The organism is Coleofasciculus sp. E1-EBD-02, assembly GCF_040218245.1.
Lineage (GTDB): Bacteria > Cyanobacteriota > Cyanobacteriia > Cyanobacteriales > Coleofasciculaceae > Coleofasciculus.
Window position 1 is genome coordinate 1 of sequence record NZ_JAVJQN010000004.1, and the last position, 44,367, is coordinate 44,367.

Genomic DNA, 44,367 nt, shown 5'->3' on the forward strand with positions numbered 1-44,367 from the left:
GTTTAAGAACAACGCCAATATGGGTAAACTGAACAACCAGAAATTTGTTCAGATACCCTTGGGTAAACTAAAAGACCGATTGGAGCAATTGTGTGAAATTTATGGTATCCACTTAGAAGTAACAGAAGAAGCCTACACCAGCAAAGCTAGTTATCTTGACGGGGACTCCCTGCCCAAGTTTGGCGAAAAGCCAGAAGGCTGGAAAGCGTCAGGAAAACGAATAAAGCGTGGGCTTTACCGCTCAAGAAACAATTTGTTGATTAATGCTGACTTGAACGGTAGCGCCAACATTTTAAGAAAAGTAGCCAGGAAGTTAGGTATTGACCTAAATCGACTGGGTAGACGGTCTTTGACAACCGTAGCGAGAGTTAGATTGTGGAAGTTGCCACAACTTAACTCTGTCCGCAGAATCCCTCACTTTCAGTGAGGGAGCGTCAATGTAGAGTTGCACTAACCGCAGGCGACGATTTCCGGCAATTAAGCCCAATTCAGCCCCAAATTCGGAAAAAGGACCCCACTGCATTGAGCCTTGAGAAAATGCTCCGGTCTCAAAAAATAGCACACTTCTGGCTAAGGTACTGTATTCTAAGACTGTTTCCTCGACAGCGCGATCGCGGGGATAGCGACGAATCACTTGGCGTACTGTTTTATTTTGATTGAGTCCCTCTAAGCTGACAACCGTTGGAGTATCCGTCAACGCTTCTCCTTGCGGCGAGAAGCGGGTAAACGAACCTTGCCATTCGCCTAGATTTTGTAGTAAACAGTCCCATTGCGATCGCATTATTTTTCCTATTCCCTGTTCCCTGTTCCCTGTTCCCTGTTCCCTATTCCCTGTTCCCTGTTCCCTATTCCCTGTTCCCTGTTCCCTGTTCCCTGTTCCCTGTTCCCTGTTCCCTGTTCCCTGTTCCCTGTTCCCTGTTCCCTGTTCCCTGTTCCCCTTATTAACTCGACGCACTGGTATAAAACCGGAGGGCAAACCGCCAAAAGACACCGGACACTAAAAGTAATCCTAACGCCAGAATCGCCGCACCAACTACCCAGACGAACTCACCGCGACCTAAAATCACCTCTGCGGGTATCGTGGTTAAGAACGCCACAGGGACAACAAAAGTAAAGAAAAATCGATAAACGGTGGGATAAGCCACCATCGGAAAACGCCCTGCTTCCAACAACCCGCGCAGCACTTCAGTCACATTATAAATTTTGACAAACCAAATACTCGTGGCTCCCAGTATAAACCAGAGGCTGTAAAGACTGATCAGACCAAACCCCAGGGGAACAGCACCCAAAAGGTAATCCACCCCACTCAGGTTAAGGCGTTCACCTGCATAAGCTAGGAGGATTCCCGCAAAAATTAAATCAGGCAATCCCCAAGGCGATAGGGTGCGAGATGATAGCCAAAACTGAGAACTAATCGGCTTAAGTAAGATAAAGTCGAGCGTACCCTGCTGGACATGTTGGACAATGCGATTGAGATTAGGACTCAGCAGCGTCGCCGCAAATCCTTGGAGAAGGGTAAAAATCCCCAGAATCACCAAAGCCTCTTCCCAACTCCAGCCCTGAAAGGTGTAGCCGGTGCGGTAAAACAAAAATAACCCAAATAAACTGCCCACTAAGTTTCCGAGACTGCTTAAGGCAGCAATCAGAAAGTTGAGGCGATACTCGAGTTCAGCGGCGAGAGCAGTCCTCCAGAACAACTGGAGTACGTTCAGATATCGTTTCATCTTGAGTGACATCCTCCCACACCAAATCATAGATCATGGTGTGGGCTTCCAACATCGCTGTTAGACATTGCTGCCCTGCGCCACTTATCTAGACTAAAAGCCCCCGACAGCCCGACTTGACAGCCAATTTCTTTCCCCCAGAGTCCCTGGGTACTTAGTTGCTCATAACCTCGGTTACAGATTTCTTGCGCTGAAGCTATATCCCTATCAACTTCATATTTGCATTCCGGGCAACTATGCCATCTATCAGACAGTTCTTTTGGGACTTCAATGCGGCAGTTTGGACAAGTCTGAGATGTGCCTCTGTGGTCAACTTCAGCAACATAAACACCGCGTTGCTTGCCCACATAATAAAGAATATCTCTAAACTGACCAAAACCGGCGTCAACTGTATGTTTGCCTAGAAACCCTTTCGCCATAGTTCGGAAATCAATATCCTCTAAGAATATAGTTCCCGCCATGTCGCAGAGTTTATGAGCCAATTTGTACTGATAGTCTTTTCGCTTGAATGCAATATGATTATGCAATCGTTCTACTTTGCGTCTGGCTTTTTCATAGTTCTTAGAACGCTTCTTTTTCTTAGATAACCTGCGTTGTAGCACTTTCAGCCTACGATGCATATCCTTGAAAAACTTGCGTCCTGGTTCTACAAAGCCGTCACTGGTAGCCAAATAACTATTCAATCCAACATCAACCCCAATGAAATGACCATGAGGTACGGTATCAGGAAGAGAAATATCAGATTGAATGCTTATGACTACAAACCAACCTACCGCTTTTTTAATTACCCTAACTTGTTTAACAACAAAACCATCGGGGATTGGTCGATGCAAATTAATCTGAACTTTCCCAAGCTTAGGTAATTTAATCTGCCATCCGGTTATAGGATTTGTCTTGAATTGAGGGAAAAGTATCGATTTCTTATGTCCATACTTTTTGAACCTTGGAAATCCATAACCCCGATTTCGGAAAAAATCCCAAGCATCATGTAATCGTCTGATGGTTGTTTGCAATACCTGAGAAGGTACTACCTTTAGTCTTGGGTAATCCTTTTTAGCTTTGGGTAAATTGTTCTGTTGTTGCTGATACCCTGGAAAAGGATAATCAGCAGCTATTATGTATTCTGATTCTAAACTACACCTATCTATTGGACACTTCCTTGAAGCAATCCAATCTTTTAGCTCCCTAAGAGCATAATTATAAACACCTCTACAAGTTTCGAGCCACTCGTTCAGTGATTCGACTTGTTCGGCATCAGGATAGATTCGATAAGTGTAATTTAGATTCAGCATATATTGATTATAACTTAGTCTACTGTAAATAACAAGTTATAGTAAACGCTTATTTTGAGCTTATTTTGGGGGAATCCATGTTGTTACTGAGCTTGTCGAAGTATCCCAACGCGCTCATCAAAGATTACAGCGTGGGACTTATAGCTCCCCCAAACCCCCTCACAAGGTTAAGATAGCAGAAATCACCGCTTAGGTTGGCGGTTAGGCAGAGCAAAATTGTGACAAAATGTCAATTAAACCATGAGGATCTCCCATGAGAAAAATTTTAGTGATTGAAGACGAAAGCTTAATCCGGGATAATCTCTTAGAACTGCTGGAAATGGAAGGATTTGATGCCATCGGAGCAGACAATGGTCAGGCTGGGGTGGAAATAGCCAAAGAGTTTCATCCGGATGTAATTTTGTGTGATGTGATGATGCCTAAATTGGATGGTTATGGCGTTTTAGAAGCATTGCGTCAAGATCCTAGCACGGCTGAAACTAAATTTGTCTTTCTTACAGCCAGTGCCGATCAAATTAATCTGATGAAAATTAGAGGGTTAGGTATTGATCATATTCTCAAACCCTTTAATGTGGACAAATTCTTGACATTGCTGGAACATCAAAATGGTTAAATGACGTAGCCAAAACAGCCGCCAATGCAGAACGCCTAACTGAGATAATTCATGACTGGATCGATTGTGGCGTTCAGACCTACTATTTGCTAGTCCTTGTCTTCCTTGTCCTATCTACATACGCCGATCAACCGCAACTGAGTGAAATTCCCCAAGAAGCTAGCTTTCCCATCAAAATGCAACCATTGGCGCAAACGACGCCTTGGCGTTCATAATGTCAATAGAGTTCAAGGAATTTTTTGTGTCTCAAAAACGCAGGGTTTGGGTTATAGTCGTGCTAGTGTTAGCTGTGCTGGCATTTGTTGGTATATCGACGATTCCGCTGTTGAGGAGTGTTGTAGAGAGCAATCAGCCGTCTGCTGTTAGCACACCCAATGCTCAACCCAGCCTATCCACTGAACAGCAAGAGCAACTTGAAGAACAAGCGAAAGGGTACGAACTGGTTTTACAGCGAGAACCGGAAAATCAAACCGCGTTGCGGGGACTATTAGAGACAAAACTACAGTTAAGGGATATTGAAGGCGCGATCGCACCGTTGGAAACCTTAGCTGAACTGAATCCCGACCAACCCGAATATGGGGTGTTGCTAGCTCAGGCAAAAGAACAAACTGGCGATCGCGAAGGTGCATCCCAAGCTTACCGTCAGATTTTAGCCTCACAGCCCGGAGATATCAATGCCTTAAAAGGATTAGCCGCCCTGTATATTCAGCAAAACCGTCCAGAAGCGGCGATTGGTTTATTGCAAGAGACAATTAAAAACGCTGGACAACAGAATCAAACTCAACCGGGTAGAGTGGATGTGAGTTCTGTCAAATTGTTGTTAGGAGAAGTCTACCTGAGTCAACAGCGCTTTACCGAAGCCCTCACCATTTATGATGAACTGATCGAAGAAAACCCCCAAGATTTTCGCCCCGTATTGGCTAAAGCCCTAATTCTCCGCCAACAAGGGAAAACTGAAGAAGCCAAGCCTCTATTTACCACTGCGGTTTCTCTCGCACCACAGGAGTACAAAGATCAAGTCAAGCAACTTGCCACATTAAGCGAACAGCCTACACCTGCACCAACCGCATCCCCTGAGAATAACGAGACACCTGATTTTCCCGAACCGCTTCCGGAAGGAGATGAAAATCCTTAACAGTAAGGTTTGGGTTCCCAAACCCCTACATTGGTTGCTATTTGAACTACGATAGCTTTAACGGAGGCTTTTTGTGGCAGGTATAGCAGTACCAAGACAGGTTAAGATATTTTTTTCTGTTCCCTGTTCCCTGTTCCCTGTTCCCTTTTGGGATCAACTGATGTCTTAACGTATCCTCGTAGTCCTATATCAGACAATGGTGCGATTAAAACGGTGGCAGTGGATCGTATTGGCAATGCCGATCGCGTCCATCATGATCTTCTTACTCTTATCTGCGGGTTGGCAAATCCACGAGTGGGGAATTAATTGGATCTGGGGTATCTTTATCCTGATCTTCGCAGGTTGGCGTTGGCTGCTAGTAAAATGGACACGGACAACCGTCGATCAGGTAGAAGCAGCGGTAGCTGAAGTTAGCGATCAACTCGACGCTACCACAGAGGAAACAACTGCCTTACCCGCCACAGATGAGGCGACTCAAAACGCCGAAGCCGCCCTGCAAACGGTGCTGAAAAAAGCACAGGATGATCCGCCCATCTGGGAAGACTGGCAAACCTTTTGGCAACGATGTCAGGAACTTGTTGTCGCCATCGCCCATATCTATCAGCCGGAGGCGAAATATCCCTTACTTAATATCTACATTCCCCAAGCTTATGGGCTGATTCGGGGGACAGTGGATGACTTAGATCAGTGGATGCAGAAGTTATCGCCAGCGCTGAGTCAGGTGACAGTGGGACAGGGATTGCAAGCCTACGAAGTGTACCAGAAACTCGAACCCTCCGCCCGCAAACTCTGGCAAGCGTGGAGTTGGGCACAGTGGGTAGTCAATCCGGTGGCGGCGCTAGCCAAACAAGCGAGTAAGCGTTCGAGTAACCAAGCTACCCAGCAACTGTTGATGAATTTGGCACAGATGCTGCGCGAAGCGGCGTTAAAGAATTTATCTCGACAAGCGATCGCGCTTTATAGTGGAAGTACCCCACCGGGTTCAGCTACCGTTTCCCCACCCAAACCGCAACTCCCCCAGGTAAAAACCAAAACCCTGCGCGATATCCTCGAACAAGCTGAACCTGTAGAAGCGGTTGAACAAAAGCCTGTGAGTATTTTGCTGGTGGGGCGTACTGGATCGGGTAAAAGTAGCCTAATTAATACATTATTTCAGGCAGAACAAGCCGAAGTCGATGTCTTACCCAGTACCGATCGCATCCAGAATTACCACTGGCAAACTCCAACTGGAGAAACCCTGACGCTGTGGGATACGCCGGGATATGAACAAGTCAACCGATCCGATTTGCGGGACTTGGTACTCGATTATGCCACGAACGCCGATTTACTGCTACTGGTAACCCCCGCCCTCGATCCGGCGCTACATGTTGATGCGGAGTTTCTCAAGGAAATCCAAGCAGATATTGAAGACTTACCTGCCATTACAATCGTCACCCAAGTCGATCGCCTGCGCCCGATCCGAGAATGGCAACCCCCTTATGATTGGCAATGGGGGGAACGTACCAAAGAAAAAGCGATTCGGGAAGCGACAGAATATCGCGCCGAAAGTTTAGGGGAATGGTGCGATCAGGTTTTACCTGTGGTGACGGCGGATTGGAAAACCGGGCGTACCCCTTGGAATATCGAGGCGCTATCCTTAGCATTAGTTGACGCGATCGCACCTGCCAAACAACTGCGTCTTGCCCGCTTTTTGCGAAACCGAGAAGCCCGTACAGCGGAAGCCGCTAAAATTATTGACCACTATACGTTTCAGATGGCAACGACTCAGGGGTTGGCAGCGTTTCTGAAAAGTCCTGTGCTACAGTTTGTATCCACAGTAACAACCGGATCTCCCACGCTAGCCTTTGCCCTCGCTGAACAAATTCCCGTCGAACAGTTACCCGTAGTCATTGGCAAATTACAGATGGCGTATGACTTATTCTCCTTGCTGAGTGCAGGAGATACTCAGATGCAATTCGACTTGCGATCGCTGTGGTCATTATTGCTAGACAATTCATCTTCACCTGATCGCAATGCGTGGGCATTTGGTCACGCTTTGGTAGAATATTGGACACAGAAGATGAGTGTTGAACAATTACGCCAGAAGTTTAAGTTTTATCTGAACCAGCAACTGGACTTTGAAGAAAAGGAAACAGCGTAAGTATTTAACCGTAATATGGTAAGTAGTCGGACAAAAGAAAATGGTACTGTATTAAGTGCAAGTAAATCGCCCTCAAACCCTTACTGTTCCCTGTTCCCTGTTCCCTGTTCCCTAATCTCGACCGTTAACTTTAATTGTGTCCACCTACTTATGAATTAGGAAATATCCCGGTCAAACACTTTTGTACCACTAACATCAAGACGCGATCGCACGATGCCTACCCCTAGTCACCCCCTCGGAAAACCTGAATTTCGTCGCGAACATCGCTTAGGACTCGTCGTGTATGGTGGTGTTTCTCTCGCCATTTATATGAATGGCATCTGCCGCGAATTCTATAATGCAGTACGGGGTCGAGGTATCTATAAACTGATTAAAGCCCTAACAGATGCGGATATTGTTGTAGATATCCTCTCCGGAACGTCAGCCGGCGGAATTAATGGTGTGTTACTGAGTTACGCCCTTGCCAATAGCACCAAAGACACAGTTGTTGACTTTAAAGAATTTGGGCAAATTTGGCGTGAGAGTGGGAATATCCGCGAACTAATGCATCATCCCTCAACCCAGGAAACCCAACGGGAGTCGGTTTTGGATGGTGCTGGGTATTATCAAACAGCCCTAGCCGAAGCGTTTGAAAAAGGCATTTATAATCGCACGAATGCGCCAGATGGGGAGTGGGTATCTGAGTTGAATGAACTCGATTTATTTGTCACAGGAACTGACATTCTGGGACGAATTTACCAGCTATTTGATGATACAGGTCGAGTCATTGAAGTTAAAAATCACCGCCAGATTTTTCACCTCAAGCATCGTCAGGGACGGCACGAACCCTTTAATCCGGATAGTGACCCAGCGGATTTAAGTCGGACGCCAGAACAAACCTATCAATCCCTGGCAAAACTCTGCCGAATTACCTCCTGCTTTCCGGTGGCATTTCCAGCGGTTAATGTTGGCTTAAATAACGATGCCAATGACATTGATCAGCGTCTGATTCGATGGGGACAATTGGAAAGCCGTGACTTACCCGAACAACGACCGCCAGATGGTTATCAACTCCATTTTATTGATGGTGGGGTGTTAGATAATCGCCCCTTTAGTTACACGATTAAAGATATCTATTTTCGCACCGCTAACCGTCCTGTCGATCGCAAGCTGATTTATATTGATCCCAATCCCGATCGCTTCTTGGCAAATCCTAACTTTAATTCCATGGCGAAGCCTAGCACCTGGGACGTGCTTCAGGATGCGTTAGTTGGACTCCCGACGTATGAAAGCATTAGCAATGATTTGGAGTTAATCCAAGCCCAAAACGATAAAATCAGCCGCTATAACAGCATACTCGCTAGTGTGGAAGCACCCGATCCATCAACTCCTAGTATTTCCCACAAAATTACCGTCAATGAAGAGATTTACCTCCGCAGCCGCCTGATTGGTTTGCGCGATCGCATTCTCCCCCTGATTTTACGCATGGATCGACAGCAAACCACGGCTTCAGGGACAGATAAAAAAGTCATTTTAGATAAAACAGGACAACAGTTAATTGCGGGTATTACTAGCCCGACCAATAGTCAAGATAAAGATATAATTCTTCAACAAGCTAGTCAGCATATTCGTAATCTGGATATAGACTATGCGTTGAGGAAGCATTTCTACATTATTGATAAGCTATTTCAGCAGCTTGAGAAAACAACCGAAATCGCTGAATATAATAAGCAGCGATTACTCGTCAGTCGGTTAAATCGACAACTTAAACTGCTAGAAGTAATTCGCTTTACCTTAGATACATTACTCAGCCATCCGCAGGTTAGTGAATCTTTCTACAGTTTACTGGAGCAAAGTTTAGAAAATTATGATCCGGAATTTCAACAGCAGTGGCGCAAGCAAGTTTATGATCGTCTCTTGCGTTTGCACCGCTTTTTCTTTGATGCGGATGGTTTAAATGACCTGTCTCCATCAGGCTTAGATCAAAATCGCCTGGAGTTCGTTCCCGCCAACTTTTTTAAGACATTGCCCACCGCTGCGGAACAGTTAGGAGTAGCATTAAATCAGCTTCAAGAAAAACAGAGTAACTGGTTACCACAAAAACAGATTTCTAGTATTATTGCCCAATTCCAGCAAAAAATTCGCCAACTTGATGAAGATCCATCACTACTAAACCGTATTTGGTCGGATCAAAAATACAAGGATAGCGATCCAGAAAACTGTAGTCAACTGTTTTGCTCCATTCTTCATCAAATTAATCAGGCATCAGAACGGTTAATTCAAACCAGTAACCTCAACGATTATAAGGATATTCTCAATCGTTATCAACAGTTTTGTGACTTAGATCGGGTACTCTATCCCTTTGAATATTTAACCAATCTTTCTGAAAAAGATATAATTGAGACAATTCGCTTTAGTCCAGATGATGCTCAACTAGGTTTAGGTAAGGGAAAAACATTAGATGATAAATTGGCTGGGGATACCTTACAAGCTTTTGGCGGATTTTTTAAGAAATCCTGGCGTTCCAATGATATGTTGTGGGGGCGATTGGATGGACTCAATCGTCTTGTTGAAGCCTTAGTGACTCGTGAATCATTGCAGAATTTTCCAATTTTTTTAGCGCGACAAACCCAAGAACAAGGATGTACAGAAGATGAATACTTAGATCAACTGGTTCAAGACTGTTTTCCCAATTCCACCGCCAACACTCGTCAGAAACTCAAATCCCATCTTCGCTTATTAGCTGATCCAAATCTGTCTGATGCAGCGATGCATATTATTTTAGACGATCTGGTTTTAGAAGGTCATCGCTCAATTTTAATGACCGACTTAGAAACAGTAATTGAAGATGAAATCAGCGAACAACTAACCTGGAATCGCCAACGGGTTAAACCCACTGATCCTGATGATGTGGAACGATTACTGGCTCAACTCGGTGATCAACCACCTAGCTATCAACCCGTTCCAGGTTATTTTGAGAAAACGGTGAATACTCTAGCGGCAGCAAAATTAGCCAAAGATGCTATTGGTAGGTTCTCTCCCCAAGCCAAAGAAGACTTCTTTCGCAATCAATACCGGATTGGTAAAGAAACCATTTTAAAAGATATTCCCGGAATTGTGCTGGCAAATCTTGCTACTCGTGCGGCTTTAATCCTGCGAGATATTATGATTACGACTCTAGGAAAACAACGTGCAAAGAAACTTCAAGGGCTTTTAAGTTATCAATTTGTGAATAAGTCATTACAACTTGTCTATTGGTGGTTACAATTGAAAAGTCCCACCGCATTTCAGAGTCGCAATTTTATCGGTAAGCGACCGCTAATATTAGTTCTTCAGGTACTACTCCTACTCACTGCCATTATCTGTGTGGTAATTACTGTCTCTAATTCACCTATATCTACCGCCGTTGCCCTCATTGCTACAGTTTTGTTTTGGTTGTTAGGGTATGCGTGGAAAAAGTCTTAATTGTCATTTGTATGTATTGTCATTTGTCTTATGTCTTATGTTAAAAAGAATAGAGACTTCCATTTTAAAATTCATGTCATGTTATGAATGTCGATTTTGTAATGCTCTCATTTCCTGCTGCACATCCACAACAATCTGTAACGCCTCATTGAGTAAACGCCCATGTTCCGTCGCTTGGTCGCTAACTTGTAAAGCTGTCAGTGCCATGAGGTTATTATCAAATAATTCAGAATTGCATTTGATGAACTTGTCATTTTCCCTCAGAATTCGTTCAGTTTTTAAGGCTCGAATAATATCGTCACGGGTTAGCCGAAGTGCCTGAATAACTTGTTCCCGATTTGTTAATGCCACACCAGGATTACCAACGGCTTCAATTTTGTCATTAATATTAATGGCTTGAATCACTCGATTAAATCGGTTTACATCTTCAAATAGTCGAATTAAATTCTTGCATTTACGGCTAATGGCAATTTTGCGAATATCGTTGAAGAATAAGGTGATGGCAAGAATGGAAGGGCTCGCAATTAACAACTTAATATGTTCCGGAAAAACCTGGAGAAGTACAAACCCTGTTAAACTAATCAGGATAATAACCAAAAGGGTTTTCGTAATCTCCGCGATAAATTTAGGCAGAGTCGGTGGTTTCAGGACAGTATCAACACTTACTCCACTCAAATGTTTGAGTTCTCCTTTGGTAATTTTTAGTCCCTGTAAGTCAGGTTGCATTTTAGGTATGATAGTTTGACTCTAGCGATTCGGGCTTGGCTTAATCAGTGATACACCTAATTGTATCTTCCTCTGTATTAGCACATCCTACCTACTGGAGAAACCTGATGACTCATTCTTTAGTTCACTCAATTCGGCAAAAGTTCCAGTCGTGGTTTACCCAGGCGCAAGCCGCAGTAGCAATCGAGGATGAAGAGGTTGAGTTGCCCGATGGGATTCAGAGTCAACTGGGGCAAAAAATCCAGGAACTCCCCTGTTGTCAGACCTATCAAACCACAGTGCAAGAGGTGATCACCGCTGGGGTTGAAAACTGGCAACATCACCTGGATGCCGCCAATAGTTTGATCATTTTGGGCAGCCCCGTAGAACCAATTGCCAAAATTTTGAGCGATAGTCTGCAAAGCTGGCACAATCCCCCTGTAGAGGTATTCACACCTCTACCTTGCCGAATGCGCCCTCATGATCCATTAATCATGTCTCAACAAATTGAGCAAGCCCTGCAAGCCTACCCACAGATTGATGTTAAAAACCTTAACGATACTAGCGATCTGCTTGAGGCAAACTCCCTGGCTGATCGAAAGACATTGATGATGATTCCCTGTCTGGATCAATGTTTTCTGCGCTGTATTGGGGGTTGGAATAGCATTGAATACTTACGAGACATGATCATTCATAATCGCAATTGCTTTTGGGTTATAGGCTGTAACCATTGGGCTTGGGATTTTCTGGATTTTGTGTGCCAGATTAGCGCCTATTTTAGCGAGGTGAAACCGTTACCGGAACTAGATGGAGCGATGATTCAAACCTGGTTAAACCCGATTGCTAAAACGATGGTTGAACCAGACGCGATAGAAGACTCAGAAGATAATCTTAGTCAGGCATATTGGAAGACTCTTGCCAGTCAATCCTCTGGTGTTAGTAGTATTGCCTTTGGCGTATGGCTAAATAGCTTACGAATCGAGCGCGATCAACTAGAGGATGGTAATTTATCTCAATTGAACTTGAGCGAGACATCAACAACCAACAAAACCCGTTTTACCTTACGTCAAACTAAACCCACATTGCCTAGTTTGCCACCATTAACGGGGATTGACCGCTATTTACTTCATTCGTTACTAATTCATGGGCAGATGAGCCATGTCCATCTTGCCTTGAGCTTGGGTGAACCCGAAAGCCAAATCCAAGCTCGGATTCAGGGGTTATTGCGAGCCGGGGTACTAGCTAGCAGCAATGGCATGCTATCAGTACGTGCTGCCCATTATGCCAAGCTGAAGATTGAATTGACGAATAATAACTTTTTTGTTGGCGAGGATTAACCATGAATGTATCGGGTTTTGATCTGATCAGTTTTGTTCAGGCAATGTCGGCATTGTTGGCACAAATCGAGGCATCGGAAACCTTACCGCAACAAGTTCTTACCAATATTACACTGCAAAAAATTCTTCGTTCTCTCGTCGCTATTTTGATCGCTTATGGGAGCATGTTTGTCATTCAGTCGCTCACTAGCTGGATTTCAGAACGAGTTCCCCGCCGCTTTCGATTATTGATCAAACAATCTTTGCCCTTTTGGAAAGGGCTGATTTTGATCCTAACGGTTTCCTATCTCCTAAATCTGTTTCTGAACTTGTCTCAGGAGAACCTCCTCGCATTGACAGGCACGATCGCTATTGCCCTGGGTTTTGCCTTTAAGGATTATGTGAGTTCGATCATTGCAGGAGTAGTTGCACTGTTTGAAGCTCCCTATCGAGTGGGCGATCGCATTCAAATTGAAGAGCATTACGGTGAAGTGGTGGGCTATGGTTTGCGTGCCATCCGACTCAAGACTCCTGACGACAACATTGTCACTATTCCCCACAACAAAACCTGGACTGAAGCCGTCTCCAATGCCAACAGCGGAGAGCTAGAAGCTCAGATCCTCACTGACTTTTATTTTGCTCATACTGTAGATGCGGAACAAGTCATCCAGATTCTGTACCAGGCAGCTTACAGTAGCAAATATACGCAGCTAAAGCTCCCCATTGTCGTTGTCATGCAAGAACAAATGTGGGGTACTCAGTTCAAGCTGCGGTCTTACCCAATGGATGCCCGCGATGAATTTATCTATAAAACCGATCTGATTCGCCGTGCCAAGCAAGCCTTTGCTCGCCAAAATTTACCTTACCCAAAGTTATCAGATATCCAAAACAATGACAGTTGCCCCTGATCAGCTAAAGTTTAAATTTGTCCGGTGAGGGCTTGAGGAACAAGTGAAAATCCTGGCTCTCTTAGACTGGTTATGGCAAATTAGCATTTTAAATGAACTTAAATCATTTAATAGCAAAAGATCTAACAAAATAAAAAACTGTTTTATTGGAATTGTTTTTTTGAATCTCCATGATTCTTGCTTGGCAAGGATTAGTGAGGTTATTTTGTAGTAATTTATCATGGTTAGTCTAGAAGAGCGATTTGAATTTTTCTTTTATGTCCTAATCTTAGGGCGTAGTGCTATACAATATATAACCCGTTTTAACGGGTTTTAGCTTTAAGCCAGAACTTTAGTTCTAGGCTTAATTATGGGGAGCATTCTAACAAGCTCTGTATAAAATTAAACCGAGTCTATGTTTAAAATATTATTCCGTCAAGTATTTGAATTTTTCTTCTGAATGATTTGCTCATACCACTTCATTAAAGGAGTTGCACTAATTCCATGTATAACAATGGATGTTACAACAGTTATAGAAGTTATCCAAGCAATTTTTGCACCCAATTCCCCCTCTAAACTCTTGCCAAGAGCATAGGAAAGATAGTACAGAGAGCCGACTCCTCGAACGCCAAACCAACCAAATAGACAACGAATAGCTGGGTGAAACCGTGAGCGAGGTGACTGAGAAAAACCTAAGTTAGTCGTGCTAATCCAAGCACCTAAAGGTCGGATGGCAAAAATTAATAATCCTGCAATTAGAAGGGCTTCGCCACCAAATTCGAGAATTGGCTCAATTCGCAGCAGGGAACCTAACAACAGAATCGTTCCCACTTCCATCAATTTTTCAAGTTGTTCGGTGAATTCCAGTTGAGAAAGTCGCCGATTAGGATTAGAATGACTCCGCTGTACCATTAACCCAGCAACAAATACCGCCAAAAATCCGTAACCGTTAATAACTTCTGTTAGCGCATAGGTGATTAAAATAATGCTGAGACCAATAAAGTCCTCCATTAACACATCAATAGAGCGAAAGTTTTGGAGCTGCTGCTTAATCCACATAACTCCCTTTCCCACCAAAATACCCATGGCAATTCCAGCCGCGATCGCCCAAATCAAATCAACAAAAATCCATTGTGTCAACCAAGTTTGCCAATTGTCGTTTTCTAACCAATGAATTCCAAAATAGACAAAAGGAAAAGCTAACGCATCGTTCAATCCCCCTTCAGACGTTAGACCAAATCGCAACTCATCTCTATCTCCTATATGTGCCAATTGGACTTCGGATGCCAACACCGGGTCAGTTGGTGCAAGAATTGCCCCCAACAAAACAGCCGCTCCCCAGTTCAGATTCAATAACCAATGGCTAATTGCTGCTATGGCAAAAATTGAAATCGGCATAAGAAAAGCGATGAGCCGAATTGTTGATTTCCAAGCTCTTAATTTCAGAGGGCGATTCATTTTTAAGCCGCAACTAAACAGAGAGACAATCACCACAAATTCTGTGATACGCTCCAAAAATTCCGTTCGGATCTGAAGTTGAATCAGATTAGCTCCATAAGGACCAAGACAAATTCCCACAACTAAGTAAATGAGAGCGTAAGAAAGAGGTAATCGCTTAATCCAGCCTGAACCTATTGTGACCAACAGGAGCAGTAAGCCAATGACCAACAAGGCAAGAATATAGATATCCACAAAAGTAATACCTTATTTAACAATGGGAAAGGCTTTCTAAGACGACACGGAAAGGCGATACTTTAATCCGTCTCGACGTATCCTTTTAGAGTCCCTGGTTTCATATCAGGGAGAGGTTAATTTACTCACTCACTAACGCCAACTGGACGAACGACTAAAATACCGATCGCGTGCTTGATCTTGCCTACATACTGCTGTAAATCTTGGGAAATTGTCACCTCTCCAGCGGGTGAGGCATGAATTAAACGAATTCTACCATCTGGCTGGCGATCAATGAATCCGGTATGGGTGACATCTAATCCCGCAATAGTCGTAGCGATGCCAATAATATCTCCAGATTGTAGCTGATCATAGCTGTGGTGAATTTGCTCGGTGGGAATATAGTTTAAGGGAACAGCATTAAGCTGATCTTCCATCTCTAAAATACACTGGTAATTTGCCTGATTATTCACCAGTTGAGGATAACGGTGGCGGTGGGTACTCATGAAATTAAGCTGCTTATTTAACGAGATTCCTCCCAGCGCCTGGGTAATATTGGCTACGGTTCCCCGTTTCTCGTTATCCTGAACCCAAGCCGAGAAATAATGCAAACGGCTACAATAGCCATCGAGTTGACCATTCTGATAACGCTGATCGCGAAGATAATTGACAAAGGTGGGATAGGAATAATCGTGTTGTGCTACAGTTCGTGCGATCGCGAGTACGGTTTCCACAAATAGCACACAGTCAAATGCCTGAAGCGTTACCACCAAGGTTTCGTCCAGCGATTGATCTAATAAGCCTGCCTTATAGGGTGTCCCCACAAATCGGTGTGCGATCGCCTGTATAATATCCGTCATCGGTTGCTCCTGCAGGTGCTGGGCAATTGCCCAGTCCATAACGTGCTGGAACTGTTCCCTCTCCTCTGGTGCAGGATTCATCGATTCTGAGACAGTAACATTTGAAGTATCGGTCAGTAACGTCTGGGAAGGGGGAAACATCAAGTCAGAATAATCTATCAGTTCCTCGTTCTCTGCTTCCCAGACGTAGCAAGCGGCGTCTCTACAGACTTCCCCTCCTCCTAGAGTATCCTCAGAACGAGTTGCCGCTTGACTAACCGATATAGAATCATAGTCCTGAGCTTGAAAGGCAAGATCTGACGTAAAACCGCCAGAAATTGCCAATCCCACAAAAGCCCAGCCAAACATTGTTCTCATTATTTCTCCTACTGCCCCAGCTTAGAAGGGCGAGTTTAGTCAAGTTATCGGTTTTCTCAATTAAGGTTATCGGTAAAATCCGCCCTTACCCCCTCCAGACGCGCCTGCTCATAGTTTGCCACAGCGCGATCGCGAGTTCTATATAGTAGGTTGGGTTTCGCTATCGCTCTACCCAACAGGTTCTCTTCTATAGTTGGGTGACTCTTCATTGGACTTTGCCACAGCGCGATCGCTAGACCATTGATGCAGTAGGAGTTAGACAAAGATTGTCGCCCTAAAACAGCTAACTTGGGTCTGTCAATTGCGCCTCAAGGCTATAAACTGAAGGATGCATCAAGATTAAGACGATTTTATTTAAGCTGTGCGAAAAATAGTCATTGCCGGTAACTGGAAAATGTTCAAAACTCAAAGGGAGTCCTCTGAGTTTTTGCAAGAATTTATGCCCAAGCTGGAGCAAACGCCCCCAGATCGGGAAGTTGTTCTGTGTGTTCCCTTTACAGATTTAGGAGTGATGTCCAAAAATCTGCACAATAGCCGGGTGCAGCTAGGGGCGCAGAATATCCACTGGGCAGATGAAGGCGCTTTCACCGGGGAAATTTCTGGTCCCATGTTGACCGAACTCGGCTTGCGTTATGTCGTTGTCGGTCACAGTGAACGGCGTCAATACTTTGGTGAAACGGACAAAACCGTGAACCAGCGCCTCCTCGCCGCCCAGCGTCACGGGTTAATTCCGATTCTTTGCGTCGGTGAAACAAAGCAACAACGGGATGCTGGAGAAGCGGAATCTCACATCAGCCAGCAACTTGTAGAAGGCTTGGTGGATGTGGATCAGCAGCAACTGGTGATCGCTTATGAACCGATCTGGGCAATTGGCACAGGGGATACCTGTGAAGCCGCAGAAGCCAATCGGATCATGGGTTTGATTCGCTCTCAACTGAAAGTTGCGGATGTACCAATTCAGTACGGGGGTTCGGTCAAGCCGGCGAATATTGATCAAATTATGGCGCAACCTGAAATTGATGGGGTGCTAGTTGGCGGAGCCAGTCTTGATCCGGGGGGATTTGCCCGAATTGTCAATTATCAGTAGTTCATGGGTCATGGTTCATTAGTTAGGGTTCATTTGTCGAAAAAACAGATCGATGCACAAATCGATGATATGACTTGCTTCTGTTCGGGAAGCGAGTATGACAAATGACATAAGACGAATGACAAAGAACAAATGACAAATGACAAAGGACAACTAACCATCCGAGAACGTTCTTTCTGTTGGGGAGAACGTACCTACCTCATGGGCGTTTTAAATGTGACGCCGGATAGTTTTAGTGATGGGGGGGAGTTTAATACCCCAGCAGCAGCTTTGGCACAAGCTCAACGGCTGGTCGAGGCGGGTGTGGATATTCTGGACATCGGCGGACAATCAACCCGACCGGGGGCTGAGGAGGTTTCGGAAACCGCAGAACTTCAGCGTGTACTCCCTGTGGTCAAGGCGGTACGTTCGTCACTGTCCGTCCCTATCTCCGTGGATACCACGAGAGCCTCTGTCGCCAAAGCAGCGGTGGCGGTGGGGGCGGATATTGTCAATGATATTTCCGGTGGCACGTTTGACCCGGATATGTTTCCTGTGGTTGCCCAATTGGGTGTGCCAATCATTTTGATGCATATCCGGGGAACTCCCCAAACCATGCAAAAGCTGACCGATTATCATGACCTCATCGGCGAAATCTACGAGTTTCTAGAGGGTCAAATTCAGGTGGCTGTCAATGCGGGAATTGTGCGATCGCGCCTGATCATTGATCCGGGGATTGGGTTCGCCAAAACCGCTGAACAAAATATACAACTGCTGCAACAACTTGCTGCTTTTCGTTCCCTCGGTGTGCCTATTTTAGTCGGCGTGTCTCGCAAACGTTTTATCGGTCACATTCTTAACCAACCTGACCCCAAGCAACGAGTCTGGGGAACGGCGGCGGCTTGCTGTGCAGCTATTGCGGCAGGATCTGATATTCTCCGGGTTCACGATGTTGCTCAAATGCACGATGTCTGTCGGGTTGCTGATGCCATCTGGCGGTAGTATGAGTCAACTTAAGCTACAGCCCTCACCCCCAGCCCCTCTCCCAAGCTTGGGCGAGGAGATCAATAAGGAAAGGGTAAATCTATTCCACAATTTTAGCTGTCCCACGCCAGTAGAGTAGGTGTTTCGTCTGATTGTGAATTTTTGTAAAGAAATTTAGCGAAACCTTGCAAAAATCGCCCTAAAAACTCATAATTCTAATCTGATGGCGATATATAGATCAGCGTCATCCCAGCAACGATCAACCTGGAGTACAGATAGCCTGATCAATCAATTGTTGTCAAGTCATCAAAAGCCGTATTTGAGTTAATGAAAAAGTACCATCAAACGGTAAAATAAAAATTGTTATTGACCTCTCTACTGGAGTTTGGATGATCAATTGAAGCTAGGTGGAACAAATTCGTTAAGTCATAATGATAGAAGACGATATAACGTTCGTCTATCTAGAAAAACCTGAATAAAAAGCCTTTGAATTATGAGGCAAATCAGACCCTTCAATTGCCAGACAAGTCAATTCCCATCGAGTAGCCATAAGAGCCAAAAAGTCTTAGCTCTTATGAGTCTAAGCTAAGCGGTTGGCATCGTTCAGCCCAAAGCCAAAACGCTAACAAAACTGATTGAAGTAGCATTTTGCCTGTACAATCAGAAATGGCAGACGTTGGCATCGTTTGTTTTCATCTATACTTTGGCAAATTTGTTAAGTTTTCTCTAAGAGACAGGAGTATCGCTAAATGTTCAGTTTTTTAAAATCTAAAAACAAATCGTCAGAAGCTCCGAAAAGCAAAAAAAGTAAAGACTACTTTTTGGAGCTAGACGATACGGGGGCAGCCAAAGCGGAACCGGAAGCCAAGAAACCGGAACCCGCTAAAGAAACCAAAGCTCCAGAAGCAGAAGCGAAAAAGCCAGCAGCGAAGAAGCCAGCAGCTAAAGCGGCTAAAGCACCAAAAGCCAAACCGCAAAAAGCTGCACCCCAGGCGACGCCAGCAGCGGCTAGCAATGGCAAAGCCGAGCCTCAACCAGGACTCACCTTTGCACCAAACAACTTACTGCCACTCAAAACCAATAGTAGTCGGCGGCGTCCAGGTCCGAGTATGAATAATTTCCTAGAGATGGCACGTCAGGTGCAGCCTCCTCGCTCATAAGGTGTTGATGTAGAGACGCGCCATGGCGCGTCTCTACAATTGTTCCCTGTTCCCTGTTCCCTGTTCCCTGTTCCCTGTTCCCTGTTCCCTGTTCCCTCCCCTCACCATAAAACTTATTCAGCAGCCCCTAATTATTTTTCAGAAAAACCAGTCCACTGTATAGTTCAAAAGCAGAATCCCAGAGGCTTTCTTGACGGCGAAACAAGTCAATGTGAGCGGGTAAACGAGTCAGCATTTCTTTGTAATCGAGAGCCGTTTCAGCAAAATTGGTGAAATCTGACCAAACAGGGGTTTGAGGACGTTGGCGGTTGAGAAAATCCCGCAGTTTATTCCAGTTGATTCGATTAGTTGTATGGCTTAGGGAAGATGGGGATTTTCCCTGAGTTGGGTGGTTCTGTGGCTGGGGGGATAGTTCAATTCCCTGTTGAAATTGATAATCGCGATCGCATAAACGCAGGATAGTTTTTCTCGTCGGTAAATGCAAGTCGCAAAACTGGGCGTAGTCTTGGGTTTGAGTCTTACGCTGTAATTTACCACGAGCGTCAACATCCACCACTTGTTCAAAAATAGGTAAGCGTCCTTCCACCAGTTGACTCACTTGGGACCACTGGAAGGGGAGGGAACCCAGTTGACCTTGATCATTTTCGCAGACAACGGTGGCTTCCTGAGAACTGACTTGGGAAAAATAATGAACCCTAAACACATTTAGGGATTGAATCTCCGCCAAAATTGCCCAAAAACAGGGAACTGAACCCTGCTTGAGGGATGACGCATAAAATTTTAATTCGCCAATGGGTCCAACTCGATACAACCGCCAACCGCGTGTCGGGAGTTGTAGGCGGGCGGTATAGGGATCGATTTGCATAATCTTCGCCAAGGTTTGGGCGGCGATGGGTTTGGCTTCAGGTTCAATGGGTTCGAGGACTAAAATACCGAATTGAGTATTTTCGGGGTCAGCCGTGGCTTGGGCTAACGCTTGGCGGCGTTTTTCCTGTTCCATGGCTTCTAAACGCTCCAATCCCTGACGCGCTTGGGTCATGACTTTAGGATGCGTTGTATTTTTAAGTAACTTGCGGTAAGCGGTTTCTGCGGCGTCTGGCTTACCTGTGGCTTCGTGTAAACGTCCGATATAGAGTTGCACCCACGGGTTATTAGGGTCTTCCTTGGCTAACTGTTTAAGTAACCGAGCCGCTGTGCGGTAATCTTTTTGTTTAAAGGCATTAGTAACTTGGTCAAGCATGATTTTGTCATTTGTCATTTGTCATTTGTCATTCGTCATTTGTCATTCGTCATTTGTCATTTGTCATTCGTCATTTGTCATTTGTCATTTGTCATTTGTCATTCGTCATTTGTAAAAGATTGTCACTTTTATGTCTCTAAACTAGCAGCAATTAAAGAAAGAGCCATGAGGGGGGCGGTAACAGCGCGTAAAATTCGGTGTCCTAGGGAAACGGGTTGAAATCCAGCCGCGATCGCTTGTTCGATTTCTTGGGGTGTCCAGCCGCCTTCGGGTCCTGTTGCAATGGTGATGATAGGGCGTTTTGACCCTTCGCTGCGTTCATCTGGAACCGGGTTTTGAATGTAGGGGCGGGTTTTACTATTATCGCTGGTTGTCACCCTGATGTTGCTAAACCCACCCTCATCTCCCTTATTTTGCCCATCTCCCTGATCAATAACCTCTAGCTTAGGTAAGCAATTTAACAGATGAGGAACGTTACCCCGTGCGACACAAATATAGCAGTGAGTGATGGAGTCGATAACTTGTTTAATAGCTGAGGTAAAGTCCAAGGGATCAACAATTGTGGGTACAATCTGACGTTCCGATTGTTCGGCGGCTTCTTGGGCGATACGTCGCCAGCGTTCCAGTTTGCGGGGACTGGGGTTGAGAATCGTGCGATCGCTCTTAATTGGTATGATATCGGTTACACCGAGTTCGGTTGCAGCGGAGATAATATCCTCAAATCCACTCCCCTTGGGCATCGCGGCGATTAGGGTAATTACATAAGGTAATTCGGTTTGGATGGGGATCGATTCAATAATTGTCGCCTGGGTTAGGTTCGCCATTAACTCACTCAACCACCAGTTTCCCTGTCCATCCATGGCAATAAAGCGATCGCCTTCAGTCAGTCGCAAGACTCGCACCAGGTAATGCTGTTGGCTTTCGGTGAGGAGAATCTGTTGGTTTTGTCGTTGCGTGGGTGAGATAACTAACCGTTGCAGGTTCATAGTTGATTGTTGATGGATGAATTTTTTACAGAATTAGCGATGGTGCAGGTTCCCTCGCGATTTATCCGAGGGATGAAGCCGAGCGAGTCGTAAAGACAGCGGGATTCATCCCGCAATGATTCCCTTAAGTGATATGATAGAACCCTAAACAGGGAGGTGATATTATTGTACGGTTGCCAGCAAGTATTATTAAACCCAAACAAAGAGCTAGCCGCCGTTCTAGAGTTTATTTGCACTGAAGCGAATAACTTAATGAACTGCGGCATTTATTATGCTCGTCAAATCTGGTTTAAGCGTCGGCGAATTATCGGCAAATACGACTTAGAAAAGGAGTACAAAAACAACAAACACTTCCAAGCTCTCTACTCTCAAGCAGCCCAACAAGCGCTAAGAACAGTTAGCGAATCTTTTAAGTCATTCGGTGGGTTGATGAAGGCGTTCAGAAAAGGAAAAATGGCTGATCACCCTAGACTGCCTAAGTATTTAAAGAAAGGTGGTCTTTCTGCTGTCAGTTATCCTAAGCAGGCTTTGAAGATTAAAGATGGTCGAATCAGAATACCGCTAGGAAAGCTGGTCAAGACATGGTTCAAGATAGCGGATTTCTTCATTCATAAGCCCTCTAACCTTAACTTTAAAGACGTTAAAGAACTGATAATCCTTCCCCGCAACGGTTACTTCTATGCTGAGTTTGTCTACCTTCTGCCTTCTGTAACAGCAGATGTAGATCCCTCACGAGTGCTAGGAATCGACCCCGGACTCGACAACTGGATGACCTGTGTCTCTAACGTGGAGACCAGCTTTATTGTTGATGGACGCAAACTAAAGAGTCTTAATCAGCTCTACAACAAACGGGTGGCAACCATTAAGTTGGGGAAAGCTCAGGGATTTTGGAACGAAGAATTAGCCTCTCTCGCAGAAAGGCGCAATAGGCAAGTAAGAGATGCGGTTAATAAAGCCGCTCGTGTCGTTATCAACCATTGCCTCCAACATCGAATTGGAACAGTCGTTTTCGGTTGGAATCGACGCAATAAAGACGGGATTGAGTTAGGGAAAAAGACGAACCAAGAGTTTGTCCAAATTCCTACCGCTCGTCTCAAAAACAGGATTGAGCAACTGTGTGAGCAATACGGAATTCAGTTCGTAGAAACTGAAGAAAGCTACACCTCTAAAGCTAGTTTTCTCGATAACGATCCTCTACCTGTATTCGGCTCCAAGCCGGAAGGGTGGATACCGAGCGGGAAGCGAGTAAAGCGCGGAATGTACCGCACCAAAAATGGAGAATTCGTCAACGCCGATGCTAACGGTGCTGCCAATATCCTCCGCAAAGTAGAGATACAGCTAGGTCTTGACCTAGCCAAGGTCCGTAGGGCGTTTTTGACTGCGCCATCCAGGGTTTTTCTCTGGAACTCTAAGAAGATGAAACTTTCATGACGCGGCTTCAGCCCGTCCCGTAGTATCCTCTTAGAATCCCCCGCGTTTTAACCGGGGGAGAAGTCAATGGGTTGTGCAGTTTGGGCGTATAAGGGTTGGATTGGTGAGTTTTATCCGCCGAAGAGTCCAGCAGGGGAATTGCTGCATCTGTATAGTCAACGGTTGAGAACCGTTGAAGGCAATACCACATTTTACGCCATTCCCAGTTCAGAAACGATCGCGCAGTGGAAATCCCAGATGTCACCGGGTTTTCAGTTTTGCCCTAAATTGCCGCGATCGCTAACTCATAATAGATTATTGAAACCCTCAATTGCAGAGGCGTTAGCGTTTTTGGAGAGGATGCGAGGGTTAGGAGAACATTTAGGTCCGGTGTTTGTCCAACTTCCCCCCAGCTATGAACCCGCATTCCTAGAGGATTTAGCCGCCTTTCTCAAAGCATGGCAGAAAACGGAGGTTGCGATCGCACTAGAAGTGCGTCATCCTGATTGGTTTGAATCCCCCCACGCTAGTCATCTGAATGAACTGTTAACCCAATTAGAAGTCGGACGAGTATTATTGGATAGCCGACCGGCTTACAGTCACTCAAATCTTTATAAAACGCCCTTAGACGTTCGCAAGCCAAGACTCCCTGTGCAACCCGTCGTAACCGCAGAATTTAGTTTCGTTAGGTTTATTAGTCATCCTGATCAACAGGTGAATCAGCCATTTTTCCAAGAGTGGGTAAAATGGGTGGATCAGGAGTTAAAGTTAGGGCAACAGATTTATTTTTTCGTTCACTGTCCCATTGAAGACTACTCTCCAGCTAATGCGCGACAGTTTCAGCAATTATTAGAAGAAAATGGTGTACTTATTCCTCCGTTACCGTGGAATCAGATTGATCACTCACCCATACAATTAAGTTTGTTTTGATAGGAATGGATATATAAATAGGGGCTGCTGAATAAGTGGTGTGGTGAGGGGGAGCGGGGGAAGCCGGGGAAGCTGGGGAAGCTGGGGGAGCAAGGGTAAATTTTTCCTGAGCAAGGTGATGCCATTCTTATGAGGAATGCTACCCGATTTCATTAAATCAAACCCTCTGTCAATAAAGCTCAAAGTATTGATGGGCTTTGCGGTTTTGGCTTTGTGCAGCAAGCCCTAAATAAGGCAAAAGTACCCGATGAAACCATATCACCTTGAATCCTGGTGTAGGGGCGACCCGCTTGCACAAATCAACAACTGTATCTACTCAATGTGATCGGGTCGCCCTTGACTAAGGTTGATATTACAGTACTTTTCATGTTTATGGAATACACAATTGTATTCACTTGCTTTGCGGCTCAAGCCTTGTCTGTAGTCCACTAACTTGAAAACCGCTTTAAAATCCTTTACTGATTTGGGTTTCCTTGCGTCAACCCAACCGACAACCTATTTTAGTTTCGCTGTTATAAGACAGGTTAAAACATAACTTAGTATGAGATACTCCCTGGCGATCAAGCTTCAATGACAACTCGTAAATTGCCGCGTTTCCGCACAACTCGACAGGCAGTTGCTCCACTAGAGCGCTCAAATTCTAAATCTAATGCGGTTTGCCCAATTTTTAGGTTTTGCAGTGACAAATACTGCACGGATTCCGGTAGAGTAGGATGAACAATTCGCAGACAATTCCTGGGCGTATCGGGTACTAAATTAACCATCACCTGTAGGAGTTGGAAAATCGTCCCTGTTGCCCAGGCTTGCGGCGAACACGCCACAGGATATCGCACGGGTGTGCTATCGGGGGTGCGTTCATAGCCACAAAAGAGTTCCGGTGGACGATAATAGGGTTGTTGCACCGTCATGTCGATAATACCCTGAGCCACCTCCAACGCCTGATCCACTAATCCGAGCGATCGCAATCCGGCAATAATCATCCCATTATCGTGATGCCATACTGATCCGAGGTGATAACCCATGGGATTATAGGCGGGAGATAAGCTACTTAAGGTGCGAATTCCCCAGCCACTAAACATATCCGGCGCTTGCAATCGTTCGGCGACATTGTGCGCTTTGTCCTTTGATAAAATATCTAGTCCTAGACAATGCCCCGGATTAGAGGTGATACTATCTACAGGCTTGCCCTTACCATCCAACGCCAAGGCACAATAACCGCGATCGGGGAGCCAAAAGTCGCGATTAAAGCGGGTTTTCAGGGCTTGGGCTTCCTCATGCCAACGTTCTGCCAAATCTAACTGCTTTTTGCTACGCGCAAGCTGACTTAAGCGCATTTTCGCCGCATAAACATACCCTTGCACTTCCGCCAGCGTAATCGCCCCTTCCGCTAACTTCCCTTTGGCATCAACGATACAGTCTCCTGAGTCTTTCCATCCCTGATTCCGAAGTCCCCCCTTCGACTTGCATTCATAGCTAATATATCCTGTCTGCTGACAACGGCGATCAATCCAATCCATCGCCGCTAACGCATTATCCCATAACCGATCCAACAGTTCCTGATCATAAGTCCAGGCATAATAATCAGCATAGAGCATCAACCACAGCGGCGTGGCATCGACCGTACCATAATAAGGCGTGTGGGGGAGTTCGCCACAACGAGCCATTTCACCCAGACGCAACTCATGGAGAATCTTACCGGGTTCTTCTTCCCGCCACTCGTCCTCAACTTTACCCTGATACTCCGCCAGGGTAATCAGCGTTTGACGCGCAATCCCCGGATCGAGGATCAGCGTTTGGGTTGCAGCAATCAGGGAATCCCGTCCAAATAACGTGGAAAACCAGGGAATCCCAGCACAGAGAATCTTACCCTTGCCAAAGGTTTGACCTAAAAGATAGATATCCTGTTCAGCGCGTTCAATAATCTGGTTTAAGACTCGATTATCCGTGCGAATCCGAGTCACACCCTCTCGCCAATCCCGCTCCTCCGTCGCCTCAGCCGCGATCGCTTGTTTTAGAGTTGTCGGCGCTTTTACCACAGAAGCCGGACGATTGTCAATAAAGGGTTGTACCCGATACCCCAATTGCTGGGTTTCATGAGAACCCAATTTCAACCGCCAAATTGCCGTATATCCCTTAAACTCATCAGGCTGACGGTGATAAAACTGAATTCGAGACTCCATCAACACCTGATCCAATCCCTGATAGGCTAAGGTAAGTTCGCCCGTTTCCTCAACCAAGGATTGTACATCGCAGTCCAAAGCATTATCCTCTTGAGGGATAACCTGTCGCATTAAAGTCCCTATCTGCTGACGGAGATAACCGCGAATTTGGAATAGATCGGCAAAATCGGCATCAAAACTTAAACTGAGTTCAAACTCAACAGGTTGGGTACTATAGTTGGTAATCTTCAGGTCTTCAAACAGTCCACCCTGTAGTACAATATTGCGTTGAATGCCAATCGTTTCCGCCGGAATACGTCCCTCAACATAAGGATTAGCACAGAGAACCGAAAGGGCAAAACCCCGTCCTGCTGTACTGCTGAGTAAAATGGGTGAGAGTCCCTCAATTTGTAAATCTAGGTGACTGAGAAACCGACTATCTTGACAAAATAACCCCAAGCTTTTGTCCGATTCGTCATCAAGACATCCGGCAATATTGCCTAGGGGATCAGTAATCAAGAATAGGTCGTCATCTTTCATCGTAAGTGTCGATTGGAGTCGTTTTGTCGTCCTGCATTGCAACTCTGGAATCGGCACTTGTTCAGCCGGTGCAAAGGTTCTACCGTTGAGTTCAACGATATTTAGATCCGTTCCAGTTTTTTCATTGAGGGTATTTGTATCAGACATTGTTCATAGTTCCTCCTAAAGATGCTTGCGCCCGCCCCGACGAACTTACTTCTGCCTTCTGTTTTACAGCACTTTTCATGTTTATGGAATAAAAAATTGTATCCACTTGCTTTGCGGCTAAAGCCTTGTCTGTAGTCCCCTGAGTGGATTGTAATGTAAAATAAGTCAATTGTAGGGGCGGGTTTAGGAACTTAATTAATGGGGACACCGATACCTGAACAACGAAACCCGCCCGGATTCAATGAACAAAAAAATGTAATGGGGTAAGCTTGATTTTAGATAGCCCAAAGCTTGCTTTTCACCCTATCGGAGTTGTTTTACTCACTGCTGCTACTGTAGTCTATCAACTTGAAAACCGCTGTAAATTTGGATCTTCCACAGTAACTCCGGCTTTTGCCTTCAAGAATCAAAGGGAATACCGACAATGTGAATAAGGGCGGGTTTTGTTTTTAAGTTATCGGTGATCAGCTAGTTTTAGTCCCTAAACCCGCCCCTACAATTGACTAATCTAAATATGACGATCTCCACAGTTAATTTTATTGTCCCTACCTACTTAATCCGGTCTTTCTCAAGCAGACTAATAAGTAGTCGGGCAAAATTAAAGTTGACAGTTGAGATTGGGAAGGAACGGGAATCAACAGCAATTCTAGTCCTGAAGTGTTTCTATGGTCACGGTTAATCCTTGCTCCTGAAGCAAATTAAGAATTTCTTGGGCATTCTCGCGACTACTAAATAATCCCACTTGCATCATTAATTTTCCATTGTAAGAAGTACGAAACGCCCCAGGAATTAGCGATCGCACTAAGGTTTGCTGATCATCAGTTGCGGCGGCGACTAATACCCGATAACGCCCTTCCGGTGCGGTTTCTAGGGGCGGTTCCTGGGGGGTGGCGGATGGGTTGTTGCTACTGAGTACAGGAATAGAATCCCGTCTGGGAAACTCTTGTGCATTAACCGTGATATCTCCCATCTCGGCTTCAGGTGTCGAGGTGGCTGGTGTGGATGTATCAGGTATCGCCGTCTCGGTTGGCGAGGGGACGGAAATATCGATGATCCGGGGAACGGTTGCGGCTGGTGTCGCTGGGTTAGTTGGGTTCTGTTGAGACTGGAGACTGGCGGGAACCGGAAAAGACGCGGCGGAAATGGGCGAGGTTGAAGAGGATGTGTCTGTCTGATCTCCGGCGGCGGGTTGAGTCTCAGTTGATTCTGGGGGATTCGCCACCGATAGGGAGATGTTTCTCCAGTCAGAGGGAAATGTGGTGGGAAGGGTTTCTAACTGGGAGATAGTTGTCTCCGGTTCAATGATGGGGGAAACACTTTCAGGAGTTGGCGAAGGATTCGCAGTAGTGGCAACGGGTTCAGATACCGATTCGGTTTCGGGAATACTCGTAGTCGTGGGGGATTCAACCGAGGGTGAAGGACTGTTGCGATCTGCGCTTCGCAGCGGCGCTTCGCCATCGCCACTTAATTCCAAAGTAGCGTTTTCCCGATCAATAAACACATTCTCCCGCACATCTGCTTGTAATATCCCCGCCACCAGAATACCGTCGCCACCATTGTTATAAAAGTAATTGCTGCGAATGGTTGGCGCACTATTGCCTTTCACCACAATTCCGGCGCTGGTATTTTCCGTAAATGTATTATCCACGACTATCGGGGAACTGGATTCAATCCATAACCCATAGCCTTGAGGATTGGGATTAGTAATCGTCACACCCGTTACCGTGGCGGGGTTTGCTGCCAGAATGGTAATATTCTGCTCAGATACGGTGGGACTTTCAAACATGCCCCCCCCTTGAATGATAATATTCTCCCCTCTGGTGCGGGGATTTCCTTGCAACGTGACGCCATCGGGCAAAATTAAAGGGAAGGTTTCACCCGTTTGGGAACTATAGACTCCCGGCGTTAATCGAATCACCGTATTCGGTTGCGCGACTTGTAAGGCTTTGGCAATAGTTTTGAACGGGGAATCCATATTACCATTACCATTAATATCATCCCCAGTTATGGGGTTAACCAACAACACTTGGGTGTCTTGCTGATTTTGGACAACAAGGTGCTGAGGATTCGGTGTTAACTGTGCTACAGCTTCCAGAGGAGTCAGGGTGATGCAGCTAAGAGAAACCACAGCGATCGCGCCTATCCTACACCGGATGAGACGTCGGTGGTGGAACCATTGAATTGGGTAGGGCTTAACCATCTGCTGGGGTGTGAATCTCAACAAACATGCTTTGAGTTTACTGTACTCAGTTGCACTAGAATAGCTAATTAACAATGGTTCTACAATATTTAAATAATTCCCGATAGTTTATGAGTTACTCAAAACTCGGTCAACGATTAACAGCCACTACCCTGTTAGGATAAAAAATCATGTGGAGCAGTTGGCGATGAGTGGGTACAACGGTTGGATAGATCAAGAACCAGCAGTTTGCCGAATTTTAGATGCGAATTTAGACCGAGCCAGAGAAGGCTTACGGATTATCGAAGAGTGGTGTCGCTTTGGTCTAAATAGCGTCCAGATGGCGAGTGAATGCAAACAGATGCGCCAAGAACTCGCCCGTTGGCATAGTCGAGAGATTCGCGCCGAACGGGATACGCCTGGTGATTTGGGGACGGAACTCTCTCATCCCCAGGAAGAACAACGCGCCAATATCCAACAGGTTTTGCAAGCGAACCTGTGTCGGGTTCAGGAAGCCTTACGGGTACTAGAAGAATATGGTAAGCTTCATAGTCCCAGTATGGGAGCCGCTTGTAAGCAAATGCGCTATCGGGTCTATACCCTAGAAAGTCAGTTGCTAATCTACCACCGTTATCAACGGCTGAAGCGATCGCAGCTTTATTTAGTTACCTCTCCCTCAGACCAACTCTTACCCACGGTAGAAGCGGCGCTACAAGGGGGACTGACATTAGTTCAATATCGGGAAAAGGGTGCTGACGATTTAGTCAGACTCGCTCAAGCCCAGAAACTACGCCAGATGTGCCACCACTATGGGGCATTATTGATTATGAACGATCGCGTGGATTTGGCTCTGGCAATTGATGCCGATGGTGTTCATTTAGGACAGCAGGATTTGCCAATCGCTGTCGCCCGAACACTCCTGGGACCCCATCGAATTATTGGTCGGTCTACCACAAATCCTGAGGAAATGCAACAGGCAATTACAGAAGGCGCGGATTATATTGGCGTTGGACCCGTTTATGAAACTCCCACCAAAGTCGGCAAAACAGCGGCGGGGTTAGACTATGTGCAGTATGCAGCGCAACAAGCCTCAGTTCCCTGGTTTGCGATCGGTGGCATTGATCCGAATAATATTCATGAGGTCTTAGGGGCGGGAGCGAAACGAGTCGCGATCGTGCGTGCAATTATGCAGGCTGAACAACCGACATTGGTGACTCAGTATTTTCTCTCTCAACTCACCAAAGAACAAAACCTGCGTCGTATTGAAGCTGGTACTCCTCAATCATGACCAACAATAGTAATCAAATTACTCTACAAGTGAATGGTGAATCCCGTACCTGTGCGGCTGACACCAAATTGCCTCAGCTTTTAGAACAGCTTGACCTCAATCCGCGTTTAGTGGCGATTGAGTACAATGGCGAGATTCTTCACCGCCAGTTTTGGTCAGATACTCAGATGAAGGATGGGGATCAGTTAGAGGTGGTAACGATTGTCGGTGGTGGGTAGGAGAGATGGGGGAGCAGGGGAAGCAGGGGGAGCAGGGGAAGCAGGGGGAGCAGGGGGAGCAGGGGAAGCAGGGGGAGCAGGGGAAGCAGGGGAAGTTAACTCAAAACTCTACCTTACCTATTGCCTATTGCCTATTGCCTATTGCCTATTCCCTGTTCCCTGTTCCCCGTTCCCTGTTCCCTGTTCCCTGTTCCCTGACGAATGACGAATGACCAATCGGTAATCTCCACTGGGATGTTTCAGCTCATGAAGGAGAGCGATACAGTGGAAGAGTAGTTAGTAATCCCACCCAGCTTGAGGTGAGTTGTTTCCCTTGGTTCAGACTGATGAGGGTAAAAATTGTTCATGGCTGATGTCAACCGTTGGAAACTCACCTGAGTTGGAATAATCCTAATTAACGTATGCGTAACCATCTTTTTTCCAAGATCAAACCCTTTTTAAAGTCTCTGCTTGTTGTTGGTCTCATTTTTACCTTAGTCCTGGGAAATGCCAGTGACGCTTTAGCCGCTCGTAGTGGTGGGAGAATTGGAGGCGGTTCCTTCCGCGCTCCCAGTCGTACCTATTCTCGCCCTGGTGGTGGTTATCGCGGTGGCGGTGGCGGTTATGGATATGGTGGGAGAGGAATTGGCTTTCCGTTTCTCTTACCCTTCTTCGGCTTCGGTGGTGTGGGGAGTCTGTTCGGAATTCTGATCTTTTTTGCGATCGCGAATTTCTTGGTGCAGTCTTTCCGGCGTCTGGGTGAAGGAGGCGGAAATGATGTCCCTAGCACGATCAACCCTAAGGTGTCCGTGGGACGCTTGCAAGTGGGTTTACTTGCTAGTGCGCGTGAGCTTCAGTATGAACTTGACAAGTTAGCTCAACAAGCGAATACCGATTCCCCTCAAGGACGAGCGCAAGTGCTGCAAGAGTCTACTTTAGCCTTACTCCGCCATCCAGAATACTGGGTGTATGGTGCAACCCAATCCCAGCAAATTGCTTTAGACGCCGCCGAAGCTCGGTTTAATCAGCTTTCCCTAGCCGAACGTAGTAAATTTGCCGAAGAAACCCTATCCAATTATCAGGGTCAACTTCGCCAAGGGACTGCTAAAGCGGCTGAAGGGGATGGAGCCTTGGTTGAATCTCAAGATCCGGGTGAATACATTATCGTTACCCTTTTAGTGGGTGTGCAAGGGAAGCTGGAATTACCCACCATCAATAGTTCCGATGACTTGCGTCAAGCCTTGCGTCAGATGGGTGGTGTATCGAGCGATCGCTTATTGGCAATTGAAGTTCTCTGGACACCTCAAGCCGAAGGCGATACGTTAACCTCAGATGATGTATTAGCAGAATATCCTGATCTGAAGCTGGTATAACTCACCCGCGATCGCACGCCAAAGATGTAGGGGCGGGTTTAGGGGAAGATGTAGGGGCGGGTTTAGGGGCAGTAGGGGCGGGTTTAGGGGAAGTAGGGGCGGGTTTAGGGATTTAATGAGTCAACCAACCTCATACTCAAAAACAAAACCCGCCCTACTCTCAACCGCTAAATTAGTCAACCAACCTCATACTCAACAACGAAACCCGCCCTACTCTCAACCGCTAAATTTGACCTTATCCCGGAAACAATTCGTCTCAGGGCGGTGATAAAACTTGAACCGCCGAGTTCGATAAAACCAAGTCAACTAACTGGTCAATTAAACGGTCTTGTTCGATTGACAAAATTGACTTTCCTTGCATAACCTCTTGAAAAAGCACCAAGGAAGACATAGAACTCAAAAAAATATAAGCAGTCAACTCCGGATCACGAATGTGCCAGTCTGGATGGGACTCAAAATACTGTTTCAGACTATGACGTTCTTCCCCAATAACCCGGCGGATAAACAATTGTGCTAAATGAGGAAAATGACCCGATTCAGCAATCAATAAACGTAGAAACGCCGAATTCTCTGGATTATTTAGTTTCGCTAGAAATGCCTCTGCCAATCTCCGTAACCCTGCGGCTGGCTCATCCGACGGGTTAAAATTAAAATCAGGCTGAAACTGCTCACAGATGAACTGTTCCACCAATTCGATAAACAATCCCTCTTTTGATTGAAAATGATTGTAAATGGTATGCTTAGATACGTCTGCTTCAGCGGCGATCTGATCCATACTGGTTTCCCTATAGCCATGCTGGATAAAAAGTTGCATAGCGGCTTGGGCAATTTGCTCGCGTTTAGATGGTTTCATACATAATTCTGGAATGGTTTATTTGCTCGTCAGTTGCATTTCGTAGCTCAAAATTCCCCTCTCCCGCGTAAGATGAAAGGAGGGAGTAGGTTAGTCATTCAGGACTAAACAATATTTCAACTGATCATCGAGGATGTATAGCTATCGCCATCAAGGTTAGGACAGACTCAAAGGAACCCAATCAGCGATCATGTTTACTCATCCCCGATTTCCAATCCTCTTTAAGCGCAGTAACAGATGGACAAGGTAAAGGAGCAGGACGGAAAGGAAGCAAGTTTTCCATTTACCTTTTGCCAAAAAAATTTAACGGTTACTACTAAACTTGCAACCTGGTATGAGAGACTGGAATCATGACACCCTTTACTAATATAGTATGCGAAATTTCGATGTTGTCGTAGTCGGCGCAGGTCCAGCCGGGGGACAATGTGCAAGGTGGTTAGCGAAATCCGGTTATCAGGTTTTGTTGGTCGAGCAGCATGAAACCTTTGAGAAAAATAATTTTTCCAGTGCGGCTACGCCATTAGAAACCTTAGAAAAATTTGACTTACCTGAGGATGTGGTCGGCAGTTTTTGGCATAATTTGGTGATTGTAACCACTAATTTAACCCGAAATTGGGATGCTCCGCAAACCTTAGGGGCTGTCTTAAATTTCGCCAAGTTGCGACAATTTCTGGCTGATGAAGTTAAATCTTGTGGCGGCGAGGTTTGGCTGGGATGTCGATATGTGAGGTATGTCCAAACAGACGGTGAGACGCGGGTTGAACTGAAGCCGCGAGGGAGGGAACCGATTACTGTCACCACCCAGGTGTTGGTGGATGCCACAGGACCCGCTAGGGCGGTTATGTATCCTAAGGACAGCGAGAAACCTGCGTTTTTCAAGCCCTCTGGGATCGAATATTTAATTGAAGTCTCAGATGATGATTATGATAAATATGCCCATTCCCTCTGGTTTTTCTTGGGGCATAAATGGATGCCAAAAGGCTATTCTTGGATATTTCCCATGGAGAAGCCTCGGTTAAAGGTAGGCGCGGCATCGTATCGATCAGACCATAAAATTATTAAGCAGACGGAATCGATTCGATATTATATTGATTTACTGATTCACGAGCATATACAAGCCAAAGACTATAGGATAATCGATACTCATGGGTCAACGCTGCACTATTCCAGTGGACTGAGGGATATTTACTATCGCGATAATATTATTGCCATTGGGGATGCCGTATCCATGGTGAACCTTTTGGGCGGTGAAGGGATTCGCCATGCCATGCATTGCGCCGAAATCGCGGGCAAGCATATTCAGCAGTATTTAAAGGGTCAATCAGCCAGTTTTCAGGAGTATCAAAAAGAAATTTATCATAAATTCTACCGAACTTGGAATTTATCTGAAAAAATTTGCAGGAAACGCTATTTGATTGAAAGCGACGAAAAAATTGATGAAGGGGTATCTTACCTGACGCCTCTAGACACTCAAGAGATGATGGATATTGTGTTTTACTATAAGTTTAATAAACTGTCCAAGAGTTTAATCGTTTACCTGATCCGAAAAATTCGCTCCTGGTGGAAAGCAAAATATGTAATGAAGTATAAATTATGACTGATGAGGCGGAGTCACTGAAGGGATGTATCCAACGTCACCAAAGACAAAGGACAAAGGACGAATGACAAATAACCAAAGCAAGTTAAACTATATGCAGTTTTCCACATTAGCCCATAAGTAACCATGCCCAGTAATCCGGTGTATCCCATCGTTTGGCGCGACGATCGCGTACTCCTAATTGACCAAACCCGTTTACCCCACAACTATACAGTGGTTGAAATTAAGTGCTGTGAGGATATGGCACGGGCAATTAGAACTATGATTGTCCGAGGGGCGCCAGCGATTGGGGTGGCGGCGGCTTACGGGATGTACTTGGGGGCGCGAGACATTAAAACCGAGGATCGCGAGACGTTTGTCACGGAACTCGAAGAGGTAGCCAAACAGCTGCGTCAGACTCGCCCGACAGCAGTGAATCTATTTTGGGCGATCGCCCGGATGTTGAAAACTGCCCATGAAACCATTGGTTCAGTGGATCAGTTAAAAACAGCACTGTTGGTAACCGCCCAGGCGATTCAGGTTGAAGATTTAGAGATTTGTAAAGCGATCGGGGATAATGGGTTGGCAGCTATGCCTGCGACTCCAGAAAAATTATGTATTCTTACCTATTGCAATGCGGGTTCCCTAGCCACAGCCGGCTACGGTACAGCCTTGGGCGTGGTGCGTTCCACCTGGCGCGAGAAGCGGTTAGCCAGAATTTATGCCTGTGAAACTCGTCCCCGGTTACAAGGGGCAAAACTGACGGCTTGGGAATGTGTGCAAGAAGGAATCCCGGTAACATTGATTACCGATAATATGGCAGCCCATTGTATGCATCAGGGATTAATTGATGCGGTGATGGTGGGTGCAGATAGAATTGCTGCCAATGGAGACACGGCGAATAAAATTGGCACTTATAGTGTGGCATTACTCGCCAAAGCCCATAATATTCCCTTCTTTGTCGCCGCCCCCCTATCTACGGTTGACTTTGACTTACCCACAGGCGATTTAATTCCGATTGAAGAACGCCATCCCTCAGAAATTTATCAAATCGGTGAGACGGTGACTTGTCCCACTGGGGTTGAGTTTTATAATCCAGGATTTGATGTCACGCCAGCAGAGTTAATTTCAGCCATTATTACCGAAAAAGGGGCGATGCGTCCAGAAGAGTTGCAGCAATTTCGCGTGAAGCAATTGGCGTGATGGTTGGGTTAACCGGGATTTACTGGAAATGGTGCAAGATCATTGGTACGCTTGAGAACTTGCCACACTGAGAATAAATCCTAAGTAACCTTGAGGTAGGCAAGGGCAACAAACAATAACACGACTCGTTTTAAGCATTATAAATCTTGCCTACCCTACCTAAAATTACCTTGTTTGCCAGAAACAGCCATGAACGTCTCCCTTTTAGACAAACAACCCCAGCCACCATTAGCCGAAAAATTGGTGACTTTGCATGATATTACCTGGGAACAGTTCAAAGCGATCGAAACCCAATTACAGAATAATCAAGGCGTCAGGCTGACTTACTTATCCGGGGTAATGGAAATTATGTCTCCGATTGGGGCATTTCATGAAAATATTAAAAGCACTCTTAGCTTGCTGTTAGAAGCTTACATGAGAGAAAAGCGCATCCGATTTTACAGGCGTGGTGGATTTACGCTGGAATCGCCTGGATATGCCTCCGGTACACCTGATGAATCTTACTGCATTGGTAGTAATAAGGAAACGCCTGATATTGTGATCGAGATTATCGTGACCAGCGGAACTATCGACAGACGGGATTTGTATAAACCTAGGCGGGTGTCTGAAGTCTGGTTCTGGAAATCCGATCAGATGAGGATATTCTCTCTGGGCGCTTCTCTAGAGTACGAAGAGGTGAATCGTAGTTCCTTTTTCCCTGATTTGGATAAGGCGCTGTTGTTACGCTACATTGCGTATCCCGATCAGTACGATGCCGTAAACGAATTTATTCAAGCAATCCGCAGTCGTTAAAGTGGCAACATACGAAAAACCTCAGCGCTTTCTGTGAAAGGCTGAGGACAAGTATCAGGGTGTATGCTTTTCTCCTTCAGGCAGAGTTATTTGGTTGATGACTGCATCTGGAGTCTTGCTACTTATTATATTGGCTCATAAGCTAGACGATCTTCTAGATCAGTTCTGACGCACTTTGCTCTTGATCTAAAACTGATCTTGACAAAATCGTGATCATTATATTTGCTGCGCGAGAAGCAAGCTACTGGACTGACACAGCTAAAATTGTGGAATAGATTTCACCATTGAATCGGGCGCACGTCTGTGCGCCCCTACAGTTTCGGGGCTAATGGTTAATTCATCAAATAAGGTGTGCCACGCCACTACATACTTTGTCTCAAATCTAAACGACAAGAGGGCGGGTTTTGTTGATAAGTTAAGTAGGTTGGTGGAAATAAACTTAACTAGATTAAGTTATGTAAACAAGCCTCAAACCCTTACTGTTCCCTGTTCCCTGTTCCCTGTTCCCTAATCTCCACCGCTAACTTTAATTGTGTCCACCTACTTATCGGTATACCCGTCAATTACACGGCTAAACCCGCCCCTACAATCCTCCTACCCTCTTACCCTTCTACCCTCAATTACACTGAGAAACGTTAGTAAAGTCTTCCAGGGTGGGGGCAAAATTAACGGTTCCTGTATTATTCTGAGTGAGAGTATCTAGATTCACGACCTCGAATGTGCCATTATTGCGCTGAAGCTGGAACTCTGTCGTGCTGCTATTCTCAGTGAGGGCTAGGCAGAACGTGCGATCGCTATTAAGTACGGCATTAAATCCTGGAATAGCATTTTTATCCAAAATTGTCAACTCTACATCGGCAAGAGTTTCAGCATTGCCATTCGTTTGCAAAAAGATACCCTGACTAGCATTATCCGTAATCGTGGTATTGTTAATCCGATAATCTTGCACCGAGACAGCATTTCCCTGGACAAAAATACCTTGACCTCCATCCGTTCCATTGGTGGGAGTTGTACCGCTAATTGTACTGGTTTCAATCTCAAACTCCTGGCGGCTATTATTATTCGCCGATACGAAAATCCCCTGACCTGTGCTATTACTAATCTGCACATTACTAATCTGAAACCGTTGCTGAGATTGGAGTTCGGGATTCTTCTCATCCCCATTCGCCCCAACAAAAAGACCTTGACCCTGACTATCACTGATTTGGACATTATCAATCGTGAAGTCTTGTTGGGCAATGCTATTGGCTTGGACAAAAATCCCTTGACCGCCACTGTCGAGATTATTCAATGTCGTATCATTAATCGTACTATTTGTAATCTCAAAGTTTTGAGTGCTATTGTTATTAGCGCTCATGAAAATTCCTTGACCTGTACTCTGGCTAAGCTGGGCATCTGTAATGGCAAACTCTTGCCGTGATTGTACACTGAGGTCATTTTCATCTCCATTCGTTGCCACAAAAATACCCTGTCCAGCATTGTTGGTTATCGTCGGACTATTAATCTGAAATTCCTGGACTGCCATACGATTACCTTGGACAAAAATTCCCTGTCCCCCTTCGGCTTGGGCGTCGAGTTCAATATTGCGAATCGTGCTGCTGTTGATGTCAAAGACTTGTTCGCTGTTATTGTTCGCCGCAATAAAAATTCCCTGACCCACGGTTTCACTAACGTCAGTGCTATTCAGTTGGAACTCCTGTCTCGATTGAGCAGTTAAGTCCTTTTCATCACCATTCGTAGCAATTAAAATACCTTGTCCAGCGGTATTTGTGACTGTGGTATCGTTGAGGGTGAAATCTTGAACAGCGACGCGATTCCCCTGAATAAAGACACCTTGACCCCCATCACCATTACTATCGAGACGAGTCTGGTTAATGGTACTGGCATCAATGTCAAAGGTTTGCTCACTATTATTATTAGCCGCGATGAAAATCCCTTGTCCTGTACTTTCGCTAACCGTAGCATTGCTGAGATTAAAATCTTGAAGAGATTGCTGCGTCAGGTCATTTTCGTTACCATTGGCGGCGATAAAGATGCCTTGACCTGCACTTTCAGTAACCGTTAAGGTTTCCAGAGTCAAGGTTTGCTGGGCGCTGGCATTGGCTTGCAGGAAAAGACCTTGACCACCATCCCCATTTTCATCCAGGACGGTGTTACTAATACTTGTATTTAAAACGTCAAAAACTTGACGACTATTATTATTCGCAGCCAAATAAAATCCTTGACCGACACTATTACTAATTTGATTATTGGTTGCGGTTAATTGCTGTTGCACCTCACCAGAGGCTTGAATAAAAACACCTTGACCACCACTGTCACTGATTTGGTTACTATCCAGGGTGAGTTCTTGTTGAGTGGTTCCCGATGCTTGAATAAAAATGCCCTGCTGACCACTATTTGTGATAACATTACCAGCGATCGCACTGGTTCCAGTTACATCGATGAGACTAATCCCTTGTCCTGTGGCGTTGGTGATGCGGTTATCTTGAATCGTCACATTCTCAATAGCCGCGCCTTGGATACCATTCCCCGTGGCATTCGCGATCGCAAACCCAGTCAGGGTAGTATTATTTCCTAGCGTCACCGTTCCCGTAATTGTGGGAAACTCACCGCTTCCCGATAAGGGTAACTGCACCCTACCCAGTTGCTGCGTATCAATGCGTTGGACTGCACCTGCAGAGAGTACCGTTACCCCATCCGCAAACTGAAAGCCTTCTGTCTCAGACGTCGTACCCACTTGCACATAAACAATCTCATCAGCTTGTGCCACACTCAATGCATCCTGCACTGTGCCAAACGGCGTTTCAAACGTACCCTCTCCTGTACTCACCCCCAACGTGACATGCTGAAACTGCCAAGGTTGACCCGTTTTTGGGTTTATCGCCGCGACTTGTTCATTTTCCGTTTGTTCATCGACAATAATTGTAGCGATACGTCCTACCGATTCACCCATCCGTGTCCAGGCGCTACCGGATTCAACCCCACGGGGACGAGTTCCAGGAAAGGTTGCGCCTAAACTGAGGACAATCCGAGTGTCAAAGATTTGGTCAGTTTGCACCGATAAACCCAGATTTAGATAATCCGTCGGATGTGCTTCCAATCGCCCTCGAATCCCAATCGCATTATCCGTTCCCTCCCCGCCATAGTAATAAAACCCTGCATATCCCCGTAAATCTCCCGCCCCTAATCGCAATAACCGTCCCCCCGCTTCAATATCAAATCCCGCCATTGCAGATTCAAAGCGCTGGCGATGATTGAGGAGTAAATTATTCTCCTGAAATCCGCGCAGGGAGAACGACTCATCCACCTCTTGGCGGCGTTCACCAACTGGCAAATACGCATTCACCCGCAAATCCCAATTATCCCCTAGTCGTTCAAACCCTGCACCAATTTGGTGAAACATGCTGTTTCCGGTATCACGGGTATCATAGGCAAGGTAGCCTCCCAGAATCCGGTTTTGAGTGGAATTGTAAAATCGTTGTCCCAGAAGAATCGTTCCGCCCATCGTGGAGTCGGTTAACAGGCGTAATTGTCCTTCCAGAAATGTCACGGTACTTCCGGGATTCTGAGTAATTGGAACAAAGCCTTCCAGACTAAAAAATGGGTCTTGATAGCCTGCGCCTTCGGTGGTAAAATCGACGCCTACACGGGGTAAGACTCTCAAATCTGTGGCAGTTCCCGGAGTTGGTAAACGTGGCGTATCGGTTTCCGACGCAGGGGTTTGGGCAATGACAGGCGAAGTTAACCCTCCAGAAACAAGTAATCCAACACAGAGGGCTTGAGCTGAGATTTTCATTAATCAGAGGGTGAGTACAATCGTCACCCCCTCTTACATGTATCGCTTTTGGGAATCCGGCAAAGGGGATTCTGGGTTGAAGTTTTGTTAAGTTATGTCGCCCAAAAAAAAATCCCCTTTCGGGGACTTGTCCAAGGGTGGGAAAAAGATTTCATCTATGTTTTTATTATCTACCCAAGTTGCAGGAGTTGTGTGTAGCTACGATGAAGTTTATATGAAAAATCGATGAAGTTTCTGTAAAGTTGGGTCTGGTCGTTGGTCATGGCTTCTTTGTCCGTTGTTATTGATCCCGATACTCTATCCCTTTTTATTTGTCAAAATGGTACCACCCAATAATGAAAAATCCCGTTCTCGACCCACTGAGAACGGGATAAGGAGTGAGATACACTAATTGCAACTTGGGAGTAAGCGATGTATATCGTCTTACCTAGTAGCTTAACCGTTCTACAGAGGCTTTTGGGATAAGCGTTGATGAAGAATGGTTCGATTTATGTGAAAATTCTGTGAATATGACCAGTATCGCAATTCGCATTCCTGAAGATGTGGTCGAGGATCTCAAGCCTTGCTTTTCACACCCCATACCCCACACCCCATACCCCACACCCCATACCCCATACCCCACACCCCATACCCCACACCCCATACCCCACACCCCATACCCCATACCCCACACCCCATACCCCACACCCCACACCCCATACCCCACACCCCATACCCCACACCCCATACCCCACACCCCATACCCCACCCCCTATACCCCACACCCTGCCTACCTTTGACGCGAGCTTGTCACCCCTTCAGTTATCCCCCTTTAACCAGCGGTTGATCAGACTGAAAGGCTATCCTTTGGCAAAGGGGTATGTTTTCTACATCCGTTCGAGTACCGAAATACCGAGTAACGATAATCCCAGTTTCAGCGTTTGAGCTGTTAGGTCACACAACATCAATCGTGATAGTCGCACGGATTCCTCCGCTTTAAGCACAGGACATTGGTCATAAAATTGACTGAATTTCTCGCTCAGTTCATACAAATACTGACAAAGACGATTAGGTAATAACTCTTGCTCAACTTCTTTAATTACCTCGCTGACTTGTAGTAGATGTTTCGCTAGTGTTGCTTCTTGGTCTTCTTTCAATGAGACTTGAGTAGATGTTCTTAACTGCTCAAAATCAATGCCACCTTTGCGACCAATACTTTGAATCCGGGCATAAGCATACAGCAAATACGGTGCTGTATTTCCTTTGAGCGATAGCATCTTATCGAAGCTAAACACATAGTTGCTGGTGCGATTTTGACTGAGGTCAGCATATTTGACCGCCGCCATACCAACCACTTGAGCCACATGTTCAATGAACTCCTCGGTTTCCTGGCGACCTTCTGCTTGGATGCGAGTTTCGAGATCAGCACGCGCACGCGCGATCGCTTCATCTAATAAATCCCGCAATCGTACTGTCTCTCCAGACCGAGTTTTTAGCTTTTTCCCGTCTTCCCCTAGTACCAATCCAAAGGGAACATGCACGACTTCAACAGTCTCCGGTAACCAACCTGCCCGTTGTGCAACCTGAAAGACTTGGGCAAAATGATTCGCTTGTCCAGCATCAGTAACATAAATAATTCGATTTGCCCCATCTTGTTGAATCCGGTAGCGTAGTGCGGCTAAGTCAGTTGTGGCATAGTTATAACCCCCATCCGACTTTTGCACAATTAAGGGTAAAGGTTCACCTTTTTTATTCGTAAATCCTTCTAAAAAAACACATTTAGCACCTTGGTCTTCCACTAATAAGCCTGATTGTTCTAAATCTTTGACGATATCGGGAAGTAAGGGGTTATAGAATGATTCACCCCGTTCGGTGATATGTACATCCAGTAAATCATAAATGACCTGAAATTCCCGCCGGGATTGCTCACACAGCAACTGCCAAGCTCGTTTAGTATCTTCAGCCCCAGCTTGCAGTTTCACGACTTCCTGTCGTGCGGCTTCTTGGAAGGCTTCATCGGTATCGAACCGTTTTTTAGCTTGTCGATAAAAGCTGACTAAATCTCCTAAATCAACCGCCTCAGCCGTGGTTAATGCCTCTGGGCAAACTTCCCGAAGATAGGTAATTAACATGCCAAATTGAGTTCCCCAATCTCCAACATGATTGAGGCGCAGGACATCATGATCTCGAAATTCCAAAACACGGGCAATGCAGTCGCCAATAATAGTGGAGCGCAGATGACCAACATGCATTTCTTTGGCAATGTTTGGACTGGAAAAATCCACAACAACTCGCTGGGGCTGTTTGGCGGGTTCTACACCTAAGCGAGGGTGGGTGAGACTCCTATTCAGCTTGGCTTCTAAATAGGCGGATTTGAGGGTGAAATTAATAAAACCGGGTCCTGCGACTGTGGGAGGATGGCAGATATCAGCAACATTGAGATGGTTGATCAGCATCTGTGCGATCGCTCGTGGGGGTTGACCTAGCGGTTTTGCCAGAGAGAGTGCCGCATTCGATTGATAATCACCAAATTTAGGATTACTGGCAGGAACTAACATTGGATCTGTACCCGCCATCGTTTCACCAAAGGCAGCAATCAATGCTTGCTCAAATTTGGCTTTTAGTTGTTCCAAGGTTGAAGTCATTGCGCTAGGTAAAGAGTTGAAACGATAAGAGGTTGCCAAGAATCAGAGAGAAATGGCTTACTCAAAACATTAGGGAATGAACTTTAAATGCGATTCTCGTCCAGTAAGTTCATACTTAAATCCAGCCAAGTGGAACGAGTTATAGGGGCACTCGTGGAAATATAGTCTACACCGGTTTGGGCTACAGCACGAATGGTGTCCAGGGTGATATTCCCAGAGGCTTCAATTTTCAGTCGGTCATTTTTGCCACGAATCTTATGTACCGCCTGCCGCATCCTCTCCAAGGGCATATTGTCCAGCATGATAATGTCAGCCCCCTGATCTAAGGCTTCTGTCACTTGCTCCAGGGTTTCGGTTTCAACTTCAATCCGCAGGGGGTAGGGCATTTGTTCCCGGATACGAGCGATCGCGTCTTTGATGCTACCTGCTGCCACTATATGATTGTCTTTAATCATCACGGCATCATCTAAGCCAAAACGATGATTAATGGCACCACCAACTTGAGTGGCATATTTTTCCAGCAATCTTAGCCCAGGGGTGGTTTTACGAGTATCGACGAGTTGAGTTGGAAGATCAGCAAGTTGATCGGCATATTTGCGGGTAAGGGTAGAAATGCCACTTAAGTGCATTGCTAAGTTGAGAGCCACTCGTTCTCCCATCAATAGAGTATCTAGAGCGCCATGTAAACGAGCAATGACCTGTCCAGGATGACAGTCTTCCCCCTCAGCCACAGCCGCCACAAAACTGGTTTGATCGCTTAAGAGTTGGAAGATCCGTTTCGCGATCGGCAATCCAGCAATCACTCCCCCTGCTTTAGCCGTCCATTCGGCTTGGACAATTTTGTCCGGGGCTTCCCACAAGCCTTGAGTCGTGCGATCGCCTCGACCGATATCCTCTAACAACCAGTTCTGGAGGATCGGATCTAGCAGGATCAATGGCGGTAAAGCTCTCATCTGACAAACAGGGGTAATTTTCTCAAGCTGGTCGGGTTAGCTCTAGATTTAACATAGCTCAGATCGCCCTCTGGGAAAGGGTTTTTGACTTCTCCAAAAAAAAATTAAAAAAAAGGTTGACAACTCCAGAAATAGCCACTACATTGGTAAATGCGCTTGAAACGGAGTTCGCTCCCAACCCAAGCGTCCGAACCAAGACAAATCAATAGTTTGAAAGCCAAGCATACAAAACTCCTTGTCAAAAAACTTCGAGGGGAATCAGGAAACTGAGACTCTCTCAACTAATAAGGATAACTTGGAAATGTCACCTATTTACTATTAATAGGAGACATTTCGGAGCCTAGAAAAAAACACTCTAATATGGAGAGTTTGATCCTGGCTCAGGATGAACGCTGGCGGTCTGCTTAACACATGCAAGTCGAACGCAACCTTCGGGTTGAGTGGCGGACGGGTGAGTAACGCGTGAGAATCTGCCTTGGGGTCGGGGACAACCACTGGAAACGGTGGCTAATACCGGATACGCCTTCGGGTAAAAGATTTATTGCCCTAAGAGGAGCTCGCGTCTGATTAGCTAGTTGGTGAGGTAAGAGCTCACCAAGGCAGCGATCAGTAGCTGGTCTGAGAGGACGATCAGCCACACTGGGACTGAGACACGGCCCAGACTCCTACGGGAGGCAGCAGTGGGGAATTTTCCGCAATGGGCGAAAGCCTGACGGAGCAAGACCGCGTGAGGGAGGAAGGCTCTTGGGTTGTAAACCTCTTTTCTC

At 45.8% G+C, this 44,367-nt stretch carries 35 protein-coding genes, 1 rRNA gene and 1 pseudogene; 21 read left to right on the forward strand and 16 right to left on the reverse strand.

The features are described 5' to 3' along the window. Positions 1-19: 19 nt before the first annotated feature. Positions 20-427, forward strand: coding sequence for a zinc ribbon domain-containing protein (locus RIC07_RS00205; protein WP_446392783.1), 408 nt, complete (start codon positions 20-22; stop codon positions 425-427). A gap of 12 nt (positions 428-439) precedes the next feature. Here the strand turns inward: RIC07_RS00205 and RIC07_RS00210 are convergent. The 3 genes and pseudogenes from RIC07_RS00210 to RIC07_RS00220 all read right to left on the reverse strand — a co-directional run. Further along, positions 440-781, reverse strand: a pseudogene (locus RIC07_RS00210) (DUF3598 family protein); the annotation flags it as partial. Positions 782-941: 160 nt separating this feature from the next. Beyond that, the gene (locus tag RIC07_RS00215) at positions 942-1,724 is read right to left on the reverse strand and encodes an ABC transporter permease (protein ID WP_446392753.1); all 783 of its coding nucleotides are present in this window, start codon (positions 1,722-1,724) and stop codon (positions 942-944) included. 26 nt (positions 1,725-1,750) lie between these two features. After that, a complete protein-coding gene (locus RIC07_RS00220; protein ID WP_446377831.1) occupies positions 1,751-3,016 on the reverse strand; it encodes an RNA-guided endonuclease InsQ/TnpB family protein in 1,266 nt (421 codons plus the stop codon). A 253-nt stretch (positions 3,017-3,269) separates the two neighbouring features. On the opposite strand from RIC07_RS00220, the gene RIC07_RS00225 reads away from it, so the two are divergent. From RIC07_RS00225 to RIC07_RS00240, 4 genes are all read left to right on the forward strand, one after another. After that, a complete protein-coding gene (locus tag RIC07_RS00225; RefSeq protein ID WP_446377833.1) occupies positions 3,270-3,629 on the forward strand; it encodes a response regulator in 360 nt (119 codons plus the stop codon). Positions 3,630-3,870: 241 nt separating this feature from the next. After that, on the forward strand, positions 3,871-4,764 hold the full coding sequence (locus RIC07_RS00230; protein ID WP_446392754.1) for a tetratricopeptide repeat protein: 894 nt from the start codon (positions 3,871-3,873) through the stop codon (positions 4,762-4,764). Between the two features lie 196 nt (positions 4,765-4,960). After that, positions 4,961-6,904, forward strand: a complete 1,944-nt coding sequence (locus RIC07_RS00235; RefSeq protein WP_446392755.1) for a GTPase family protein — start codon at positions 4,961-4,963, stop codon at positions 6,902-6,904. 213 nt (positions 6,905-7,117) lie between these two features. Continuing rightward, positions 7,118-10,348: a patatin-like protein gene (locus RIC07_RS00240; protein ID WP_446392756.1), complete on the forward strand. Its 3,231-nt coding sequence runs from the start codon at positions 7,118-7,120 to the stop codon at positions 10,346-10,348. Between the two features lie 81 nt (positions 10,349-10,429). Here RIC07_RS00240 and RIC07_RS00245 read toward each other — a convergent pair whose 3' ends face one another. Continuing rightward, positions 10,430-11,074 carry a hypothetical protein gene (locus tag RIC07_RS00245; protein WP_446392757.1) on the reverse strand — a complete coding sequence of 215 codons (645 nt, stop codon included), beginning with the start codon at positions 11,072-11,074 and terminating at the stop codon, positions 10,430-10,432. A gap of 107 nt (positions 11,075-11,181) precedes the next feature. Here RIC07_RS00245 and RIC07_RS00250 point away from each other — a divergent pair, with 107 nt between their 5' ends. Next, a complete protein-coding gene (locus RIC07_RS00250) occupies positions 11,182-12,390 on the forward strand; it encodes a MarR family transcriptional regulator (protein WP_446392758.1) in 1,209 nt (402 codons plus the stop codon). Between the two features lie 2 nt (positions 12,391-12,392). Then, positions 12,393-13,277, forward strand: a complete 885-nt coding sequence (locus RIC07_RS00255; RefSeq protein WP_446392759.1) for a mechanosensitive ion channel family protein — start codon at positions 12,393-12,395, stop codon at positions 13,275-13,277. A 414-nt stretch (positions 13,278-13,691) separates the two neighbouring features. Here the strand turns inward: RIC07_RS00255 and RIC07_RS00260 are convergent, their stop codons facing one another. The 3 genes from RIC07_RS00260 to RIC07_RS00270 form a co-directional block, all read right to left on the reverse strand. After that, on the reverse strand, positions 13,692-14,948 hold the full coding sequence (locus RIC07_RS00260) for a cation:proton antiporter (protein WP_446392760.1): 1,257 nt from the start codon (positions 14,946-14,948) through the stop codon (positions 13,692-13,694). Positions 14,949-15,073: 125 nt separating this feature from the next. Next, on the reverse strand, positions 15,074-16,144 hold the full coding sequence (locus RIC07_RS00265) for an N-acetylmuramoyl-L-alanine amidase-like domain-containing protein (RefSeq protein ID WP_446392761.1): 1,071 nt from the start codon (positions 16,142-16,144) through the stop codon (positions 15,074-15,076). Positions 16,145-16,200: 56 nt separating this feature from the next. Further along, the gene (locus RIC07_RS00270; protein ID WP_446392762.1) at positions 16,201-16,407 is read right to left on the reverse strand and encodes a hypothetical protein; all 207 of its coding nucleotides are present in this window, start codon (positions 16,405-16,407) and stop codon (positions 16,201-16,203) included. A 98-nt stretch (positions 16,408-16,505) separates the two neighbouring features. On the opposite strand from RIC07_RS00270, the gene tpiA reads away from it, so the two are divergent. The 4 genes from tpiA (at position 16,506) to RIC07_RS00290 (ending at position 19,517) form a co-directional block, all read left to right on the forward strand. After that, entirely contained in the window at positions 16,506-17,231 is a 726-nt protein-coding gene (gene tpiA / locus RIC07_RS00275) for a triose-phosphate isomerase (RefSeq protein ID WP_446392763.1), read from the forward strand. A 132-nt stretch (positions 17,232-17,363) separates the two neighbouring features. Beyond that, positions 17,364-18,212, forward strand: coding sequence for a dihydropteroate synthase (gene folP, locus RIC07_RS00280; RefSeq protein ID WP_446392764.1), 849 nt, complete (start codon positions 17,364-17,366; stop codon positions 18,210-18,212). Positions 18,213-18,943: 731 nt separating this feature from the next. Then, positions 18,944-19,354: a hypothetical protein gene (locus RIC07_RS00285; protein WP_446392765.1), complete on the forward strand. Its 411-nt coding sequence runs from the start codon at positions 18,944-18,946 to the stop codon at positions 19,352-19,354. A gap of 22 nt (positions 19,355-19,376) precedes the next feature. Beyond that, positions 19,377-19,517 carry a hypothetical protein gene (locus RIC07_RS00290; protein WP_446392766.1) on the forward strand — a complete coding sequence of 47 codons (141 nt, stop codon included), beginning with the start codon at positions 19,377-19,379 and terminating at the stop codon, positions 19,515-19,517. Here the strand turns inward: RIC07_RS00290 and RIC07_RS00295 are convergent. Next, entirely contained in the window at positions 19,482-20,594 is a 1,113-nt protein-coding gene (locus RIC07_RS00295; RefSeq protein WP_446392784.1) for a tetratricopeptide repeat protein, read from the reverse strand. The two genes, RIC07_RS00290 and RIC07_RS00295, sit on opposite strands and share 36 nt — an antisense overlap. Before the next feature lie 128 nt (positions 20,595-20,722). Next, on the reverse strand, positions 20,723-21,580 hold the full coding sequence (locus tag RIC07_RS00300; protein ID WP_446392767.1) for an RsmE family RNA methyltransferase: 858 nt from the start codon (positions 21,578-21,580) through the stop codon (positions 20,723-20,725). A gap of 165 nt (positions 21,581-21,745) precedes the next feature. Between RIC07_RS00300 and RIC07_RS00305 the strand changes: the two genes are divergently transcribed. Both RIC07_RS00305 and RIC07_RS00310 read left to right on the forward strand, forming a co-directional pair. Next, entirely contained in the window at positions 21,746-23,011 is a 1,266-nt protein-coding gene (locus RIC07_RS00305; protein ID WP_446392768.1) for an RNA-guided endonuclease InsQ/TnpB family protein, read from the forward strand. A gap of 66 nt (positions 23,012-23,077) precedes the next feature. Further along, positions 23,078-23,920 (forward strand): DUF72 domain-containing protein, encoded by an 843-nt coding sequence (locus RIC07_RS00310; protein WP_446392769.1) that lies wholly within the window; start codon positions 23,078-23,080, stop codon positions 23,918-23,920. A gap of 560 nt (positions 23,921-24,480) precedes the next feature. On the opposite strand, the gene RIC07_RS00315 is transcribed toward RIC07_RS00310, so the two are convergent. Together RIC07_RS00315 and RIC07_RS00320 are read right to left on the reverse strand one after the other, a co-directional pair. Next, a complete protein-coding gene (locus tag RIC07_RS00315) occupies positions 24,481-26,766 on the reverse strand; it encodes an amylo-alpha-1,6-glucosidase (protein WP_446392770.1) in 2,286 nt (761 codons plus the stop codon). 646 nt (positions 26,767-27,412) lie between these two features. Further along, on the reverse strand, positions 27,413-28,966 hold the full coding sequence (locus RIC07_RS00320) for a DUF1565 domain-containing protein (protein ID WP_446392771.1): 1,554 nt from the start codon (positions 28,964-28,966) through the stop codon (positions 27,413-27,415). 187 nt (positions 28,967-29,153) lie between these two features. On the opposite strand from RIC07_RS00320, the gene RIC07_RS00325 reads away from it, so the two are divergent. From RIC07_RS00325 to RIC07_RS00340, 4 genes are all read left to right on the forward strand, one after another. Further along, the gene (locus RIC07_RS00325) at positions 29,154-30,233 is read left to right on the forward strand and encodes a thiamine phosphate synthase (protein ID WP_446392772.1); all 1,080 of its coding nucleotides are present in this window, start codon (positions 29,154-29,156) and stop codon (positions 30,231-30,233) included. Next, positions 30,230-30,451: a sulfur carrier protein ThiS gene (thiS, locus tag RIC07_RS00330; protein ID WP_446392773.1), complete on the forward strand. Its 222-nt coding sequence runs from the start codon at positions 30,230-30,232 to the stop codon at positions 30,449-30,451. The genes RIC07_RS00325 and thiS overlap by 4 nt, the downstream gene beginning before the upstream one ends. Next, positions 30,441-30,656, forward strand: a complete 216-nt coding sequence (locus RIC07_RS00335; protein ID WP_446392785.1) for a hypothetical protein — start codon at positions 30,441-30,443, stop codon at positions 30,654-30,656. Before thiS ends, RIC07_RS00335 begins: the two co-directional genes overlap by 11 nt. 196 nt (positions 30,657-30,852) lie before the next feature. After that, positions 30,853-31,803 (forward strand): DUF1517 domain-containing protein, encoded by a 951-nt coding sequence (locus RIC07_RS00340; protein WP_446392774.1) that lies wholly within the window; start codon positions 30,853-30,855, stop codon positions 31,801-31,803. A 256-nt stretch (positions 31,804-32,059) separates the two neighbouring features. Here RIC07_RS00340 and RIC07_RS00345 read toward each other — a convergent pair whose 3' ends face one another. Further along, entirely contained in the window at positions 32,060-32,656 is a 597-nt protein-coding gene (locus RIC07_RS00345; RefSeq protein WP_446392775.1) for a TetR/AcrR family transcriptional regulator, read from the reverse strand. Positions 32,657-33,029: 373 nt separating this feature from the next. On the opposite strand from RIC07_RS00345, the gene RIC07_RS00350 reads away from it, so the two are divergent. From RIC07_RS00350 to RIC07_RS00360, 3 genes are all read left to right on the forward strand, one after another. After that, on the forward strand, positions 33,030-34,253 hold the full coding sequence (locus RIC07_RS00350; RefSeq protein WP_446392776.1) for an NAD(P)/FAD-dependent oxidoreductase: 1,224 nt from the start codon (positions 33,030-33,032) through the stop codon (positions 34,251-34,253). Positions 34,254-34,379: 126 nt separating this feature from the next. After that, positions 34,380-35,435 carry an S-methyl-5-thioribose-1-phosphate isomerase gene (gene mtnA, locus RIC07_RS00355; protein WP_446392777.1) on the forward strand — a complete coding sequence of 352 codons (1,056 nt, stop codon included), beginning with the start codon at positions 34,380-34,382 and terminating at the stop codon, positions 35,433-35,435. 189 nt (positions 35,436-35,624) lie between these two features. Then, complete coding sequence (locus RIC07_RS00360; RefSeq protein ID WP_446392778.1) at positions 35,625-36,227, forward strand: Uma2 family endonuclease; 603 nt, start codon at positions 35,625-35,627, stop codon at positions 36,225-36,227. A 616-nt stretch (positions 36,228-36,843) separates the two neighbouring features. Here RIC07_RS00360 and RIC07_RS00365 read toward each other — a convergent pair. The 4 genes from RIC07_RS00365 to nadC all read right to left on the reverse strand — a co-directional run bounded on the left by RIC07_RS00365 (position 36,844) and on the right by nadC (position 43,600). Continuing rightward, positions 36,844-40,023, reverse strand: a complete 3,180-nt coding sequence (locus tag RIC07_RS00365; protein ID WP_446392779.1) for a right-handed parallel beta-helix repeat-containing protein — start codon at positions 40,021-40,023, stop codon at positions 36,844-36,846. 569 nt (positions 40,024-40,592) lie between these two features. Beyond that, positions 40,593-40,787, reverse strand: a complete 195-nt coding sequence (locus RIC07_RS00370; protein ID WP_446392780.1) for a hypothetical protein — start codon at positions 40,785-40,787, stop codon at positions 40,593-40,595. Between the two features lie 102 nt (positions 40,788-40,889). Further along, positions 40,890-42,647: an arginine--tRNA ligase gene (argS, locus tag RIC07_RS00375; protein WP_446392781.1), complete on the reverse strand. Its 1,758-nt coding sequence runs from the start codon at positions 42,645-42,647 to the stop codon at positions 40,890-40,892. Between the two features lie 83 nt (positions 42,648-42,730). Further along, positions 42,731-43,600, reverse strand: a complete 870-nt coding sequence (nadC, locus tag RIC07_RS00380; protein ID WP_446392782.1) for a carboxylating nicotinate-nucleotide diphosphorylase — start codon at positions 43,598-43,600, stop codon at positions 42,731-42,733. Positions 43,601-43,957: 357 nt separating this feature from the next. Here nadC and RIC07_RS00385 point away from each other — a divergent pair. Then, positions 43,958-44,367, forward strand: a 16S ribosomal RNA gene (locus RIC07_RS00385); the annotation flags it as partial.

What these genes read in the sequence shown, in the direction of transcription:
- RIC07_RS00205 (WP_446392783.1), top strand. Translation starts at nt 20, where the DNA reads ATGGGTAAACTGAACAACCAGAAATTTGTTCAGATACCCTTGGGTAAA.
- RIC07_RS00215 (WP_446392753.1), bottom strand. Translation starts at nt 1,724, where the DNA reads ATGAAACGATATCTGAACGTACTCCAGTTGTTCTGGAGGACTGCTCTC.
- RIC07_RS00220 (WP_446377831.1), bottom strand. Translation starts at nt 3,016, where the DNA reads ATGCTGAATCTAAATTACACTTATCGAATCTATCCTGATGCCGAACAA.
- RIC07_RS00225 (WP_446377833.1), top strand. Translation starts at nt 3,270, where the DNA reads ATGAGAAAAATTTTAGTGATTGAAGACGAAAGCTTAATCCGGGATAAT.
- RIC07_RS00235 (WP_446392755.1), top strand. Translation starts at nt 4,961, where the DNA reads ATGGTGCGATTAAAACGGTGGCAGTGGATCGTATTGGCAATGCCGATC.
- RIC07_RS00240 (WP_446392756.1), top strand. Translation starts at nt 7,118, where the DNA reads ATGCCTACCCCTAGTCACCCCCTCGGAAAACCTGAATTTCGTCGCGAA.
- RIC07_RS00245 (WP_446392757.1), bottom strand. Translation starts at nt 11,074, where the DNA reads ATGCAACCTGACTTACAGGGACTAAAAATTACCAAAGGAGAACTCAAA.
- RIC07_RS00250 (WP_446392758.1), top strand. Translation starts at nt 11,182, where the DNA reads ATGACTCATTCTTTAGTTCACTCAATTCGGCAAAAGTTCCAGTCGTGG.
- RIC07_RS00255 (WP_446392759.1), top strand. Translation starts at nt 12,393, where the DNA reads ATGAATGTATCGGGTTTTGATCTGATCAGTTTTGTTCAGGCAATGTCG.
- RIC07_RS00265 (WP_446392761.1), bottom strand. Translation starts at nt 16,144, where the DNA reads ATGAGAACAATGTTTGGCTGGGCTTTTGTGGGATTGGCAATTTCTGGC.
- folP (WP_446392764.1), top strand. Translation starts at nt 17,364, where the DNA reads ATGACAAATGACAAAGGACAACTAACCATCCGAGAACGTTCTTTCTGT.
- RIC07_RS00285 (WP_446392765.1), top strand. Translation starts at nt 18,944, where the DNA reads ATGTTCAGTTTTTTAAAATCTAAAAACAAATCGTCAGAAGCTCCGAAA.
- RIC07_RS00290 (WP_446392766.1), top strand. Translation starts at nt 19,377, where the DNA reads ATGGCGCGTCTCTACAATTGTTCCCTGTTCCCTGTTCCCTGTTCCCTG.
- RIC07_RS00295 (WP_446392784.1), bottom strand. Translation starts at nt 20,594, where the DNA reads ATGCTTGACCAAGTTACTAATGCCTTTAAACAAAAAGATTACCGCACA.
- RIC07_RS00300 (WP_446392767.1), bottom strand. Translation starts at nt 21,580, where the DNA reads ATGAACCTGCAACGGTTAGTTATCTCACCCACGCAACGACAAAACCAA.
- RIC07_RS00310 (WP_446392769.1), top strand. Translation starts at nt 23,078, where the DNA reads ATGGGTTGTGCAGTTTGGGCGTATAAGGGTTGGATTGGTGAGTTTTAT.
- RIC07_RS00315 (WP_446392770.1), bottom strand. Translation starts at nt 26,766, where the DNA reads ATGTCTGATACAAATACCCTCAATGAAAAAACTGGAACGGATCTAAAT.
- RIC07_RS00320 (WP_446392771.1), bottom strand. Translation starts at nt 28,966, where the DNA reads ATGGTTAAGCCCTACCCAATTCAATGGTTCCACCACCGACGTCTCATC.
- RIC07_RS00325 (WP_446392772.1), top strand. Translation starts at nt 29,154, where the DNA reads ATGAGTGGGTACAACGGTTGGATAGATCAAGAACCAGCAGTTTGCCGA.
- thiS (WP_446392773.1), top strand. Translation starts at nt 30,230, where the DNA reads ATGACCAACAATAGTAATCAAATTACTCTACAAGTGAATGGTGAATCC.
- RIC07_RS00340 (WP_446392774.1), top strand. Translation starts at nt 30,853, where the DNA reads ATGCGTAACCATCTTTTTTCCAAGATCAAACCCTTTTTAAAGTCTCTG.
- RIC07_RS00345 (WP_446392775.1), bottom strand. Translation starts at nt 32,656, where the DNA reads ATGAAACCATCTAAACGCGAGCAAATTGCCCAAGCCGCTATGCAACTT.
- RIC07_RS00350 (WP_446392776.1), top strand. Translation starts at nt 33,030, where the DNA reads ATGCGAAATTTCGATGTTGTCGTAGTCGGCGCAGGTCCAGCCGGGGGA.
- mtnA (WP_446392777.1), top strand. Translation starts at nt 34,380, where the DNA reads ATGCCCAGTAATCCGGTGTATCCCATCGTTTGGCGCGACGATCGCGTA.
- RIC07_RS00360 (WP_446392778.1), top strand. Translation starts at nt 35,625, where the DNA reads ATGAACGTCTCCCTTTTAGACAAACAACCCCAGCCACCATTAGCCGAA.
- RIC07_RS00365 (WP_446392779.1), bottom strand. Translation starts at nt 40,023, where the DNA reads ATGAAAATCTCAGCTCAAGCCCTCTGTGTTGGATTACTTGTTTCTGGA.
- argS (WP_446392781.1), bottom strand. Translation starts at nt 42,647, where the DNA reads ATGACTTCAACCTTGGAACAACTAAAAGCCAAATTTGAGCAAGCATTG.
- nadC (WP_446392782.1), bottom strand. Translation starts at nt 43,600, where the DNA reads ATGAGAGCTTTACCGCCATTGATCCTGCTAGATCCGATCCTCCAGAAC.